We start from the raw sequence: 57,671 nt of genomic DNA on the forward strand, positions 1-57,671 counted from the left end.
ATTCAGCAAATTGACGGATGAGAGCGTAGTTGAAACCGGCAGCGGCCTGCTGCCGGTGACTCGTGAGGGTGGCGCGCGCCGCGGAACTACCTGAGACCAACCTTTCGCCAGCGACCGTGCGTGAGAACGTCGAGCGCCACTTGCGGAGTGGCAAACGCTGGGCGCATCAGGCGATAGTCGGCCACTTTCAGCCGTTCGCCTTCATGTTCCAACGGTCATTCAAGCGTCGGCTACGCTCAGTAGAACGGTCATTGATCGGCCATAGCCGAACGATGTCGAAGTTCCGGAGGGATATCGCTTCAGCCTTCAACGCCGAAGCAGGTCGAGAGTCGAACGAAGAAGTCAGGCACTGCGGCGCGCACTCAAAATCTGGTGTCCAAGTCGAACGATTTCTTTGACCAGCAGATCCAGGTCATCGCGACGGGTTTAGTCGTGGCGTATGGCGACCCGCAGACAATGCGCTCCGTGCACCGTTGTGTCGGACAAGGCCGCGATGCCAGCTTCCTGAAATCGCAGCATGATCTCGGCGTTGAGCGCCTTCAATGCTTCCTCTTTGCTCAGCGGATCAGGCAACAAGTTTTCGGCAAGCCGCCGGCGCGCTGCAGATCCGGCGCGCGCGCCGGTCAAGATGATCGGCATTGGGACGTGCCCGTCATGCCAGCGGCCGGATGTTCTGGTTCATGCGGAAGAAGTTCGTCGGATCGTACTGGGCCTTGATCTGCTGAAGCCGTCGGTAATTGGGACCGTATGCAGCCGCAATGGGTTCGCCCGTCTCATCGTCGTCCAAGTAGTTGACATAGCGACCGGCGGCAAAGAAAGGTCGCATTGCTTCGTAGGTTTCGCGAGCCCAGGCGACGCAGGCGCCGGTTTCCGCCGGCTGCATCCATTGAGCGAGCACGAGGAAGTTGTAGCCTTCACGCCGGTGCGGGAAGGCCGTGTCGGTCGCATTGACCCGGGTGACCGCGCCGTGGAAATGTTCGAGGAGCAGTTGGCCCATTGTCGTCGGGCACCGCGCGAAGCTGCTAATCATGGTGTCGATCGCAGCGTCGCTCAGCTCTGTGAGGAAGTTGGACTTCCAGTAGTTAAGAGCGCCTTTCGGGTAGTTGGCATCGAGCATGCTGTTGAGCTGGGAGTAGGGCATCGGCCCAACGGCATCCAAAATGGGAAGCGCGAACTGTTTCAGCGGCCGCATGGCCCTTTCGGCGTCTTCCAACGGCCCGCAGTGGCAGGTGACCAGGGCGGCCACCTTCGTGCCGGACCCGTCCGGCGCATGCGTCAGCGTTGCGAACAGTGTGTGCTCATCAGGCAGCGATCGTGTGCTGTTGCGGAAGAATTCGAGCAAGGCCCGGGAGCGTTCGATCGGGTGGACGATCGGGCCGCCCATAATGGTCGGCCCGACCGGGTGGAGTTCATACTCGAAGCTCGTGGCGACCCCGAAGTTTCCGCCGCCGCCGCGAAGCGCCCAGAAAAGCTCGGGCTCCCGGTGCTTGCTCGCCCGCAAGAGCTTGCCGCCAACCGTGACGAGCTCCACCGCCCGCAGATTATCGAGCGCCAGGCCGTATTTGCCCATCAGCCAGCCCACCCCGCCCCCGAGGGTAAGCCCGGCAATGCCCGTGCTGGAGACCACGCCCCCGGTGACGGCCAGGCCGTGCAACTGCGTCTCGCGATTGAGCTCGCCCCAGGTGACGCCGCCCTGCGCCCAGACTGTTCTACCCTCCGGATCGACATGGATGCCCTTCATCGGCGAAAGATCGACCATCACCCCACCATCAATCGTCGCCCGTCCCGCCACGTTGTGGCCGCCACCGCGAATTGCACCCTCGAGGCCGAGCCTGCGGGTGAGATCGAGGGCTCCGACAACGTCGGCTACGCCTTGGCACCTGGCGATCAAGGCGGGCCGCTTATCGATCAGGCCGTTGTGGATCTTCCTCGCGTCCTCATAGCCGGTGTCCATGGGTTGCAGGAGTTGCCCGCGGAAGGTGGCGGCAAGCTCGGCCGCAGCGTCGGCCAAAGATCCAATCGGCAGCATGGTGTCGTCTCCTCGAATTCGGCCCCAAGTCTCCACTGAAATCGGCCCAGGAGCAAACTCGAAGAATTCAGCTAAGGGTGAACTGACTTCATCTACACTGCTACATGCATAAGCTGCCGCCCCTCGTAGAGCTCCGCGCGTTTGACGCAGTCGCTCGCCATATGAGCTTCAAGAAGGCCGCGCTGGAGCTATGTGTGACGCCTACCGCGATCAGTCATCAGATCCGATTGCTCGAGCGCTATTGTGGTTGCGCCCTGTTCCGTCGCAGGCCGCGGCCCTTGACGCTGACCGAAGCCGGAGCGCGGCTGTTCCCCGCCATTCGTGGCGGGCTCGAGGTGTTTGCCACCGCAATCGCGGCCGTCAAGCGGGATAGCGACCAACAGCCCCTTCGCGTAACGACAACGAACGCTTTTGCCAGCCGTTGGCTCGTGCCCCGCCTGTCCGCATGGCGGAAATTGCATCCCGACCTGCCGCTGGAGGTGATCGGCACGGATACCGTGCTCGATCTGCAGGCCGGCGAGGGCGACGTCGCGATTCGTTACGCGACCAGCCGAGCAGTGCCGACGGGCGGGATCGTCGATGATCTCTTGAGAGATACATTCTGGCCCGTCTACAATCCGCGCTTGCTTTCAACGGGACAACTGAAGAGACCCGTCGATCTCGCAGAGCATGTTCTGATCCACTCCTATTGGTCGCCAGTCGACCATGAGCCGCCCACATGGCAAAGATGGCTTGCCGCGGCTCAGCGCAGGTGGCGCGAAGTGCCCGAATTGAAGGACATGCAGCACCTGAGCTTCCGGGAGGAGCTGCATGCCATCGAGGCGGTGATCGCCGGCCAGGGAATCGGGATTTTTAGTGACGCGCTCGTGGCACCCGAACTCGCCGCCGGTACGCTCGTAAAAGCATTCAAGCTAAGCTTGCCCGGGTATGGCTTCTATGTGATTCGCAGGCCAGGCCATCCGCGCGAAAGGACCATCCGAGCCTTCTCGGAGTGGTTGCGGTCAGCTACTTAATCCGCTCCTCTTGTTCGTTCAAAATCGCCTTATCAAACCCCCCTTCTAATGGCGGAACCATTCCACCAGAATGTGGTGAAGTCCAGGACGACCGTTCAACCCGCAAAAGCTGCCGTTTGCACGTGTGGCCCCCAACGGCAGAAGCGGGTCGCGTGCCGCCGATCGCGTCAGGCAGAGGTCGGCCATGAGCCGTCATTCGCACCCGCCGCGGTTCGGACATTCAGACGTCTGTTCCGGCGAGCAACCAGCCACTCGCCCAGCAACGCACGTGGAGATTGGGCATGGGCGGTTCATCGAAGCGGTACCGCAACAACCAGTTCGCGCGCGCGTGTGGCCTTGTCTGCGTGCGTCAGCGGCCGGGCACGGTCAACGGCGTGATGTTCATGACGCTGCGGTTGCGGCTGAAGCGGAGCTGCGCTGGGACGTGACGCCCAGATGGTCGCTGCTCGGCTTTACTGGCGTGGGTAAAACCTACGGACGGTTGCAGAGCTTTTCTCAGGCGCAGAACGTCCAAAGTGTCGGGGCGGGTTTCCGTTACCTGATCGCACGCAAGCTGGGCGTCTCGATCGGGATCGACGTCGCCCACAGCAAGGACCAGAACGCGTTCTATATCCAGGTTGGTAGCGCGTGGCGTTGACATGCATGACACTCACGTTCGAAAGGAGCGCGAGTCTGCGCCTGCACACACGCCGCAAGCGGACCTGCAGGGGCTCGGCTCGCCGCCGCGGGCCGGTGGCGCGGTGAGACCTTCGCTGCGTACGCGCTGCGTCCTTCGTGTGAGAGGGCCAAAGGGGCATGGAAGGGGCGGGGGGTTCGTGGTGATGTAAGCTTTACCCGTAATCCGCACAAAGTACAGTTCGGGCGCCGCAGGGCTTTTCGCAAAAGCGTTGGCGGGACGACCCAGCTCTCACGGGAGTGAGCTTTCGGAAGGGGTTTCCATGCACGCATTCATGCGGGGAGAATTCAGCCGTGCCATGGTCTTCGCGAGACGGCGGGCTCGCCCCGGCGTGTGGGGCGCCATAGAGTGTGCCTGCTTTCGCCTGGCCGCGACCGGCCTCCTCGTTCTGTCGACGGCGGCCTTCAATCTGGCGACCGCCGCCTTGCCCGCCGGGCTGCAAAACCTCATCAACAGTGCGACGGAAGGGCCCGCGCCGCCAGCTTCGGCGGCGCAGGCTGCCTCAGCATCAACGCCCGCAAGTCAGGCCGAACTTGCGCGCTCGCTGGACAGCCTGATCGGCACGCTCGAGAGCGATCCAAAACGCAAAGAGTTGGTCGCCCAATTGAAGGGGCTGCGTGCAGGTACCCAAAGTGCACCACCCGCTGTACCCACGGCGCCGGTGTCGCCCGGACAGGGCAACAGCGACCTGCTCGGCACGATTGCGTCAAGTATTGCGTCCGTCGAGACGGATCTGAGCGAGGGCCGCACCCCCTTGCACTACTGGGCGGCCCGTTCGAGCGCGGCGGCTAGCGAGTTGTGGACCATTCTTATTGGTGGAAGCGGGGAGCCGTTCGGCCATGTCCTGTTTGGCCTGATCGCGACGCTTGCGGGCTGGGGCGCGTGTGCTGGCGTGTTGGTCTATCTGCGCCGACGCCTCAGTGCACGATATGGCTGGAATGCCGCGCTCGAGCCGAATCCAACGTCGTTCGAACTGTTGAGTTTCGCATTTTGGCGTACGGCGCCATGGATCATTGCATTCGTGGCGGTGGCGCTGTTCATGCGGGGAATGCCCGACGCGCTCGGCAGCACGCTGGGGCTTGTGATCATCTATGCCATAGTCGCGGGCTCGCTTTTCTCGGCGATCTGCCTGATCATCTTCTCGGCGTTTAGCACGGCACACCGGCGTGTCGCCGTTCACCAACTGCTCGCGCAAAGTCGTTGGCCGCTTTTCGCGATCGGTGCATGTGGTGCGCTCGGCGACGCGACGGCCAATCCTGACGTCACAGTCCTGCTCGGCGTGAATCTCGCCGGGCTCGTGTCAGCATCCGCAAACGTGGCGGCGGCCGTCCTGATCGGTTATTTCGCACTCGCTTACCGGCGGCCCGTCACGCATCTGATACGCAATCGCCCGTATGCACGAAGGCGTGATCACAAACTCGCAACGGAAGCGCTCGATATCCTCGCATCGCTATGGCACATCCCGATCCTTTTAATTGCGATCGCCTCGGTCGTGGCGATCATCGATGCGCGCGGTTCGGAAGAGAACGTATTACAGCCGTCGCTTCTCAGTGCGCTGTCACTCGTGCTCACGCTGTTCGTGTCAGCGCTGCTCATGCACGTGACGCGTAGAAGGGACACGCGCGCACACCGCCGCGCGCCGCACCTGATGCGACTGTTGCGCTTCGCGAGCACGCTGCTCACCCTCCTGATTTGGCTCGCGTTCATTCAATTCGAACTGGACCTGTGGAGCGGTCCGATCGCGCGAATGATCAAGCACAGTGCGATGACACCCAGTGTCAAGCATGCGCTGGTTACAGTCATCGCGACGGTCTTCGGCGCCTGGTTCATCTGGATACTGTGCGATACCGCGATTCTCAACGCGCTGCGCCCGAGCAGTTCGCGTAGCAAGGCACTCGATCCCGGCGTGCGCGCACGCACGATGTTGCCGCTCGTGCGCAACGCGGTTTTCACGACGGTGGCGACCCTCGCCGCGATCGTCGCGGCCGCCACGCTAGGCGTCAATCTGACGCCTCTGCTGGCCGGTGCGGGCGTAATCGGTCTTGCGGTCGGCTTCGGTGCGAAGGCGCTTGTCACCGACCTGATCACGGGGCTCTTCATCATTGTCGAGGAGACGATCTCGGCCGGCGACTGGGTTGAGATTGACGGCAGCCATGCCGGCATCGTCATGGACCTGACGATCCGCACGGTTCGCTTACGTGACGGACAAGGCGCGGTTCACACCATCCCCTTCTCGCAGATCAAGATCGTGAAGAACCTGTCGCGCGATTTCGCCAATGCGGTATTCGAGGTGCGGGTGCCGTTTACCGTTGATCTCGACGAAGTGTCGCGCATGATTGTGCAAGTGGGCGCCGATCTGCAGGAAGATTATCGTCTGCGCAACGAAATACTCGCGCCTGTTGAAGTGTGGGGACTCGACCGCTTTGAATCGAACTGGATGGTGGTGAAAGGGCAGATCAAGACGCGGCCGCTGCAACAGTGGAGCGTGGCGCGGGCGTTTAACGCGCGGCTCAAGCGCAAGATGGACGAGGCGGGCATTGAGATCCCGGTACCGCACATGCGGCTTCACACCCCGCCGAGCGGACCCAACGCACGGTCGCAGCCTGACGATGGTGGCGAGGACGAGCGCGAACAGGCGATCGATCCGAACAGTGAGCCCCGACGCAGGCCGGCTACCACCACGCCATTGGAACTGCGCGTGCTCAAAGAGCCGCCCGCGAGGCCGCCAACTGAGGACCAGAAAGGCCCAAAATCCTCGCCCAACTCCCCCGGAACCGATACTGACCGTCTCTGATGGCTTCAGTCGTCAGGACTTCTTTTTTGCGAATTTCCGCAAGCCTGAGCGAACGGCAGGCGGCTGGGTCGCTACCGCTTTTATCGGTGCCCGGCCGGACAAGCTGGGCCGCATCGAGCGGCAATTGCGCGATCTGCGGCGCCGGGAGCCGGGGCCTGGGCATACGGCAATCCGGATTAGGCGAGCACGACCGTATTTCTGCCCGCTTGCTTTGCGTCGTCGATCGCCGCGTCGGCGCGCTCGATGACCGATGCCAGCGGCTCTGCCTTGGTATTGGTGGCCACGCCCGTTGACAGCGTGACTCCGTGCCGTTCCATCGTCTCCGCGGCGGTGCGTATGCGCTCCGCAAACGCGCATTCCGTCCTCCGGTTTCGTATGGGGGAGAAGCACAACGAATTCGTCACCGCCCCACCGGCACGCAAGATCCCATCCACGGACGCTGCCTCTGATCGCGGCGGCAACCCGTTGAAGGACAAGCTCCGCGGTGCAGTGCCCGAGCGTGTCGTTCACGCTTTTGAACCTGTCGCAATCGATGACCAGCAGTCTGTTGAGCCACCCATCCTGGAAGCGGCCGTACTCGGATTCAAAGGCGGCGCGGCGCATGAGTTCGGTGAGCTCGTCATTGCGGGCGTCTTCATACAGGACGCCAACCATGCTGTTAAGTGCATTCAGCGAGAAAGCGTTGGACGCATCGGTCGCGTGCTGCCGGTCGTAGTCGTGCAAGACCAAAGCAATTCTGCCAATCGATGAGGCGGGACCCGGCCACAACCGTTCGCTCGGCAAAGCGGCGAGAATTGGCGACAATTTTCGTTCGACGTATCCTTGAGGATCGATGTTCTGACACTCTTGGCCAACGACCCGATAACAAAGCCCGATGCAATCACATCTCAGAATCGCCAGGCCTGTCAGTGACCTTTCGCGGGCAGAAAGCATGTATTGCCCCGCGCTCAGCCTGGTTGTGCTGGCAAAATTTCAAGACCATCAGGGGTTCGATGGGGTGATGCTCGGACGTTCCGGCATGGACTATCACTTCGAGTTCACACAGTGCCGCGAACATCCGGTAGCGCCAACACCGACACGTGAGGATTTGCTGGTGTTTTACGCCCCGGATCGAGTTGAGTGGCGGTCGACTTGCGATCGCCTCACCGAGAGCGGATTTGTTTGCGTGACGTCGCTCAACCTTTATTGGGATGTGTCAGGTAGAACATTTGAGGATCATGACGGCTATCGAATCGTTTTGCACAACTCGGCATGGTTCTCATGATGCATGCGTAATGCAATTGGACGCCACCTCGATAGCTTTGCAGCAAGTCGCCCGGTCGCGTAAAAGGCAAACTCCGGCCAAGAGTTGCCGTTCGCGCAACACACAAAGTCGTCATTCCAACGGCCAGTTCACCTGATAGCTGCCCTTGCAACCCTGACGTCCCGACTGGCAGCAATGGGTGATGCCGGCCTCTCGTTGCCACGCACGCCGCTCGCTCAACATACGCAATCACCGATCCAGGCACGACGCCGACAGCCACGTCGGTCCCGCCGATGCCCCACCTTTCTGGCCTAAAATATCTCAAAAGAGCATCCGCCCGGGGGCATCATGAAAGCACTTATCGTTGCTGCGACATTGACGGCTGGCTGTTCCCTCGCCTACGCGCAGACTTACCCGCAGGGAGCGCTGGCTGACCAAAGCATGGGGGCCTATAGAGCGCAATTGGAAGCGCAGAAGCAACAGATCGAACTCCAGAACGAACAACTCCAATTACTGAAACAACAGCGCGACCTGGATTTGCTGAGGCAGCAGCGCGAACTGAATTCGCTGAGACAACAGCGCCAATTCGACTTGCTGAGACAGCGGCGCTAGATCGCTGTGAGGCGCGGCACCCGCCTCAAGATCCGGCTTGGCAACGGCCATTGCAGCGCCGAACGCTCAGTCTGTGTGGCGCCACTGGAGGGCATCAGGCGTTGAAGTCCTATACGCAAGTAAAGCATTCCTGCTCGCACCAGCCGAACGTCGCGACCGACATCGTGTTCGAAGCGGGGAAGAACTGCTTGTCATATCGATCGAGGGCGGCGGGGCGGATCAGCGCAAATGTCCCCGCCGAAGGTCGCTCTCGCGCGCGGCGACCGCTCACATGACGTGGACGAGATTAATGTAACTGCTTCTTCAGATCGCGCAGTTCGGCGGGGACGGGCAAAAAACGCCTTCCACCTCGCCCCGACGGCCATAGCCATAAGTAAAGCGGACCCATCATCGGCTTTTTTATTGCTTTACCCGCTCCTCGTTCTACCCGACAGTAACTTCAGCGCGCCGCCACGGCAGCTTGCAGCCGAAACGCGATTGATCAGTGCTGACGGCTACCTACGACAATGATGACCTGCATTGCAGAAAATCTGCGGTCCGGGAGACGAGACGATGAGTCATGTGGAAGCTCCCAATAGCAAAGATATCGATGTCTGGTTATCTAAATTATCAGAAAGACAAGGCATCGAGATGAAGACTTCAATTAATGATTAGATCCCGGATTGCTTCTTATATTTAACCGACATTAATACTGGATTCGATATGTCTAACCATGTGATTTTGCCGCGCATCCTCCAGGTCGGCGCCAACGCCAGCGAGACAGTTCCCACGGTTCTGGCGACTCTCGGCTGCAGTCGACCTCTGATCATCACCGACAAGATGATGGTGCAGCTGGGCTATGCCGGGCGCATTCAGGAAAATCTCGCCGCCAATGGCATGACAGCCGAAATTTTCGCTGATACGGTCCCCGAGCCTACGGTTGACTCGATTCGAGCTGGCGTGGAGAAGGCTCGCGCAGGAGACTACGACAGTATCATTGCACTGGGCGGCGGCAGTCCGATCGACAGCGCCAAGGCGATTGGCATTCTTGCCAAGCATGGTGGCGAAATGCGCGACTATAAGTTTCCGCGCGTTGTTACCGAGGTTGGGTTGCCCATTATCGCGGTGCCCACCACTGCGGGAACCGGCTCGGAAGTGACCCGTTTCACGATCATCACTGACGAGCAGAACGACGAAAAAATGCTCTGTGTGGGCATCGGCTTCATGCCCGTGGCAGCCTTGGTCGACTATAACCTGACCCTCAGCCTGCCGCCGCGCGTCACCGCCGATACGGGTATTGATGCGCTGACCCACGCGATCGAGGCCTACGTCAGCCAGAAAGCCAACCTGTACAGCGACAGTCAGGCCCTGGCGGCCATGCGCTTGATTGTCCCCAATCTGCGTAAAGCCTATCGATCCGGCCAGGATACAGCCGCCCGCGAAGCCCTGATGCTCGGTTCGACGCTCGCCGGTGTGGCGTTTTCCGCTGCGTCCGTGGCGCTGGTACACGGCATGAGTCGACCGATTGGTGCCTTTTTCCACGTTCCCCATGGCCTGTCCAACGCCATGCTGCTGCCCAGTGTGACCGCGTTCTCGATCCCGACGGCGGAAGAACGCTACGCTGATTGCGCTCGTGCCATGGGTGTGGCCGACAGGCAGGACAGTACGCAGACCGCCAATGCCAGGTTGCTCGCTGAATTGCGGTCGATCAACGCTGACCTTCAGGTGCCGATGCCCGAACAATTTGGTATCGACCGCGAGCGCTTCTTCAGCTTAATGCCGACCATGGCACAGCAGGCTCTGGCCTCCGGCTCGCCTGGCAATAACCCACGCGTGCCCTCGGTCGAGGAAATGGTCGAGCTCTACCGCGGTCTCTGGTAAGCAAATTCCCCCCTCAAAAAAATCGCATCTGAGCTATCGAAGTGAAGGTCATTCAGATGCGACAACAACTCTTGGCATCGGGAAGCAGAACCCTATTCCCATCGCCCATTTTTGTGGCCCTTAGAGCCTGTTCCGATCCCAGCAAGGAGTATGAAATGCAGCCCTTCAACGACGACGCAGACGTGGTTCACTTCATCAACGGTCGCCGCGTGCTAGGCACCGGCACTCGAAAGCAGCCGATATTCAACCCCGCGACCGGTTCTCCGGCACGCATGCTGCACCTCGGCGACGCGTCCGACGTAAGTGCCGCCGTAGCGTCGGGGAAACAGGCGTTCCAGGGATGGAGTAATACGCCACCCATCCGTCGCGCGCGCGTCATGCGCCGCTTTCTCGAACTGATGAACCAGCACAAGGACGAGCTGGCAGCGATCATGACGGCCGAGCACGGAAAAGTGTTCAGCGATGCGCAAGGCGAAGTGGCACGGGGCATTGATGTGATCGAGTTTGCCTGCGGCATTCCGCAATTGCTGAAGGGTGACCATACGGAACAGGTGTCGACCGACATCGACAACTGGACGACCCGGCAACCACTCGGCGTTGTCGCGGGAATCACGCCTTTCAACTTTCCGTGCATGGTTCCTTGCTGGATGTTTCCGATCGCGATTGCCGCAGGCAATGCGTTCATTCTGAAGCCCAGCGAGCGTGATCCGTCAGCGTCGCTCTACATGGCCCGCCTGCTGCAGGAAGCCGGGTTGCCTGACGGAGTGTTCAACGTCGTGCAAGGGGACAAGATAGTCGTGGATGCTCTGCTCGAACATCCTGACGTAAAAGCGATCAGTTTCGTCGGTTCGACGCCGATTGCCAACTACATCTACGAGACGGGGGCAAAGCACGGAAAACGGATCCAGGCGCTTGGCGGAGCGAAGAATCACATGGTTGTGATGCCCGACGCTGACATTGATCAAGCCGTCGACGCTTTGGTCGGCGCAGGCTACGGCTCCGCGGGTGAACGGTGCATGGCGATCTCGGTCGCAGTCCTCGTAGGCGACGTTGCCGACAAGCTGATTCCGCGGCTCGCTGATCGAGCACGCTCCGTAATAGTAAAGAACGGCACGGAGCCCGACGCCGAGATGGGGCCGATCGTCACACGTCAGGCGCTGGAACGCATTGAAAACTACATCGCGATTGGCGTCGAAGAAGGCGCGTCGCTGGTTGTCGATGGACGTGGCATCAAAGTTCCGGGGCACGAGGAAGGCTTTTTTACCGGTGCCACGTTGTTCGACCACGTCACACCCGAGATGCGCATCTATCAAGAGGAAATCTTCGGACCGGTGCTGTCCTGCGTCCGTGCGAAGGACTTTACAGAGGCCGTCGACCTGGTCAACGCGCACGAATTCGGCAATGGCGTCGCCTGTTACACTCGCGACGGACACATCGCGCGCGAGTTCGGCCGGAGAATTGAGGTTGGAATGGTTGGCATCAACGTACCGATTCCGGTACCGATGGCGTGGCACGGATTTGGCGGCTGGAAGCGTAGCTTGTTCGGGGACACGCACGCGTATGGCGAAGAAGGCGTCCGGTTCTATACGCGTCAGAAGTCAATCATGCAACGCTGGCCGGAGAGTATCGAGCAAGGTGCCGAATTCGCGATGCCGACGGCGAGGTAGTCTTTCCACTGCAAAACCCGCTACAGCTCCCGTGCTGCCACATCCCGGCACGGGAGAGCACACCACCGGTCCTGAAGTCGCAGACCTTCAAATCCGAACGGAAGCGCCCGACATCATGCGCTGCGGCAAATGTCGACAACCGTGCGACCGCTCAGCTTTCCATCCATCATTTGCACGGCTGCCTCCGGCACGTCGTGCAACGCTATTCGGTGCGTGAGTTCGGCGAGCTTTGCTCGATCCAGATCCGCAGCGAGCCGATTCCACGCTATCTGACGATGAGCGATCGGACACATAACCGAGTCAATGCCCAGCAGTTTTATACCGCGCAGAATGAAAGGCGCAACGTTCGCCGGGAACTCCATGCCTTGCGCGAGACCACATGCCGTTACGGCGCCGCCATATTTCGTCTGTGCGCATGCGTTGGCAAGCGTATGCGAGCCGACAGAATCCACAACCGCCGCCCAGCGCTCTTTCTGCAACGGCTTGCCGGCTGTCGACAGCGAGTCCCGATCGACCACATCGGCGGCGCCGATACGCTTCAGAAAATGCGCCTGCTCCGGCTTGCCCGTCGATGCCACGACCGTAAATCCCCAACTGCTCAATAGCGAGATTGCCACGCTGCCCACCCCGCCGCTCGCGCCGGTCACGAGGACTTCACCGTCGGCCGGCTTGACACCGGCCTGTTCCAGCGCAAGGCAGGATAGCATCGCCGTGTAACCGGCCGTCCCGATTGCCATGCTTTCGGCCGTTGATAGTCCCTGCGGTACCGCAATCAGCCAGTCGGCCTTCAGGCGGGCTTTCTCTGCGAGGCACCCCCAGTGGGTTTCGCCGAGGCCCCATCCGTTGACGAGGACAATATCTCCCGCTTTCCAGCGAGAATCTGTCGATGTCACCACCTCGCCGGCGCCATCGATACCCGCGACCATCGGCCAGGCGCGCACGACCGGACCGCGGTTCGTGACCGCTAGCGCGTCCTTGTAGTTAAGCGTCGAGTGCGCGATACGAATGAGCACTTCGCCGGCTGCGAGGGGATGCTCGTCGAGGGTTCGGTCATCGAGGCTGGTAACCCCGGCCGAAAAACCGCTGTCATTCTGCTGCAGATAAAGGGCTGAAAAAGCCATGCTTGTCCTCTCTGACGGTGAACGCAGGCGGGCAGGCAAGGCGAAATGGTACATCCGGACAACATAAACCATTCAAGGATGTACCACTACGCCCGATGCCTGACGGCTTGCACAGGAACAGGGCGACAGGTGCCGCGGCAAGCGATGTCACGTCGCTATCTGTCGCGCCGCGCTTCTGGACCTCAGCCACTCCATCGTCACCAGAAGCAGGCTCGAAAATACAATCAGAATTGTCGCAAGGGCAGCAATTGTCGGAGTAATGTTTTCCCGGAGGCCGATGAACATCTGCAACGGCAATGTACCTTGTGTCGGACCCGCGATGAACATCGTGATGACGACATCATCGAGCGACGTGGCGAATGCAAACAGGGCTCCAGAAATAACGCCCGGTGCAATGATGGGCAGGGTGACGGAGAAGAACGTCTTGACGGGCGACGCACCGAGGCTCAGGCTCGCGCGCACGTAATTCTGGTTGAACCCGGCAAGGGTGGCGTTGACAGTGACCACCACGAATGGAGCAGCGATAGCGGTATGACCCAGAATCAGACCAAGGTACGACCCGGCTAACCCCCACTTCGCAAAGAACAGATACATCCCGACGGCAGTGACGATCACCGGCACGATCATCGGCGAGATCAAAATGCCGATCAGCGCGCCCTTGCCTTTGAATGTCGCCTTGTTGAGGCCCAACGCGGCCAATGTCCCGAGGACAGTGGCCAGGATCGTGGCAAGCGGGGTTACGATGAAGCTGTTTTTTCCGGCACGAAGCCAGTCAATCGACGTAAACAGATTGTGGTACCACTTGAACGAGAACTTGTGTATCGGATAGACCAGGAATGTATTGTCCGTGAAAGAAAGCGGGATGATCACCAGTATCGGCAAGACCAGAAAAAGCAGGATCATGACATTGGTCGATCGCAAAAAGTAGTGCCACGCGATCTCGGGGGCCGATGTATAAGGTGCAAAACGCGATACGGTCGTTTTCATGGTCCTAACCTACCTTCAGTTCGTTGCCGACGATCTTTCGATAAACACCGAAGAGTATCAACGTCACGAGAAGCAGAACCGCTCCTAGTGCGCACGCCATCCCCCAGTTCAAGGCCACATTCGTGAAATAGGCGATGTAGTAGCTCACCATCTGGTCGCCGGCTCCGCCCAGCAATGCCGGAGTAATGTAGTAGCCCAAAGCCGTGATGAATACCAGCAGTCCGCCGGCGCCGACTCCTGGCAGCGTTTGCGGAAAGTAGACCTTCCAGAACGCGCCGAACGGGTGACTACCCAGCGAGATCGCTGCCTTCGTATAGCTGGCTGGCACCGATTTCATGACGCTGTACAGCGGCAGAATCATGAACGGCAGGAGGATATGCGTCATCGAGATCAGCACCCCCGTCCGGTTGAACAGCAGTGTCAATGGAGACGATATCAGGTCCAGCGACAGCAACGCCTTGTTGACGAGGCCGGATCCTTGAAGGATGACGATCCAGGCGGAGATCCGCACGAGGATCGAAGTCCAGAAGGGAAGGAGCACCAGGATCATCAGCAGATTTGCCTTACCCGCCGGCAGACTGGAGATCCAGTATGCCAGGGGGTAGCCGAGGAGCAGCGCGGCGAGCGTTACCAGGCCGCTAATCACGAACGTTCGCTTGAATACCTCCCGATATGCCGAGGCGCCTGGATCAACCGGAACGATGTCACCGGCAGAATTGCGACGGAAGTCCATCGTCGCGAGGAGATACTGGCTTGTGTATCGGGATGAATCTTTAGCGATTACCTGCCAGTAACCCGGATCTTCCCAACGCCTGTCGATTTCGATCAGCTTTTGTCGCACCTCGTGCGCAGGCAGCGCTGAATCATCGTCGCCGAACGGAAGTGCGCTCGAAGTCTTGTAGAACAACGAACGGAAACCCGGCATCTGCCCGTTCAGTCGACCGGCAGCGGTACCCGAACTGTTGTTCCCGCCGTTGCGCTCGATATCCAGCATCAGCCCGCGAAAAGCCTCATCCGGAACTGCCGATTTCCGATCCCAGTTTCGCAGCGCCGCCGTCGTGTCTGGCAACGCGTCAACGACTTCCGGACTCTGAATCGACCGTGAAATCATGGATGCAACGGGCATCACGAATACCAGAAAAATGAAAATAGCAAGGGGAGCGACCAGCGCCAGCGCCGCCATTTGCTTACGTAAATTCACGTTCCTAAGCGATCGCTTGAGCTCACGCAAATGCCAATCCTGCTGCTGAGTAGTTACCGCGCTCATGTCTCTCTCCTTCGCGTACGCATGCGTTCGAGCGATGGCTACGCGATTCACGTTATTTCGCTGCCCACGCGGTGAAACGCTGTTCCAGCCCGTCGCCGTGGTCGGTCCAGAACTCTACGTCGTTGGGGATAGCGGTTTTGCCGTTCTTCGGCGAGTTAGGCAGGTTTTCAAGAGTGGCCGCATCGAGCAACTTTAAAGCGTTCTTGTTGGTTGGCCCGTACGGAATGTGCCGCGCGAACGCAGCTTGAGCCTGAGGTTCGAGCACGTAGGCAATGTACTTCTCGGCTGCATCCTTATTTTTCGAGCCCTTCGGAATCACGAAAAAGTCCAGCTCATAGATGCTTTGGTCCCACGAGATACCCAGGTTCTTGTTCCCCGCCCGCATTGCGGCATCGATGCGGCCGTTATACGCGGTGGACATCGAAACGTCACCGGCGACCAGGAACTGCGGCGGCTGTGCGCCAGCCTCCCACCACTGAATGTGTGGCTTGAGCTCGTCCATCTTCTTGAACGCCCGATTGACGCCAGCCTCCGTGCCCAGCACGGTGTACACGTCTTTCGCCGGAACGCCGTCTGCCATCAGTGCGAACTCGAGGTTATAACGCGCCTCCTTCTTCATGCCACGCTTGCCAGGAAATTTCTTGACGTCCCAAAAATCCTTCCAGCCCTGTGGCGTGCCCTTCGTCAGGGTCGGGTTGTATGCCAGCACGGTCGACCACACGAATGTGCCGGCAGCGCAGGGAGTCACCGATCCAGGCACCAGATCACCCTTTTTCGCGATTTTCGACCAGTCGAGCTTCTCGAAGAGTCCGTCCTGACAGCCGCGTCCGATGTCTGCCGACTCGACTTCAACGACATCCCACGTGACATCTTTGGCGTCGACCATCGCTTTGACTTTGGCCATTTCGCCCGTGTACTCAATCGCAATCGTCGGAATACCGCTCGCTTTCGAGAACGGTTCAACCCAGGCAGCCTTCTCGGCATTCCCCACGGCGCCACCGTAATTGACCGTCGTAAGGCTGTCGGCCAATGCGAAAGCGGAACAACACATCATGGCAGCCACGCCGACCGTATTTCTAAAGAACCTCATTTCGTTCTCCTTGGCACAAGGTGATTTCGCTACGCGTGGTCAATTGAAAACTCTCAGATGATCTTCATGAAACGACAACGCGATTCGATTTCCCGGTTGGACATGGGCCGCCCCGTCCTGCCCGAGCGGAACCTTCACGAAACACTCTGTTTCTCCGGGGCAGCGGCAGCGTAGCCGGACGTGATCGCCGAAGTAGATCATCCCAAGCGTTTCGCTGTTGATGACATTGCGCTGCTGTTCGGATTGCCGTCCGATCGAGAGCCGCTCGGGACGGATCACCCCTGTGGCGTGGCTACCGACATTGAGCCCGGCAACATTCAGCGCACGTACGGTCGTACCGTCTGCAATGCGCAACTCGCAATAATTACCATCCCGGCTTACGACGGTGCCTTCCACCCGGTTACTGTCACCAATGAAGTTGGCTACAAACAGATTCCTCGGCGATTCGTAGAGCGAGTCGACCTGGTCGAGCTGTTGGATCACCCCCTGATCAAAGACCGCTACTCGATCAGACATCGTGAGCGCCTCACCTTGATCGTGTGTGACGTACACAAAGGTCAGGCCAAGAGATTCGTGCAATGCCTTGAGCTCTATCTGCATGTGCTCGCGCAGCTGTTTGTCCAGCGCGCCAAGCGGTTCGTCCATCAGCACAAGCTTGGGGTTGAACACCAACGCACGCGCAAGCGCCACTCGCTGTTGCTGACCGCCTGAGAGCTGACCTGGCATTCGCTTACCCAGCTTTTCCATGTGGACCATCTCGAGCGCCCGCTTGACGCGCGCGGCCCGCTCGTCTGGCGGCATCTTGCGAACCTTGAGGGGATACTCGAGGTTCTGTCCGACGGTCAGGTGTGGAAAGAGTGCATAGTTCTGAAATACCATTCCAATGTCGCGTTTATGCGGCGGAATACGATTAAGTAACTGACCATCCAGCCAGATTTCTCCATCGGTTGGGTATTCAAACCCGGCGAGCATCATGAGACAGGTCGTCTTTCCCGAGCCAGACGGACCAAGCAAAGTGAGAAACTCCCCCTTCTGGATGTCGAGATTCAGGTCTTTGACGACGAGTGTTTCTCCGTCGTATGTCTTCCGAACATTGCGGAAGCTCACAAATGTATTGCCCTGGTCTTGCATGATCGTTACCCTCAATGTCTTTCGGTGCGGAAGGCACCTGGCAGCGCAGGCGGTAGTGCTGTGTCTGCAGATCGGCTGCGGCGACAGGGAGGCGCACAGGGTACTTCCTTCCCCGTGCCTCGCCATGGGCGTTTTCGCGCCATGTGCTGCGTAGCTCGATTGAGGTTCTCGATAACGATTTCTGCGCCTCGCCGGGTGTTTTCGGTACCCGGGAGCTTGCGGTGTCGTACGTGCATCTTCGTCTCCAATCTTATAAATATTCGAACACCCCTTCGCTACAGCCTTTTTTCTTCTAAGGTGCTTGCTGCTATCGGCCGCGCCCACACATCAGCGGAGCGGTCGCGATTTGCTCCGGCTTGCCCGCAACGGTGACGTGTTCAGCTGGGCAAGTACTCCTCGCTCCAGCTTTCGCCGACCGCCCCTCGCGCAATCAACGTCGCAATCTGGGTATCGCTGTAGCCCATCTTGCGCAGAACCCCTCGGGTCGAGGCACCAAACTTTTCTGCTGGCGCCAGTGCGCGGATCGGAGCAACGTGAGGGCGAATCGCAAAAGGATCGAGTTGGATGACGCGTCGTCCACTCGGATGCTCGGCATACACACTGAATGAATAGCTGGCGTTATCGATACCCGGACGATTGTCTGCAGGGCGGCTGTAGCGTTGGCGCAGGTTGTCGATATTGTCCGGAATGGCTGCCGCCACATTGGCCGCTTGCAACCGCGTCTGCCAGGTTTCGGCGGAGGCCGTGGCGAACGCGGAGCTGAGAAACGCTGCGGGATCTGCCGCGTCACGGATGCCCGTCAGCCCGTCTACGGCGTTTAGCTTGTCCAGTTCCTTTTCGCTGGCGTCCACATACAACCAGTCATCCGCGGCCCGAAAGAAGCGTGACAGATTGCCAAAGCCCTGGGCGCTACGGCCGGAAGGCTCATCGAACGGAGCCCGCCGTGGGTAGTCGTAGCAGAAGGGAATCTGCACCAGGTTGCCGAGCGATGCCAGGGAGGTGCGGGCACGGCTGATCTCGCCGGTTCTGGCTTTGCGATATAACGCCGCGGCAACGCCGAGCGCTGCAGCGAACCCGCAATTCACGTCAATGGTTCCGACGTGAGCGTGTTCCTCTGGCGTTGCCATGCCGCCGCCGAAGCGCAGCATGATGCCGGTGCTGGCCTGGATCAAGTCGTCGTAGCCGAGATAATCGGTCCGCGGGCCGCGACGCGGTCCCCCAAAGCAATCCAGTTGACAGAAGATCACGCCAGGGTTGACGGCCTGGAGACTGACTTCGTCAAGACCCAAAGGTGCCAGTTGACGATCCGGTGCATTCATCACGATCACATCAACCGAACGAACCAATTGGTTAAACACCTCGCGTCCGTCAGGGTGGTTCAGGTCGACCAGGACGCTTTGCTTGCCGCGGCCCGAAGACATGCCAAAGACCACTGTGTTCCAGGGATCATAGTTGGGCGTTACGGGGTCGAGCTTGATAACCTCGGCGCCGAACCGGCCGAGGTAGGAGGTCGAATGCGGACCCGCGATGACATTGGTCAGATCGAGGACACGCACACCGTCAAGCCAGCCGCCAACATGCTGTTCAGATGGGGGCGGCAGTGCCGTGGGCGCGCACTTATCCAGGATGGCCAGGGCTTCTTTGAGACTCACCGTGCGGCGCGAGTCGGGCGAGAGCATCAAGTCGGCACTGTCTTCCAGCCAGGCGATCGCGCCGGGCTGTTTCATGTTGCCGTACTGGTGGTCGTCGACATCGACCACCAGACCCGCGGCGTTGGCGTGCTCGTCATGCAACCACTCTTGAGTCGATCGGTGGGGCGCACCGGGAAACCGGCCTTCGCCGAAAATTTTTTCCCACTCGGTCGCTGTCTTGGTCAGGAACACCTCCTTCATGCGTGCCGAAATGCGCCGGGCCCAATGGTCAGGCAACGGGTAGACACCGAGTGAGGCGTCCCCCTCCCACTGAGAGATAGGAAGGTATGGGTCGCTCACTGTCGGCAGCCCGGCAGATAGCATTTCCTCGTACAAGCCCATCGCCTGAAGGCAACGCCTGGCGTGCGAGCGGTGTGACGGGCATACCGCATAGAACTTGCGACCGTCCGCGCACTCGTATGTGCGGTAAAAGGGATCGAGATATTCTTGCAGTTCTTCGTAGCTGAGATTCATCGGAAGATTTTCCGACCGCCGCCGCTCAATTTCCTTTTCGCGCAAGGTCTTGTAGCGTTCGGGATAACCGTCGATCTTGATCGAGTTGTAAGACAGCCCCTCCATCACCGCCGCGGCCAGAGGCACCTCGATCCGATCACCCACTCCCGTGCGCTCCCGCGCTTGCAGAGCGAGTGCCACCGCGGAGACCGCCAGCATGGTGCCGTAGGACGAGGCTAGCGGCAGCGGCGAAAAGCTCGGGTTTATCCCCATCAGTACGCGGTTCTGACCCATATCGGTGAATACCCCGGAGGCCGACGCAATAATCGGCTCGAGGGCGCGCCAGTGACGACGCAACTGGTCGTTGCTGGCGAAGCCAGGGATGGACAGCGTAATGAGCTCGGGCCTTTGACGACGCAGCTCGGCGAAGTCCAGGCCCAACCGGGTCATGACGCCCGGCCGGAAGTTCTCGATCACGATATCGGCACGCGCGATGAATGCCATGGCCGCCTCGAGCCCCTGCGCGGACTTCAGGTCAAGCTGCAAGCAATACTTGTTGCGGTTCAGTACGGCATTGGCCGGGCTGTCCCAAAGCGGCCCAGCAGGGGGATCGATGTGAATGACGGTGGCGCCGAGATCCGCCAGGATCATCGCCACGGCCGGGCCGGCGATGTACTGGCCAAAGTCGATGACTTTCACGCCGCTAAAAGGCAATTGTTTATGCTTTCCCATGGCTCGCCGACTCATCTCCAGGACCTGCGGATCGTCCGAAACGCAGGTCATCATTGGGGTGGGTCGCCGCCAGCACCAATCAACCGCATTTCGAATGCGAGGCGAGGGGCCTTGGCGACGAACTGGGGATCACTGTCGGATACAACGGGGAGCCGGTAAAGCAATAAAAAAAACGAGGATGGGGCTATTTTATTTATGGCTGAGGCCGGCGGCGTGAACGCGCAGGAAAATGACCCGTCGATCACTGGCAGCCCGGCGAAATGGACGTGCGATGTCAACCTGCCTGATCAGTTTCGCGCACGCCCCTCCTGAGCCTTCGCACTCAACCAGGCCACGAACGCCGCGGCATCAGGGTTGACGATGCTGTGAGGAGAATAGACCAGGAAGAAAGCTTCACTGGTCGTAAGCCGGGATTTGAAAGGCGCTATCAGTTGCCCGGTGTCCAGCATCGACTGGACCAGCGACGAGCGCGCCAAGGCCACCCCTTGACCAAGCTCGGCCATTCTCAAAGCAGAGATCAAGGTATCGAACTGCATTCCCTTCGAAGAGTCGACCTGTCCCGCGCCTGCTTTCTTCAACCAGTATCCCCAGCCCTCCTCGTAGCCCAGGACGTGGAGTAGTTCGTGGTAACGGAGATCCTTCGGCGTAGCCAGTGGCGCCTGTTCGGAGGGCAAGAATGGGGCGCAGACCGGCAGCAACGTATCCCAGGTCAGCCGCTCGGACTTGAGTCCCGTCCATTCTCCATGTCCATAGCGGATTTCCATATCGGCTTCGACGTCGGTCACGCTCGAATCGCCCCCCCATATGTTGCTGGTGATACGCAGATTGACCTCGGGGTGGCGTTCACGAAAGTCGGGTAAGCGCATTGCCAGCCAATGGGTAAAAAACACCAGGCTGACCCGAACGGTAAGGACTCTGCCGTGACCTTGCCCGAAGATCTCTTCAGTTGCGGCCGCCAGTCGCTCTACGGCCTCGTGGACAACCGGCAAATAGGCTAGCCCGGCCTCAGTGAGCTCGAGTCCTCTTGGCAAGCGCTTAAAGAGGACTGCCCCCAACTGCGACTCGAGTCCCTTCACCTGTTGGCTTACCGCCGCCTGGGTCAGGCTCAACTCTGTCGCCGCATGGGTGAAACTGAGATGCCGGGCAGAGGATTCAAATGCGCGCAACCAGTTAAGCGGAGGTAATCGTTTTCTCATTCTGCAGACCGTTTGACTAAAGCTGTCCGACTTCGTGGATTAGTTGCGTGTTGCGGCAACTCAGGATCCACTAGACCCGCGGACGCGGCGGCATTCCCTGGCGTCGACGAGTGCCTGCTCACTCCATCCAATTGGGCAATCGAACATATGTTAGCGCGGAATTTCGAACGCTCTGACATGACAAGCCTGGTGGGGCGGTTTCAAGAGCGTTCTCACAGGCCCTCGCGCGCCCGCGAGCATAAAAAAACCTTGAGCTTGCAACAAGAATCTTTGGCTTTGACGGGCGGCGCGCGCCCCTTAGACTGGCTTCGCAATCATTCGAACCTCAACGGTCACGATGCGAACCACTCCCCCGCAACTCAAGGTCGACGTCTGGCGCGGTAACGACGAAGGCAGCTTTCAGCGCTTCGACGTGCCGAGCATGGAAAGTCAGACCGTGCTCGACGTGGTGATCCACATCCAGCGCCATCTGGATGCGACGCTGTCCTATCGCTTTGCGTGCCGGGTCGGCATGTGCGGTTCATGCGCAATGACCGTCAACGGCCGCGCGCGATGGACCTGCCGCACGCACGTCACCAAAGTCATGAAGCACGCCGGTGACGTGCTCGAAATCGCGCCTCTCAATCACCTGCCCGTCATCAAGGATCTGGCGACGGATATGACCGCCTTCTTCGACAAATGGCGCGACGCGAAGGGCTATTTCAAGGGCGAACACACGCGTCACGAACCTGCCGCTTGCGTCGATCCCGCCTCCGCCGAACGCAAGGCGGCCGACGCGGGGATTGAATGCATTGGCTGCGGTGTCTGTTATGCGAGCTGCGACGTCGTCGCATGGAACCCCGACTATCTTGGACCCGCCGCGCTCAATCGTGCGTGGACGCTCGTCAACGACGTACGCGACATCCAGCAGCAAACCCGCGTCGCAGCCGTCTCCAACGACGCAGGCTGTCATTCGTGCCATACGCTCGGCTCGTGTACCGAACGGTGTCCCAAGTCGCTGCAGCCGACGGCCAGCATTGCTGGCCTGAAGCGGCTTCGCGGCCATGCGCCGAAAGGAGAACCGCGATGATGAGCGGCTGGCGGTTGCAGCGCCTGTCGGCGATGGTGCTGACCTTATGCGTGGCCGTCCATCTTGTCACCATGATTATCGTCGTGCATGGCGGGCTGAGCGCGGCGAACGTGATCGCGCGTCTGCACGGCAATACGGCGTGGGCGGTGTTCTATTCAGTGTTCGTGCTTGCGTCGTCCGCGCATGTGCCTGTCGGGTTGAGAAGGATCGCCGAGGAGTGGCTCGGCTGGCGCGGGCGCAGCGTCGGGGTGGCGAGCGTGATCGTCGGCATTGCGTTGGCGATTGCCGGTCTGCGCGCGGTCTTCGCGCTGGTAGGAGGGCCGCAATGAGCGACATGGCACGCGCAGCGAAACCAGCAACAGACACGAACCACGCCCGACACCGCACCCCTGGCCGGCGCGCCGACTCGCGCGCGCGCAACCATCCCGCGTGGTGGGCCTTTCTTGTGCACCGTCTGTCCGGACTCGCGCTCGCCTTCTTTCTGCCGCTGCACTTCTGGGCGCTCGGCACCGCTTTGCACAGCGCAGCATCGTTCGAGTCGTTTCTCGCCGTGACGAGGCAACCCGCCTTCGTATTCGCCGAGTGGGGCCTCGTCACGTTGCTGGCCGCGCATCTGTTCGGCGGCGTGCGCATTCTGCTCATCGAATACCGGCCATGGAGCGGTTTGCGCAAGAACCTGATCGCGGCGACAGCGGGCGGCGCATTGGTCATCGGGCTGGCGTTTGCGCTGTCGCTCACGTCGTGAACGCACGGTCCCCCGACGGAGATTCATCAATGGACATGCAGCAGATCGAAGAGGTCGCGAAGCAGTTGTACATACGCGCGCTGAAACATTTGCCGCCCGACATCAAGGACGGTATCGCGCGCCTCGAACGCGCTGAAACCGACGACACCGCGCGCCGCGTGCTGGGCACAATGCGCACCAATATCGCGATTGCCGAAGATCGGGACAACCTGCTGTGCCAGGACACCGGGCTGCCGATCTACAACGTGACGATCGGCACGGGCCTCGCGCTCGACGGCGTCGCGTTGAAAGCAGCGATCCGGCGCGGCTGCGAACGGGCCACGCGCGAGCATCCATTGCGCTCGTCGGTCGTGCATCCGTTGACGCGGAACAACGAACATTCGTCTTGCGGCGTGCTGATGCCCGCGATCCATATCGACTTCGACTCGACAGCCGACACGCTCGTGATCGAAATGATTCCGAAGGGCAGCGGTTCGGAAAACAACTCGTTTCTGAAAATGGCGATTCCGGCGGAAGGTGTCGACGCGATCAAACGCTTCGTGATCGACTGCGTGGTCGATGCGGGCGGCAAGACGTGTCCGCCGACGATCGTAGGCGTGGGCATCGGCGGTACCTCGGATCTGTGCGTGTGGCTCGCCAAGCGTGCCGCGACGCGCGCGCTCGGTACGCATTGCGACGATCCGGCGGCGGCCGCGCTGGAGGAGGAACTGTCGGCCGCGGTGAACCGCCTGGGCGTCGGCCCGCAGGGGCTCGGCGGCGACGCGACATCGTTCGCGGTCCACCTCGAACTGGCGGCGACGCATATCACGATGAATCCGGTTGCCGTGAACATGCAGTGTCATTCGGCCCGCCGCGCGCGCGCCACGCTGACGCCGGCGGGCGTCGAGTATGGCTACTGACACGCGGGCTGTCCGCATCGGCACGCACACCGTCAAGGAACGATCGATGACTCATCACACCCTGTCCATGCCCGCTAGCGAAGCGCAGATTCGCGCGTTGCGCACGGGCGATACCGTTACGTTGACAGGCACGCTGTTCGGCATCCGCGACGCCACGCAGATCCACATGTTCGACCGTGGCCGCACGACTCGCTTCGATCTGCGCGGCCATGCGGTGATTCACACCGCGCCGAACGTGCGCAAGGTGCCACGCTCGGACGCACATCCGGCGGGCTACGAGCCCGTCTGCGTCGGCACGACGACGTCCGCACGCATGGAGCGCTTCACCGCGGCGCTGATGGCGCAGTACGGCGTGCGCATCGTGATCGGCAAGGGCGGGCTCGGGCAGGCGTCGAGCGATGCGTTCGCAAAATACGGCGGCGTGTATCTCGCGATCGTCGGCGGCACGGCGGCGCTGGAGACGACATGGATCGAACAGATCGAAGACGTCGATCTCGACGACCTGAACCCCGAATCGCTATGGCGCTTCAGGATCGGCGAATTCGGCCCGCTGCTCGTCGCGATGGATAGTCACGGCGGCAGCGTCTACACGAAGGTCCAGCAGAGCACGCGTGAGCGGCGCGAAGCGGTGCTCGCGTCGCTGGGCATCAGAAGCTGAACGAACGCAGCGTCGTTCATCACGGGAACCGACCATGAAGCACGTGGATACCGACATCCTGATTCTCGGCAGCGGCGGCGCGGGCCTGTTTGCCGCGCTGCATGCGCAGGCCGACGCGCCGCAGTTGCGCATCACGATCGCCGTGAAAGGATTGCTCGGCAAATGCGGCTGTACGCGCATGGTGCAGGGCGGCTATAACGTCGCGCTAGCACAGGGCGATTCGATCGAACGTCACTTCATGGATACGATCGAAGGCGGCAAATGGCTGTCGAACCAGGAACTCGCGTGGACGCTGGTGACACGCGCGGTCGAGCGGATCAACGAACTCGAAAACGAACTGGGCTGCTTCTTCGACCGCAACCCGGACGGCACGCTGAAGCAGAAGGCATTCGCCGGGCAAACCTTCGACCGCACGGTGCACAAGGGCGATCAGACTGGCATCGAGATCATCAACCGGCTTGCCGAACAGGTGTGGGCGCGCGGGATCGAGCGGCTCGAAGAACATCGCGCGGTGGAATTCATCGAGTCCGAAGACGGCAGCGCACTGGCCGGCGTGCTGATGATCGACATTCGCAGCGGCGAATTCGTCTTCGTGCGCGCGAAGGCCGTGCTGCTCGCGACGGGCGGCGGCCCCACGATGTACAAGTACCACACGCCGAGCGCAGACAAGAGTTGCGACGGCATGGCGATGGCGCTGCGTGCCGGCCTCACGTTGCGCGACATGGAGATGGTGCAGTTCCACCCGACGGGCTTGCTGGCGGGCACGCATACGCGCATGACGGGCACCGTGCTCGAAGAAGGGCTGCGCGGCGCGGGCGGCTATCTGCTGACGGGCGACGGCGAGCGCTTTATGCACCGCTACGATCCGCGCGGCGAGCGCGCGACGCGCGACATCGTCTCGCGCAGCATTTTCCGTGAACTGCGCGCGGGCAACACGACGCCGAACGGCGGCGTCTATCTGCGCATGGATCATCTCGGGCCCGACAGCGTGCGCCGGCGTTTCAAGGGCATGGTCGAACGCTGCGCGGATTGCGGCTTCGATCTGGCGGGCGGCCAGGTCGAAGTGGTGCCGACCGCGCACTACATGATGGGCGGCGTGATGTTCGAGACCGACTGTTCGACGACGCTGCCGGGCCTCTTCGTCGCGGGCGAGGATGCGGGCGGCGTGCACGGCGCGAACCGGCTGGGCGGCAACGGCGTCGCGAATTCGACGGTGTTCGGCGGCATTGCGGGTGAGACGCTCGCGCGCTGGGTGCCGCGCCATGGGCGCCTCGCCACCGCCGATGCCAGTCAGATCGAGCGCGCCATCGAACGTTGCACGCGGCCGCTCGGCCAGCCTGCGGGCGATCTCGAATCGATACGCGACGACCTGTACGAGTTGATGTGGCGCGACGTCGGCATCCTGCGCGACGAGCAGGGCTTGCTGCGCGCGAGAAGCGCATTGATCGACATCGGCGAACGGCTGGACCGCACGGGTGTCGATGGACGCGATCTGCGCTTCAACCTGTCGTGGCACGACTGGATGAACCTGCACAACCTGACGCTCGTGAGCCGCGCGATCGCCGAGTCGGCGTTGCTGCGCGAGAATTCGCGCGGCGCGCATTTCCGCGAAGACTTTCCCGACGCCGGAGATCTGGACACATCCGAGTATGTATGCCTGCGGCTTCAGCAGAACGCCTTCGAAACCAGCCGCCGGCGCGTGCAGTTCACGCGCGTGAAGCCTGGTCAGTCGCTGCTCGACGAATCATTGCCACTGGCGGAAACGTCGGCCGCCGTCGTGAAGTGACGCTTCACGGCGGCCGTGAACGCTTCGCGTCCGTGTTCGCGCCGTTCCAGCAGGCCGACGCGGCGCGGCGCGATCCGCTCGGGCAACTCGGTCACGCGCAGCCCTGATTCGTGATTCCAGTTCGCATTCGCGAGACGCGGCACTACCGAAACGCCGAAACCGCGCTTCACCATTTCGCAGATCGATTCGAGCGAGTTCAGCTCCATGATGTCGTGCACGGAAGCGTCGAGGCCGCGCAGCGCGTCGTCGATCAGCATGCCTGTCCACGTCTGCCGGTCGAAACGGATGAACGGCTCACGCAGCAGCGTGTCGACGTGCGCGCGCGGATTGTCAGCCGACGAGATCAGCACCATCGGCTCGTGATACAGCACCGTCCACTTCAACGCGGCGGGAAAGCCGGTGGGCGACTGCGTGACGATGGCGGCGTCGAGTTCTCCGTTCTCCACGCGTAGCGTGAAGTCACTCGACAGGCCCGTGAAAAGCTTCAGTTCGAGGCGCGGGTAGCGGCGTTTCAGATTCAGCATCGCATCGGCGAACGCGCCCATCAGCGACGACACCAGCGCGCCGACCCGCACGACGCCCGCCAGTTCGTCGCGGCCCGCCGAGGCCAGAATCCGCCGATAGTTGGCAACCAGCGTTTCGGCGAGCGGCACGATCGTGCGTCCCTGTTCGCTCAATGCGACCGAGCGCGCGCTCCGTTCGAACAGCACCATGTCGAGATCGCGTTCCAGTGAACGCATCTGCAGGCTCACGGCAGCCTGCGTGAGACACACTTCGTCGGCGGCTGCGGCGAACGAGCCGTGGCGCGCGACGGACAGAAACGTGACGAAATAGCGAATCGCACTCATGACGCTCACTCCGCTTGACGTTGCCGTATCGGCATTACTTTATCGCGTGAACAAGCGATGAGCCCAGCAGCGCCACGCCCGAAGCGAACAGCAGCGCAAGCAGCACCCGCCGAAACGCGGTGTCCGACAGACGCCGATAAAGCCGTGAGCCGAGCCACGCAAACAGCAGCGACGACGGCAGCATCCAGGCGAAGAGTACTAACGTCTGCTTGCCGATCAGGCCCGTCAGTGCATACGTGACGAGCGTCAGCGATTGCATCGCGATAAAAAAGCTTTGGCAGATCGCGCGCTGCGTATCTTTGTTGTGACCGCGCAGCATGCACCATATGGTCGGTGCCGGACCGACGAGCCCCGCAATGCCGCCCAGAATGCCGCCGACCACACCGACGCCGCCGTCCGCCCAGGCACCGCCTGCCGTCACCGTCGGCAGATCTTTCGCGGCGAGCATCACGCCGCAATAGACGATCATCAGCAGACCGGCGCCGATCCGAAAGCCGACGGGATCGATGAACGGCAGCAGCGTCGCGCCGATCGGCACGCCGACAATGCCTCCTGCGATGAACGGACCGATGATCTTCGGCCGTATCTGCGAGCGCACCGTATGCACGGTTAGCATCTGTCCGACCAGCGAGCCGACCACGAGCATCGGCCCGATCGCTTGGGGCGGCAGCGCCCATGCCCAGAACACCATCGCGACGAGACCGAACGCAAATCCCGCCAGCCCCGACACGAAGCCGGCGACCGCGCTGCCTCCAATCACCAGCAGCGCGATGTCGGCGCTTAGCAACGAGCCTCCCGTGCGTGCACGCCATGCTTCACGACTGCATGCCCCAGCGTTGCACGGTATGGCGTTCGAGTACGCGGAAGATCAGGTTTTCGACGGCGAGGCCAATCAGAATCACCGTGAACAGACCCGCGAACACGTTCGCGATGTCGAGCAGGTTCTTGTTTTCGTAGATGAACCAGCCGAGGCCGCCGGAACCCGAACTCACGCCGAACACGAGTTCCGCCGCGATCAGCGTGCGCCACGCGAAGGCCCAGCCGATCTTCAGGCCGGTCAGAATGCTCGGGAACGCAGCGGGCACCAGAATCGCGGCGACGTAGCGCCCGCCGCGCAACCCATAGTTGCGCCCGACCATTTTCAGCGTGTTGCTCACCGACAGAAAGCCCGAGTGCGTATTCAACGCGACCGACCATGTCACCGAATGCACGAGCACGAAGATCAGGCTGCCGTTGCCGAGCCCGAACCAGATCAGCGCGAGCGGCAGCAGCGCGATGGCGGGCAGCGGGTTGAGCATCGACGTCATCGTTTCGAGAAAGTCCGTGCCGATGCGCGACGTGATCGCGGCGGCCGTCAGCAACGCGGCCAGCAGCAGACCGCAGCCGTAGCCGAGCAGCAATACGTGGATCGACGCCCATGCCTTGCCGGGCAGTTCGCCGTTTGCGATGCTCGTGCAGAACGCGTCGACGGTCGCGCTGAAAGTGGGAAACAGCAACGGATTGTTGAGCCAGCGTCCGTAGCCTTCCCAGACCAGCGCGAGCAGCGCGAGGATCAGGAACTTGCGCAGCCAGCTCCGGTTGTACAGGCGCTCGAACGGTGACAGCGGCTTTTCGACGACGCTGAAATGCTGTGCATCGCTGGGTTCGCGAATGATCTCGCCGCGCGGCGCGCGCGTGATCATGTCGTCACGGGGCGGATGGACGGATGCGGAACCGTGTGCGGTAGCGTCAGACATTCTCTGCCTCGTGGATTTCGTCTTCGAACAGCATGTGCTGGATGCGTTTTTCGAGCGTGGCAGCGGATTCTCCTGCCGCCGCCGTATCGAGTTCTGCCTTGACCTGTCCCGGGTGCGGCGACAGCAACAGAATCCGGCTGCCGACCTTGATCGCTTCAGGAATCGAATGCGTGACGAATAGCACGGTGAAGCGCGTTTCCTGCCATAGCGTCAGCAGTTCGTCCTGCATCTTGCGGCGCGTGAGCGCATCGAGTGCGGCGAACGGCTCGTCCATCAGCAGGATGTCCGGTTCCATCGCCATGCCGCGCGCAATCGCCACGCGCTGCTTCATGCCGCCCGATAACGTATGCGGATGGCTGTCCGAGAATTTCGTGAGGTTGACCTTGTCGATGTAATGCATCGCGCGCTGTTGCGCTTCGCGCGCCGACAGCCGGTGCGAAGCGAGCAGCGGAAACATCACGTTCTGCCTGACCGTCTTCCACGGCAGCAACTGGTCGAATTCCTGAAAGACCATCATCCGGTCGGGGCCCGGCTTCGTCACCGTCTTGCCCTTCAGCGTGATCGAGCCTTCCGTCGGCAGCAGATAACCGCCGACGCTCTTGAGCAACGTCGACTTCCCGCAACCCGATGGCCCAAGCAAAACGAAACGGTCGCCTTCGAATACCTGAAAGTCGACGCGATACGTTGCCATCACGAGATGCCGCGGCGTCTTGTATTGCAGCGTTACGCCGGCGACATCCAGTAACGGCATGCCGCTCGGCGAGGATGTGGCGCGGGTTGCTCCAGCACGCGTGCGATGCATGATCAACTCCCTTGAAGCGATTGGGCGGTCGGAAAGAACATGTCCTTCCACGAGGCGGGTTTGGTCTTGATCAGGCCCGTGCGTGCCATGAAATCCGCGTATTTGACCGTGTTTTCGGGCGTGGTCGTGAAGGCGACATCGGGTGACGAAATCATCTTTTCGATGTCGGCGACATTGCTCTTGTCCTTGCTGATGCGCAGGTAGGCGAGTGCGGCCGCGTGCTTGTCCCTCGTGATCTGCGCTTCGGCATCGTCGAGCGCGGCCATGAAGGCTTGCACGAGTTTCGGATTCTGTTGATAGAACTTCGTCATGCACCAGACCAGATTGAAGGTCGACTTGCCGCCCAGAACGTCATACGAATTCACAACGGTGCGCACGCCAGGGTGGGCCAATTCCTGTTCCTGAAACGGCGGCGAGCCGAAATGCGCGGTCACTTCGCTATTGCCCGACAGCAGCGCCTGCTGCGCATCGGGATGAGCCAGCGAGACAGTGTATTTATCGAGCTGCCCCTGGTTGCCGGCGCCGAAGGCCTTTTCCGCGGCCATTTGCAACGTGATTGCCTGGATCGACACCTTCGCTGCGGGCAGCGCGATCTTGTCCTTGCCGGTGAAGTCTTTCAACGTTTTCACCGTCGGATTGTTGGTGTTCAACAGCAGCGGCATCGAATTGATCGCCGACAGCGCCTTGACCTCGACGGGCGTGCCGCGCGTACGCGCCCACAGCAGCACGAGCGGCGCGACGCCGCCTGACGCGATCTGCAACGAATCGGACAGCAGCGCGTCGTTCATCACGTTGCCGCCCGCGAATTCGACCCATGACACTTTCAGATTCGGCACGCCCAGTTGCGCGGCGTGCTTTTCGAGCAGCTTCTGATCCTGCATCAGCATCAGCGGCAAATAGCTGACGCCGTATTGGCGCGCGATCCGGATCTCCGACAGTTCAGCGCGGGCGGGCGCACTGGTGAGAGCTGCGCCGAGAGCGAGCAGCGTTGAGAGAAATACGGCAACTTTACGAAGGCTCATTGCTGGACACTCCTTGCGACAGGAACGGCACGGCCAATCTGTTGAAATGCGACACCGGATAAACCGGATGGGTGGGGGCTGCGTGTGCTTATTCGGTCTCGCGTGGCTGCGGCCGGCGCAACGCATGCGTCACGCGGCAAGGCGCGACATGAAGGACATGAGCGGGATGACGATGAGGCGGGGTACGCATCGTGAGTGTCTCCTTGTTGCCGGCCTGCTCGCGACAAAACGGTTTGCGCGACGCGGCCGGAATCAGGTTCACAGATGGTGTGTTGTGGGCAACCGGATTGCGCGTGAAACGCCTTGCTTCGGTGACTGCGGCATTCAGCGAATTCAGCGCCGTATGATTTAACTCATCTGTATGAGTAGCGAGTGTAGGTGATCGTGCTGTTGATTGCAAATGCGGGAAAACGTGACATGTGCGGCGCGCGGCCGGCGGCTTTTGGCGCTGCGCACCGCGCTTGGCTTCCGGCCTTGTCAGAGCGGCTCTTCGTGCGATGCCGAAGCACCGACGTATTCGTAGCGTGCGGTGTTCGCATGCGAGATCCGCACTTCGACGGGCGCCTGATGATACGAATACGCGACGCGCCGCACTTCAAGAAGCGGCGTGCCGTGCGGCACTTCCAGCAGTTTGCTTTCGAGTTCATTGGCTACCGCGACGCGCACGCGTTCCTCGGTGCCGAGCACGTTGATGTTGAACGCATCCTGATAGAAGTTGTACAGCGTGCTCGGCCGGCCGCGCAGCGCGGCTTCCGTCAGGCCCGGAAAACGCGCCTCGGGTACGGTGATGTTGTCGATCATCACCGTTTCGCCATGCAGCGCCAGACGGTTGATGAACGTGAACACGCGCGCGCCCGTTTCGACTTTCAGCAGCGTCGCGATATCGCGCGTAGCCTTGGCCTTCCTGAACTGCACGAGCGTTACGGTCGGGTAGGTCTTGTCGCCGTCCTGGCGCACGATGCGGAAGAAGCGGAAGAAATGACGATCACGCTGGTGTTGCGCGACGAAAGTACCGAGCCCCTGATGCCGCACCAGAATGTTGTCGGCCACCAGTTCGTCGATTGCCTTGCGCAGCGTGCCGATCGATACGCCGAAGCGTTCGGCCAGCCGCTTTTCCGAAGGAATCGTTTCGCCGCCCTTCCATTCGTGCGCGGCCAGCGCGGCCAGCATCGCATTCTTCACTTCCTTGTAGCGCGTGCCGCCGATTGCCGGCGTGGTGGCCGCACCGTTCGGTAGATTGATACCCGTCGTCAACGTATTCATCGATCTCATCCTGTCGTTGCATCTTCATTGCTGCTGTCTTTCAATTGATTCTACTTCATACGGTTCATCAAACACATATAGATGATATGGTTGACATATGCAAATGTGCCGCCTAAGATGGGTTCACGCAGGCGAACCAAACCGTACCAACAGACTGGAGACAACTGATGAGCCACACCGCAGCAGGTGCACCGCAACAATCCGGTGAAGGATCTTCCGCCAGCCCTTCGTCAGACCGCAAAACGATTCATATCGTGCTGCACGAAGCGAAAGACACCGTCGGTGTGGCGGTTGTCGAAGGCATCAAGGCGGGGACCCAGTTGAACGCGTGGATCATGGACGACGACGAGCTCGTGACGATCTCGGCGAAACAGAACATTCCGATCGGTCACAAGGTGGCGCTGAAAGACATGGCGGTCGGCGACACGGTGTTCAAGTACGGCGTGGACATCGGCAAGGTCGTTGCGCCGATCCGCGCGGGCGAACATGCGCATGTTCACAACATCAAGACGAAGCGCTGGTAGCCGGCGCGAGGATCGACCAGCTCGCGCATCGACATTGCGAGCGAGCTTCCCCACTCAACAGAGCCAGATCGAAGAGAGCCACCATGAGCGTGATTGACCAGAACACCACTTTCCGCGGGTTTCGCCGTTCCAATGGACGCGTCGGCGTGCGTAACCATGTGATCATCCTGCCCGTCGACGATTTGTCGAACGCCGCCGCGCTGGCCGTCGAAACGGCCATCAAAGGCACGATGGCGCTACCGCATCCATACGGCCGCCTGCAGTTCGGCGCCGACCTCGATCTGCATTTCCGCACGCTGATCGGCGCCGGCTGCAACCCGAATGTCGCGGCGGTCGTCGTGATCGGGATCGAGGAAGGCTGGACCAAACGCGTCGTAGACGGCATTGCGAAGTCAGGCAAGCCGGTGATGGGCTTCGGCATCGAACTGCATGGCGATCACGATACGATCATGCGTGCGTCGAAAACCGCGAAAGAGATGGTGCAGTACGCCACGTCTCTCGATCGCGAAGAATGCCCGATTTCGGACCTGTGGGTATCCACGAAGTGCGGCGAATCCGATACCACGTCCGGCTGCGGCGCGAACCCGACTGTCGGCAACGCGTTCGACAAGCTCTACGGGTTGGGCACGACGCTCGTCTTCGGCGAGACGTCCGAACTCACGGGCGGCGAGCAGATCGTTGCCGCGCGTTGCGCGAACGACCAGGTGCGCGAGCGCTTCCAGTTCATGTTCGACCGCTATCAGGACATGATCAACCGCTGGAAGACCGACGATCTGTCGGAGTCGCAGCCGACCAAAGGCAACATCGCGGGCGGCCTGACGACCATCGAAGAAAAAGCGCTGGGCAATATCCAGAAGATCGGCAAGAAGTGCAGAGTCGACGGCGTGCTCGACAAGGCCGAGGAACCGACGGGGCCGGGCTTGTGGTTCATGGATTCGTCGTCAGCCGCGGCCGAGATGGTGACGCTGTGCGCCGCGTCGGGCTTTGCCGTGCATTTCTTCCCGACCGGGCAGGGGAACGTGATCGGCAATCCGATCGTGCCTGTCATCAAGATTTGCGCGAACCCGCGTACGGTGCGCACGATGAGCGAGCATATCGACGTGGATGTGTCGGGACTGTTGCAGCGCGAACAGAATCTCGATCAGGCTGGCGACAAACTGCTGGAATCGATGCTGCGCACCGCGAACGGGCGCTTTACGTCGGCGGAAGCGCTGGGCCACCGCGAGTTCGTGTTGACGCGCCTGTTCGAAAGCGCGTAATTTCTCCGGGCCCGTCCTCGCGACGGGCCGCGCTGCATAGCGCATGAATCCTGATCGCGCAGGCGGCTGCGATGGCAGTTAGCTTCGCGTCAGCTTCGGATCCCCTGTATTCAATGGAGTTTTCGCAGCAGCGCGCGCACGCGTGACGTCTCGGGCCCGAGAAGCCCGGCACGCGCCGCACGGCGCTGTTCCATTTTCCAGCAGCAGCGAGTGGAGGAGACACCATCTTGCGCGTGCTAAAACATCTTTACGTGCAGGTTCTGATCGGACTTGCGGCAGGCATTCTCGTCGGTTATTTCTGGCCGGATCTCGGCGTCCAGATGAAGCCGTTCGGTGATACCTTTATCCGGCTCATCAAGATGCTGATCACGCTGGTGATCTTCTGTACCGTCTCCGTCGGCATCGCGCGGATGGAGAATCTCAAGCAGGTCGGGCGCGTCGGCCTCAAAACCATCGTGTACTTCGAAGCGGTGACGACGGTGGCGCTCGTCATCGGCCTTGTCGTCGCCAATCTGCTGCACCCCGGCTCCGGGCTGAACATCGATCCGAAGACGCTCGATACGCATGCAGTCAGCCATTACGTGACGGAAGTTCACGCGCAGTCGAACACCAGCTTCCTCGAAGAGATCGTGCCGAATTCGGTCGTGGGCGCGTTCGCGCGGGGCGATCTGTTGCAGGTGTTGCTGTTCTCGGTGTTGTTCGGCATCGCGCTATCGATCATGTCGCGGCGCAGCCGCTTCCTGTCGCGCGTGATCGAACAGAGCGGCGAAGCGCTGATGCGGATCGTCGAAATGATCATGCGCCTGGCTCCCCTTGGCGCGTTCGGCGCGATGGCGTTCACAGTCGGAAAATATGGCATTTCGACGTTGCAGCAACTCGGTCTGTTGATCGTGTGCTTCTATCTGACGAGCATTCTCTTCATCGCCCTGGTGCTGGGCACGATCTGCCGCTGGGCGGGCGTGGGGTTGTGGCCGCTGCTCAAGTATCTGCGTGAGGAGCTGCTGATCGTATTGGGCACGTCTACAACGGAATCGGTGTTGCCTCGTTTGATGGAAAAGCTCGAACGGCTTGGGTGTCCGAAGCCGGTAGTCGGGCTCGTGCTGCCGACGGGCTATTCGTTCAACCTCGACGGCGCCGCGATCTATCTGACCATGACCTCGCTCTTCATCGCGCAGGCCACCAATACCCATCTCACGCTACTGCAACAGATCGGGCTGCTGGCGATATTGATGGTGACTTCAAAGGGCGGCGCGGGCGTGGCGGGTGCGGCGCTGGTCGCACTGACGGCGACACTGTCGACGCACAACATCATTCCGGTTGCGGGCATTACGCTGATACTCGGTATCGATCGCGTGCTCAACGAGATTCGCGCGATCGTGAACATGATCGGCAATGCGGTGGCGACGATTGTCGTCGCCCGCTGGGAAGGCGCATTCGATGTGCAGGCCGCGCGCAAACTGCTGGCCGCGCCGCCGGAAGTTCAACGCGGCGAGCCGCAAGCGAACGCAAGCGATGTCAACGACATGGCGCCGCCCGCGTATGTACAGGAGCGCTCGAATTGAGCACGAACCTGAATACGAATCCGCGCGCGACGCGCAAGAAGATCGTCATCAGCGAATTCATCGACGCTTGCGCAGTCGCAGCGCTCAGCGAGCGCTTCGACGTGCATGCCGATGCGTCGCTTGTCGATCAACCCGTTGCGTTGAACGCGTTGCTGGCCGATGCCGACGCGCTGATCGTGCGCAATCGCACGCAGGTTAGGGCCGCGCTGCTCGATGCCGCGCCGCGTCTGAGCGTAGTCGGGCGTCTGGGCGTCGGGCTCGACAACATCGATCTGGACGCATGCGCGCAACGCAACGTATCGGTGTTCCCGGCGACGGGTGCGAATGCACGCGCGGTGGCCGAGTACGTGCTCGCCACGGCACTGATGCTGCTGCGCGGTGCATACCGTTCGAGCATGGAGGTCGCGGCGGGCAAATGGCCGCGCGCGGCGCTTTCGAATGGCCGCGAAGCGGCGGGTAGCACGCTTGCCGTAATCGGCTTCGGCGGCATCGGGCAACTCGTTGCCCAGCTCGCGCGCGCGCTGGGCATGCAGGTGCTCGCCTACGATCCGCTGCAGCCGGCCGACGCGGCGTGCTGGGCCGCGACCGGCGCGCGCCGCGTGAGCATCGACGAAACGTTGCGTGCCGCCGATGTGATCACGCTGCATGTGCCGCTCGTCGACAGCACGCGCAATCTGCTCGGCGCATCGCAACTCGCGGCGCTGAAGCGCCACGCGATTATCGTCAACACGTCGCGCGGCGGGATCGTCGATGAAGCGGCGCTTGCCTTGGCGTTGCGCGAAGGCCGCATCGGCGGCGCGGCGCTCGACGTTTTCAACGATGAGCCGCTCGCCGCCCGTTCCCCGCTGGCCGACGCACCAAACCTCATTCTCACGCCGCACATTGCGGGGCTGACCATGCAGTCGAACGAACGTGTCAGCACGCTCGTTGCGGCGCGCGTGACGGAGGCCCTGCTTGCGCAGCGTGATTCACACGTGACCGAAGGAATTTCACGATGACGCGAGTCTCAGCCGACGAACTGCTCGAACTCGCGACGCGCGCCGTCCGCAACGCGGGCGCAACGCCGGAGACCGCGACGGCCACGGCCCGCGCGTTGGTGTATGCGGACTCGTGCGGGTTGTCGTCGCACGGTGTTTCGCGTTTGCCGATGTACGTCGCGCAGTTGCGCAACGGGCGCGTCGATCCGCAGGCGAAGCCCTCCATTGTTGCGACGCGCAACGCCGCCGTGCTCGTCGATGCCGCCGATGGCATGGCGTTTCCCGCCTGCGCGCTTGCTGTCGAGACCTTGATCGGCCGTGCGCGCGAACACGGCAGCGCAGTGGCGAGCGTGACCCGCAGCCATCATTTCGGCGTCGGCGCATATCACCTGGAGGCGATCGGCGCGGCGGGCATGGTGGGCCTTGCGTTCAGCAATTCCCCGGCGGCGATGCCCGCGTGGGGCGGGCGTCATGCGCTATTCGGCACCAATCCCATTGCCGCCGTGTTTCCGCGCCGCAATGGCGACGCATTGATAGTCGACCTGTCGCTGTCGCAAGTGGCGCGCGGCAAGATCATGGTTGCGGCGCGCGATGGCAAGCCCATACCGTCCGGCTGGGCGACAGCCCGCGACGGTACGCCGACCACCGACGCCAAGGCGGCGCTCGACGGCATGATGCTGCCGTTCGGCGGCGCGAAAGGCGCGATGCTCGCGCTGATGGTCGAACTGCTGGCGGCGGCGCTGGCGGGCGCGAACTTCGGCTATGAAGCGGGATCGTTCCTGACCGAGGAGGGGGCACGCTCGCGGATCGGCCATCTGTTCTGGGCCATCGATCCGGGCGCGCTGGCGGGCAATGAGATGTACGTAGAACGGGTCGAGGCGCTTGTCGCGGCGATGTTGCAGGATGCGGATGTCCGTTTGCCAGGGCAACGGCGGCGTGCGTTGGCCGACGCGGCAAGCCGCGATGGAATCGAGATTCCCGATGCGTTGCTCACACAGTTGCAGACATTGGTCGCGTGATGCGCGAATGCGCCGAAAGGAACCAGGCGCACTTCACGCGGGCGCCGGGCCGCTCGTGCCACGCACGATCAGTTCGATCGGCAGACACTCGCGCTGCGGCGGCACGCCGTCCGAGAGCCAGCGCAGCAGTGCGCGCGCGACGCGTTCGCCGAGTTCGTAAGTGGGCAACAGCACGGTAGTGAGACCCGGTGTGATCTGCGAGACGATGGGCAGATTGTCGCAACCGACAATCGATAGCTGCTGCGGCACGGCGATACCGGTCGATTGCGCTTCGAACAGGCAACCCAGCGCGAGCACGTCATTGCCGCAGAAAATGGCGGTTGGAGCAGGGCGCAATTGCGTCAGTAGCTTGAGCCCGGCGCGACCGCCTTCGAAGCCGAATGGCTGTTCGATGATGTTCGCATCAGGCAGGCGGATATCGTGCTGTGCAAGGGTTCGCCGGAAGCCTTCGATCCGCTGACGCGCGCGGTCGTTATGGCGCGTGAAGCCCGAGATCACGCCGAAGCGGCGATGACCGAGTTCGAGCAGATGTTCTGCGGCCAGTTGCCCGATCAACTGGTTGTCGAAGCCAATCGACGGCGGTGTATCTGCGTCGCCGCTGCCCGCTGCGCCGGGCCGCTCGGCGTGCGACCAGGTCAGCAGCAGCGCGACGTGGCTCGCGCGAATCAGTTCATAGGTTTGCGGCGCATGGTCGGTGCCGACCAGAACGATTGCGTCGACAGCACGTTCCAGCAGCGCGCGCACGACTTCGATTTCCGCGGACAGGTTGTACTCGTGCGCGGAGATCAGCAACTGATAGCCGGAATTCGACAGTGTGGTTTGCAAGCCTTGCACCGCACGCGCGAAGATCGCGTTGTCGAGCGTCGGCACGATTGCGCCGACCATTCGCGCACGGCCCAGCGCAAGCGCGCGCGCCGCGCCGTCGGGCACATATCCCAGCGTGGCGATCGCATCACGGATGCGCGCGCGCGTGTCCGCTTTCACCATGTCGGGGTTGGAGAGAGCGCGCGACACAGTTGCCGTCGAGACGCCGGCGAGTGTGGCGACATCGCTGATACGGGCGCGTGGCAAGGTATTCATTGCGGCAGATCAGACAGGTTTGGAGAGGCTCAATTGATTGTAGTGCCCGATTGCAAGCGAACGACAGTACAACATCATTCGAATTGGTATAAATCCCGATGTGACCCGTGATCATAGCGTCTATATTCAAATGCAAGCGGTTACATTTCATTGCGCGGCGCGTTGCATTTCACGCCGCTGAACAGGCAGGAGACAATGTGTTCCCCGCATTCCGTTCACCGCGCTTCCTGTGCAGCATCGGCACGCTCGCAGCAACGCTCGCCGCGTGGTACGTGCTGACGGCTCTCACAGGCATCGTCGCAGCGTCGAGATTCCCCACTCCGTTCGATACCTGGCAGGCGCTTGCCCAGGTGGTGACGGACGGTTATGCCGACGGCCGTCTCGACCAGCACATCGTGCAGAGCGTGAAGCTCGTTCTATACGGCTTCGCGACGGCGGCGGTGACGGGCGTGCCGCTCGGCCTATGGATGGGCTACTCGGCGCGTGCGCAAGCGTTCTTCAACCCGATCTTTCTGCTGTTGCGACCCATTCCGCCGCTCGCGTGGATTCCGCTCGCGATCGTCTGGCTTGGACTCGGCGACTCCGCGAAGGTGATGGTGATCTGGTTCGCGGCGTTCGTGCCATGCGTGATCAACAGTTTCGCGGGCGTGCGCAATCTCGACGTGCCGATGCTCGAAGCCGCCGAGATGCTGGGTTTGCGGCGTTCGCGCTTCGTGCTGGAAGTGATGATTCCCGGCGCGCTGCCGATGATTTTCACAGGCTTGCGCCTCTCATTGCAAGCCTCATGGACGACGCTCGTGGCGGGCGAACTGATCGGTGCGGTCAAAGGTCTCGGGCATCTGCTGACGCAAGGCTCGCTCGACATCTATCCGGCGATGATCGTCGTTGCGATGCTGACGGTCGCGCTGTGTGGATGGTTGATGACGGTCGCGCTTGGGCAAATCGAACGGCAACTCATGCCTTGGAGAGCGAACAGATGAAACCGGGTCATCTGCGCGGTGTCGCGCATCCTGACATCGAGCCCGTCGGCGTCAATCGCGAGTCCGGCAGTGCGGCACGCACGTTGCGCCAGCGCAAGATGGTCAGCGAGCCTGGGCGTGCCGTGGCTCGACGCAACGTGCCGCTCTGGACGCTGAATGCCGCGGGGCTGATCGCATTCTTCGGCATCTGGTGGCTGGCATCGGCAGCAGAACTCGTCCCCGCGATCTTTCTACCGACGCCGCTTGCAGTCGTTCACAAGTTTGCCGATCTGCTCACGCATCCGTTTGTCGGTTACACGCTGGAAGTGCATCTGTGGTCGAGCTTGCAGCGCTATCTGATGGGCTTTTTGCTGGCCGTCGCGCTGGGTGTGCCGCTCGGTCTGACGATGGGCTGGTTCCGCTGGCTCGACTACTGCGTGACGCCGCTCTTCGAAACCGTGCGTTTCATCGCGCCGATTGCATGGGTGCCGTTTGCCGCGTTGTGGTTCGGCACGGGCATCGGTGGCCCGGTGCTGATCATTTTTGCGGGTGCGTTTCCGCCGTGCGTCGTCAATGCTTATCGCGGTGCGCAGCAGGTCGACGGCAGGCTGCTCGAAGCGGCGCGCATGCTCGGCGCGTCGAACCGGATGATCGTCTGCGAAGTGCTGCTGCCAGGCGCGTTGCCGTCGGTGATCGCAGGTGTGCGCGTCGCGGCGGGACTGGGCTGGATGTCGCTGGTCGGCGCCGAACTGATCGTCGCGTCGAGCGGCATTGGCTACATGATGGTCAAGGGACAAGCGGCAATCGACACTGCGACGGTGATGAGCGCGATGATCGCAATCGGTATGGTGGGCGCGGCAATCGACCTGCTGCTTGGACGCATCGAAGCGTACGCGATGCGCAACCGGCGCGTGGCCCGGCACTAGCACCGTGGCTTCACTCTCTCAACCGTGACGGAGCGCACGATGAGCATGATTCGTTTCAATGATGTGTCCCGCATGTTCAGGCGCGAGAAGGCGAGCGTCGTCGCGCTGGAACACGTCGAACTGGAAATCGCCGACAAGGAATTCGTTGCGATCGTCGGGCCGTCGGGCTGTGGCAAGACGACGTGTCTGCGGATGGTCGCGGGTCTCGAGTTTCCGACTTCGGGCAGCGTGACGGTGGCGGGCCGCAAGGTGACACGGCCAGGACCCGATCGCGCGGTCGTCTTTCAGCAGTTCGCGCTGTTCCCGTGGAAGACAGTGTGGGACAACATCGATCTCGGCTTGCGCGCGAAGGGCATGGCCGCCGACGCAAGACGCGAAACGATCGAACGCTATCTGTCGCTGATGAATCTGCGCGGCTACGAGCAGGCGTATCCGCATCAACTATCGGGCGGCATGCAGCAGCGCGTCGCGATCGCGCGCGCGTATGCGCTCGACCCCGGCGTGCTGCTGATGGACGAGCCGTTCGGCGCGCTCGATGCCCAAACCCGGGTCGTCATGCAGGAAGAACTGGTGCGGCTCACGCGCGTGAATCCGCGCACGGTGCTGTTCATCACGCACGCGGTCGAAGAGTCGGTGTATCTCGCGGATCGCGTCGTCGTGATGACGGGCCGGCCGGGGCGCGTGAAAGAAGTGATCGATGTGAAGTCCGTGCGCGAGCAGCATGGCTGGGACGCGTGCAAGCGGATCGAAGACGTGATGGATCTCGAATCGTTCGTCCGGTTGCGCACGCATATCTGGAAGTCGTTGCGCGACGAACACGGCGCTGTCGAACGTGCCGCTGCATGAAGCTGCATAAAACTGCCACCGGTTCCAACGGCGGAGCGCAATACCCCATAAAACAGGAGACCAACATGAAACGTCTGCGTGCGATTCCTTTCATTGCGTTGCTCTGCGCGGGCAGTGCGGCGTTGCCGGGCACGGCGTGGTGCGCCGATCTCACTCTGATCAAGGTCAGCTATCAGCCCGCGCTGTATTGGGCGTTGCCGTTTTATGTCGCAACCGAAAAAGGGTGGTGGGCAGAGGTCGGATTGAAGCCCGAGTTTTCGGTGTTTCCCGCAGGCGTGCCGCAGATGGCGGCGGCGGCGTCGAAATCCTGGGACGTGGGCGGCACGGGTTCCGTGCCGGCGGTGCTCGGCTACAAGCGCTTCGGCATTCAGGTGATCGGCCTGACAAACGACGAATCGCAGGGCAACGTTCTGATGGCGAGCAAGGCGCGTTATGACGCGGTGCGCCGCAATCCGGCGTCGCTGAAAGGCCAAACCATCGTGTTGACGTCCAACTCGACGGGTGATTACGCGGTACAGGCATGCCTGAAAAAGTATGGGCTGACGAAGGCTGATGTGACGCTCAAGAACATGGGCCAGGCCGAGATCATTTCCGCTGTGTCGTCGGGCAATGCTGATTACGCGGGCGTGTGGGCGCCGTATGACTATACGCTCGAAGAGAAGGCGGGCGCGCGCGTGTTGTGCTCCGGTAAGGACGGCGGCGCATCGGTGCCCGGCGCGCTCGTCACGCGTGGCGAATTCGAGAAGCAGCATCCCGATCAGGTGGCAAAATTTCTCGCCGTCTATCTGCATGCATGGGCGTGGATGAAGGCGCACCCTGACCAGGCCGTCGCGATGATGAAGAAGTTTTACCAGGAGGGCGGCGTCAACATCAGCGACGATTCGATGCGCAAGGAATTCGCTACGCGCCCGACCTTCGACCTGAAGCAGCAACTCGCCGCGATGGACCGCACGAAAGGCGTATCGCAGGCCGACGATTCGTTCACGAAGATCGCGCAGTTCATGCATGCATCGGGCGCGCTCGCGTCCGTCCCCGAAGCAAAAGACTATATCGACGACAGCGCGATGAAGCGTGTGTTGGACGACCCTAAACTCGCGGCGTTCGCAACGGACGGCAGCAAATAACGCGCGGTCGCGATCGCGCAAAAAGGCCACGGCGTGGCCTTTTAAAAGCCCCTCGCTGCAAGCGCTTGCATTATTTTTAACATCGATGAAGGAGAAGGCGATGAGCGTGACTTACCTGAAGAAAGCAGCCAAGACGCCGGAAACCGAGACCGCGACGGCGCAACAGGTCGTCGGTGAAATGCTTGCGCAGATTCAGGCGCATGGCGAAGACGCCGCGCGTGCGTATGCGAAGAAACTCGATAACTGGGACGGTCCGATCATCGTCTGCGCCGACGAGATCGAACGGCGTGCGCTCGAAGTGCCCGCGCACGTGAAGGCCGATATCGATTTCGCCGCGCAACAGGTATTCGACTTCGCGCTCGCCCAGCGGCGCTCGATTGGGGACTTCTCGGTCGAACTGTATCCAGGCGTGACGGCAGGGCAAAAAGTGGTGCCCGTCAACGTGGTCGGCTGTTATGCGCCTGCTGGCAGGTACGCGCATATCGCGTCGGCATACATGGGCGTTGCGACTGCCAAGGCAGCGGGCGTGAAAACGGTGATTGCCTGTTCGAGCCCGTTTCGCGGAGGCGGCATCCATCCGTATGTGCTGTATGCGTTCAAGGCGGCAGGCGCCGATGTCGTGATGACGCTGGGAGGCGTGCAGGCGATCGCGTCGATGGCGTATGGGCTTTTTACCGGCAAGCAGGCGGACGTTGTGGTGGGGCCGGGCAACAAGTTCGTCGCGGAGGCGAAGCGCGCGCTCTTTGGCAAGGTTGGGATCGACGTCTTCGCGGGGCCGTCGGAAGTTGCGGTGATCGCCGACGCCAGTGCCGACCCGGCGATGGTCGCGAGCGATCTGGTCGGCCAGGCCGAGCATGGCCACGAGTCGCCGGCATGGTTGTTCACGACGTCGAAGGCGCTCGCCGACGAGGTCATTGAGCGGGTTCCGCAACTCATCGATGCGTTGCCGCCGACCGCACACGATGCCGCAGGCGCCGCGTGGCGCGATTACGGCGAAGTGATCCTGTGCGACACGCGAGAGGAAGTGGTGGACGTGTCTGACCGCTATGCATCGGAACACCTCGAAGTGCAGGCTGCCGATCTGGACTGGTGGCTCGAACATCTGACGTGCTACGGCTCGCTCTTTCTCGGCGAAGAAACGACGGTCGCATTCGGCGACAAGGCGAGCGGTCCGAATCACGTTCTGCCCACCAAGGGCGCAGCGCGCTATTCAGGGGGGCTCTCGGTGCACAAGTTCGTGAAGACGCTGACGTGGCAGCGCATGACGCGCGATGCGGCGAAGCGCATTGGCGAAGTGACGGCGCGTATCTCGCGGCTCGAAGGCATGGAAGCCCACGCCCGTACCGCTGACGACCGCTTGCAGAAGTACTTTCCCGACGAAGCATTCGTGCGTGGCGAACCGGTACAGGTATGAACGCCATCGGCATGTGCAATCGGTACGACGAAGGAGGGCACCGTTGAATATCGCTCGACTATTCGACCTGAATGGCAGAACCGCGCTCGTGACCGGCGGCAACTCGGGCGTCGGCGAAGCGATGGCGCGCGCGTTGGGCGGGGCGGGTGCGCGCGTCGTGCTGGTGGCGCGGCGAAGGGATGCGCTCGACGAAGCGGCAATGCGGCTGCGGGATGACGGTATTGATGCGCACATGCACGCGTGCGATCTGAGCGACGCGCATGCGGCGCGCGCCTGCGCGCTCGATGCAGCGGCACAGCACGGCCAGATTGACATTCTCGTCAACGCTGCGGGCGTCAATCTGCGTCAACCATTCGATGAAGTGACGCCGCAAGCGTGGCAACAGCAGCTCGCACTGCATCTTGGCGCGCCGTTCTTCATGACGCAGGCGCTCGCACCCTCGATGAAGGCGCGCGGACATGGTCGCATCATCAACATCGCGTCGCTGCAGTCATACCGTGCATTCAACGATAGCGCGCCATACGGCGCGGCGAAGGGCGGTGTCGTGCAATTGACGCGTGCTATCGCGCAGGCGTGGTCACGCTACGGCATCACGTGCAACGCGATTGGGCCGGGCTTTTTCCCCACTGCGCTGACGGCTCCCGTTTTCAACGACGCGCGCGTCGCGGACACGCACGCGCAGAACACGTGCATCGGACGCAATGGACAACTCGACGATCTGTATGGCGTCACGGTGTTTCTTGCGAGTGACGCGTCCGCGTACGTCACGGGCCAGACCATCATGGTCGACGGCGGGTACACCGCGCGGTAGGCGGTAACGCAATTGCACGACGGAGAACGCTTGTGAAAGCACTTGTCTACACGCAGCCCAATGAGGTCCAGTTGCTGGATCGGCCCGAACCGCTGGCAGCCGACGGCGAGGTGATACTCAGGATCGATGCGGTCGGTATTTGCGGCTCCGATATGCATGCATTCCACGGCCACGATCCGCGACGCAAACCCGGCCTCATTCTCGGTCATGAGTTCGCCGGCACGATCGTGGAGACGCGCGCACCGCATCTGACGAAAGGCTTGCGCGTCACGGGCAATCCGTTGATCACCTGCGGGCACTGTGAATATTGTGTGCAGGGGCGCGACAATCTGTGCGCGAACCGGACGATGGTCGGCATGACGCGTCCGGGTGCATTCGCACAATATATGTCGTTGCCTGCGGCATGCGTTGTCGAAATTCCGCAGGAGATGCCCGCAACGCACGCCGCGGTGACCGAGCCGGCTGCTACGGCGCTGCATGCGCTGAATCTGTCGATGCGCGCGCTGCAAAGACCGTTGCCGGAAACCCGCGCGCTGGTCATTGGCGGCGGGGCGATTGGATTGCTGTCGGCGTTGTTACTGAAATCGTATGGCTGCCGGTCGGTTGAAATGGCGGAGGTCAATCCGCTGCGTCGACGATCGGCGGAGCAGCATGCGCAGTGCGAGACATGGGATCCGTTGGACGCGCCGGCGCCTGAAAGCCGGTTTGAGTTCGTGATCGATGCCGTGGGCGCAAAGCCGACACGCGCGCTCGCGTTATCGTCGGTGAAGCCCGGCGGCGTCGTGATGCACATCGGCCTCCAGGACTGGGCAAGCGAAATCGATATGCGCAAGCTGACGCTCGCTGAAATCACGCTGCTGGGTACGTACACCTATACGATGGCGGATCTTCGCGCGACGGTTTCGGCGTTGCACGAAGGCGCGTTCGGTTCGCTGGATTGGCTCGACGTGCGGCCGCTCGATGCCGGAAGCCAGGCGTTCGACGATTTGCAGAACGGCAGGACGGCGTCAGGGAAAGTCGTCCTGATGCCGGGCTTCTAAACAGACTCATTGTCGTCAGGCTTCGATCGGATGCTAAGCCTCGAGGACATCGACACTAACGATTGAACAATCCGCACGCCAATCATTAACACGACATTATAGTACTAATGTCGTGTTTAGTATTGAATTATGTAGTATATGGTGCGTTTTACGTTGTATTATCAACATATCCATATTCCTCCAAAGCCGCTTCCACCATGACCCTCGAAGCCGACATCGAAGTCGTCCGTCAAAACGCGTCCGACACGCAGACGCTTTATCGCGAGGTCTGCGCGTTGCTGTTTTTCCGTTACGGCGAAACACCGACCGCGAACCGCCTGTACCAGCTGGTGCGCAAAGGCAGCATGAGCGCGCCGGCCAAGGCGTTGCGCGATTTCTGGACCGACGTGCGCGACAAGACGCGTGTGGACGTCGGCCGTCCGGACTTGCCGCCCGAGGTCGCAGCGGCTGCCGGCGAATTCGCGGCCCAGCTGTGGCGTCTGTCGAGCGACGCCGCGAACGCCGCGCTCGACGTGTTCAGGCAGGACGCGGATGCGCAAATCGCCGCCGCGCAAGAACAGGCCAAGCAACAGGACAAGCAGCGTCAGGACGCCGTCGACAAAGCCGAACAGGCGGCCAACGATGTCGCGTCCCTGCGCGCGCGGATTGCCGGACTCGACGCGCGCATCGTCGAGCTGCAGACCGCCAACGACATGCTGACGGCGCAACTGGCGACCTCGAAGGAAGAAATCGCGGCAGGAGCCGCCGCGCTCGCCGATGCCCGCCGCGATTTCGCCGACGAACTCGCGAAGCTGCGCCGCTCGCACGAGCAGAACGAGCAGCGGCTCGCCGCGGCGGAAAAGCGCGCCTTGCTCGAAATCGACGGTGAACGAGCGGCGGCGCAACGTCTGCGCAAGGAGCTCCAGGCGAGTCACGAGCGGGCGGCGACGCTCGAAGCCGAATCGCGGGCCGAGCGGGACGCGATTCGGGACGAGTTGGCCGCATCGAAGGCAGAACTGGCTGCCTCCGCTGCGCGGCATGCCGCGACCCGCGGGCAGCTTGCGGAAAAGGATGCGTTGCTGGCCGAACGCGTGGCGGCGACCGACCTGTTGCGCGAGCGTATCGAGACGCTCTCGCGGCAGATCGAGACGACGCGAACAGAAAAAACGTCCGCGCGCCCTGCCCGCCGCGCCCGCGAAACATCACCCGTGCAGGGCCGCGCGACGGCGGGCTTCTCGGGCGCACCGTTCGTCAAACGTTCGACCAACGCCAAACCACGCGAAGACTGAGGACTGCCGGCGTCCCGGCGGCACGTCACCACGCGAGTCGCGATAAGTGGCTACACCTGGTGACGTTCGATAAAAAGTGATCGTCATGGGGCGGCGGCACCCGCCGCCCGCGCGCAACGCTGCGTCAGAAGCGCGGATGACACTCGAAACTGACCGACGACCCGTGCTCGGTCATCGCGCTGACGCCGCTGACCGTCTCCGTATTCACGCTGCTTTGCATACCGCGACGATCGCAGTAGTCGCGCGCCTCGTTCATCGCGAGTTCGTGCGCGCGCGCCCAGGCCATGCGTCCTCCGGTCGCGCTGGCGGCGACCGTGTAGCTGCCGGGCTTGCCGCTCGCGACCACATCCGTGCTCGACGCGCACCCGACGAGACTCGCGCACGCGAGCGCCACCGCCGCCACCCCGCGCATGCGCGTGTGCAGCGGCGCCCTTTTCCTTTCCGTGCTTTCCGCTCGCGCGACGGACGCGACTTCGCGTACCCGCACCGTTTTGCGCGCCTCAGCAAGCATGTCCGAACCCTGATTCGACATCGTGGATCACCTGCATTTTTAACTGATTAGTCAGGCAGCAATTATCCGGAATCGTTCGCCCAAGATCAGCCGATACAACCGAAAACACTGTTGCGCGAGTCCTAACAATGGACGCGAGCGCCACGCCGCGACGGCGTCGGCAATGAGCGGACCACATGGTTCACAAAAGACCTTCCGGAATCCCTTTTGAGCGTCTAGTCTGTAACGATGCCTGTTCGACGGACGGCATTTCGAACCGCAGACGGACCCCACCACATAGCGGCATACACCGGTCGCCGAACCGGAGGAGACATATATGGATCTCGAGGCACGTACCCTTCAGCGCGTCACGGTTCGGCTCGTGCCGTTCCTGATACTGTGCTATTTCATCGCCTATCTCGATCGCGTCAACGTCGGCTTCGCGGCCTTGCAGATGAACAAGGCGCTCGATCTGTCCGCGAGCGCGTTCGGCTTCGGCGCGGGCGTGTTCTTTATCGCGTACTTCTTTTTCGAAGTGCCGTCGAACCTGCTGCTCGAACGATTCGGCGCGCGCCGCTGGATCGCGCGGATCATGTTTACGTGGGGTATTCTCGCGGGCGCGATGGCGTTCATCCCGGACATCGCGCGCTTCACCGGGCTCTCGCCCGCGCACGTGTTTTACGGCCTGCGCATTCTGCTAGGCGTCGCCGAGGCCGGCTTTTTCCCGGGCATCATTTTTCTGCTGACCTTGTGGTTTCCGGCCGCGTATCGCGGGCGCGTGGTCGGCTATTTCATGGCGGCGATTCCGCTGTCGACGGTGATCGGCGGCCCGATCTCCGGCGCGCTGCTGTCGCTCGACGGCCGCGGCGGACTCGGCGGCTGGCAGTGGCTGTATCTGATCGAGGCGGTGCCGGCGTTATTGCTGTCGGTCGCGGTGCTGTTGTATCTGACCGACAAGCCCGCCGACGCCACCTGGCTCAGCACCGAGGAGCGCGACTGGCTGATCGCGCGGCAGAAGCAGGAGCGCGAGCATCGCGAGGCGGTGCGCCACTTCAGCGTGAAGGAGGCGCTGATCAATCCGCGCGTGCTCGCCATCGCGCTGATCTATTTCGGGGCGAACGCGACCAACTACGGCCTGAGCTTCTTCCTGCCGCAGATCGTGAAGTCGTTCGGCCTCACTAATCTGCAGACGGGTTTCGTGACGTCGCTGCCGTACGTGGTCGGCCTCGTCAGCATGATTTTGTGGGGACGGCATTCGGATCGCCACCTCGAACGCCGCTGGCACGTCGCGATTGCGCTGTTCGTCGCGGCGGCCGGCATCGCGGCCGCGGCCGGCCTCGACGATCCGGTGCAGAAGATGATCGCGCTATCGATTGCCGGCTTCGGCATCTTCGGTTGCCTGCCGGTAATCTGGACCTTGCCGGCCGCGTTCCTGTCGGGCGCGGCGGCCGCGGGCGGCATCGCCGCGATCAACTCACTGGGCAATCTGGCGGGTTTCTTCGGCCCGTTCGCGATGGGCTGGATCAAGGACAGCACCGGCGGCTTCGGCGCCGGGCTGCTATGCCTGTCGGGCGCGGGACTCATCGGCATGGCGGCGGTGTTGCTGCTGCATCACGACACGTCGCTCGAGACGACGCATGGCAATCCGCATGCGCGACCGCCGGGTGATGCGGGCGTCGCGAGGTCTTAGCGCTAGTCCCACGCGCCGTTCAATACGCACCCGGGCAGCCTGCCCGGGTCGCCTTCAATTCGCCCCGCTGCCGTTATTCGACCCTTCTGTGCCCTGACCGCTCGCATCGGGCGGCACGATGTCGTCCGGCGTCGGGGTTGGCGCGAGCGCTGCCGCACCGCCGCCATGCGTTTCGCCATCGACGGTAATGGCGGGCGCCGGCGTGGGAACCGCTTCCGACCCCGACCCCGGCGCCGGCAGCAACGGCGGCAACGCGCGCGCTTCGCCCTGCACCGCGGACGCGCCCGCTGCCTCTGACGCCGCCGCCGGTGCCGCCACGGCAGACGTCGGCGGCTGCACCGGCGCCACCGGCGCGCGCCGCGCCGGAGCACGCGCCACGACCTGCTTGTCCGGCTGCGCCGGCGTGCGCGTGAACAGGTGCCCGATCCAGTCGCGCAAGCGTTCGGCGCGCTCGGCGAACCAGCCCGGCTGCTGCGCGGTATCGAACTTCATGTGGCTGTCGACGAGCCGCGAGCGCTGCGCGCGCTGGAAGAAATCGCCGACGATCGGCAGCGCGCTATGCGCACCCTGCCCCCAGTAATCGCTGCGCAGCGTCACGCGGCTGTCGTTGAAGCCGACCCATGCCCCCGCCACCAGTTGCGGCTGCATCAGGATGAACCAGCCATCCGCGTTGCCCTGGGTCGTGCCGGTCTTGCCCGCGACATCGCCGCGCACGCCGAAGCGCGTGCGGATGCTCGCGCCGGTGCCGCGGCTGATCACGTCGCGCATCACGTCGACGAGCGTGCGCGCCGTGTCGGCGGGCAGCTCGCGACTCGGCGTGGCCGGCTTGAATTCGGCGAGCAGGTTGCCGTTGCGGTCCTCGATGCGCGTGACCATCAGCGGCTCGACGTAGCCGCCGAGGTTCGCGATCGTGCCGTACGCCGACACCATTTCCTTAAGCGTGACCGGGCTCGTGCCGAGCGCGAGGGACGGCACCGGGTCGAGCTGGCTGTCGCGCACACCCATCGCGCGCGCGAGCTTGGCGACCCTGTTCGGACCCACCGACTCCATCACCTGCGCGGTGATGCGGTTGCGCGAATAGGCGAGCGCGTCGCGCAGGCTGATCATGCGGCCGCTCGGCTCGTCCTCGTCGTTCGGCTTCCAGATTTCGCCGCCGGCGAGTTCGATCTGAACCGGATTGTCCGGCAGTTTGTCGTCCGGCTTCGCGCCGGCCTCGAAGGCCGCCGCGTAGACGAACGGCTTGAAGGTCGAGCCCGGCTGACGGCGCGCCTGCTGCACGTGATCGAACGGATCAACGCCAAAGTCGCGGCTGCCGACCCACGCCTTGATCTCGCCGGTACGTGGGTCCATTGCGAGGAAGTCGGCCTGCACGCGCGTCTTCGTGTCGCACACGCTCTGCACGAGCTTGCGATCGGCGAGCAGGCGTTTCAGCGCGTCGTCGTCGGCGAGGCCCGTGTCTCTGGCCGCGCGGAAGTCAGGCGTTTCGCGCAGGAACGTGCGCAGCAGGTCCTTGTCCGCCGAGCAGCCCGCGCGCGTGCCCCACGCGGAGTTCGCGATGTTCTGCAACTGGTTGCCCTGCAGCGTGACCGCCTGGGTCGCCATCGTCTGCAGACGCGAGTCGATCGTCGTGCGCACGACGAGTCCATCGGAATAGATGTTGTAGTCGTTGCGATCGGCCCACGCGACGAGCCATTTGCGCAGTTGCTGCGTGAAGTGCGGCGCGGGTCCGGGCGGCTCGATCTGGCGCTCGAAGTCGAGACGCAGCGGCTTGCGGGCGAGCGTGTCGTACTGGGCGGGTGTCAGCTTGCCGTACTTGACCAGCTGCGCGAGCACCGTATTGCGCCGCTGCAAGGCGCGCTCGGGGTTCAGCACCGGGTTGTAGTACGCGTTGCCCTTCAGCATGCCGGTCAGCGTCGCCGCTTCGAGCACGTTCAGGTCGGATGCGGACTTGTCGAAATAGGTGCGCGCAGCCATCTCGATGCCGTACGCGTTGTACAGGAACGGGACCGTATTCAGGTAGGTTTCGAGGATCTCGTCCTTCGTGTAGAACGCCTCGATCTTCAGTGCGGTGATCGCTTCCTTCAGCTTGCGCGTCAACGTCGGCGCGCGGCCGATTTCGTCGGGATACAGATTGCGCGCGAGCTGCTGCGTGATCGTCGAGCCGCCCTGGCGCTCGCCGGACAACGTGTGCAGCGCGGCCGAAGCGGTGCGCCGCCAGTCGAGCCCGAAATGCTGATAGAAGCGGTGATCCTCGGTGGCGATCAGCGCGTTGACGACGTTCGGCGAGATGTCCTTCAGCTTGACCCACTCGCGGTTCGACGGCTTGAACTCGGCGAGCAGCTTGCCGTCCGCCGACAGGATCTGCGCGGGCTGCTCGATCTTGGCCTTGCGGATGTCGCCGATGCTCGGCGTGAACGGAATCAGCAGCAGCACGTACAGTACGAATAGCACCGGCAGCGCGGCGAGCCCCCACGCGAACGTGCGGCGGGTCGGATGGCGCAGATGCCATGCGGCCTTCGCGAACAGCGGGTTCGCGAGCGTCAGCCCTTTGTCGAGGGCCGCCAGAAAGGAGGAAAAGAGGCGCTTCACTTGCTGTCGTCGGCTGGGAAAGGCGCAATCGTACCAAGATGTGGGGGGTGCGCCGGTTTTTGCCTCGTTCGCGGCATGGAGTGCGGCTCCGGCGGGGCCACTATAATGTCGCCAATTCCGACAAGAGGTGCTTCATGATCATCAAACCGCGTGTGCGTGGCTTCATCTGTGTATCGACCCATCCGACCGGCTGCGAAGCCAACGTCAAGGAACAGATCGAGTATGTGAAGGCACGCGGCCCCATCGCCAACGGCCCGAAGAAGGTGCTCGTGATCGGCGCGTCGACCGGCTATGGCCTCGCCGCCCGCATTAGCGCTGCGTTCGGCTCGGGCGCGTCGACCCTCGGCGTGTTCTTCGAGCGCGCCGGCAGCGAAACCAAGGCTGGCACGGCCGGCTGGTACAACACCGCGGCGTTCGAGAAGTTCGCCACCGCCGAAGGCCTGTACGCGACCAGCATCAACGGCGACGCGTTTTCCGACGAAGTGAAGGCGCGCACGATCGAAGTGATCAAGCGCGATCTCGGCCAGGTCGATCTGGTCGTCTATAGCCTCGCGGCGCCGAAGCGCCAGCACCCGAAGACCGGTGAAGTGTTCAGCTCGGTGCTCAAGCCGATCGGCAAGGCTGTCAATCTGCGCGGCATCGACACCGACAAGGAAGTGATCAAGGAAACCGTGCTCGAACCGGCGACGCCGGAAGAAATCGCGCACACGATCGCGGTGATGGGCGGCGAGGACTGGCAGATGTGGATGGACGCGTTGGGCGAAGCCGGCGTGCTCGCCGACGGCGCCAGGACCACCGCGTTCACCTACCTCGGCGAGAAGATCACCCACGACATCTACTGGAACGGCTCGATCGGCGCGGCCAAGAAAGATCTCGACCAGAAAGTGCTCGGCATCCGCTCAAAGCTCGCGGCCAAGGGCGGCGATGCGCGCGTCGCGGTGCTGAAGGCAGTCGTCACGCAGGCAAGCTCGGCAATTCCGATGATGCCGCTCTATCTGTCGCTGCTCTTCAAGGTGATGAAGGAAAAAGGCACGCACGAAGGCTGTATCGAGCAGGTCTACGGCCTGTACAAGGACAGCCTCTATGGCAGCCAGCCGCATCTGGACGACGAAGGCCGTCTGCGCGCCGACTGCAAGGAACTCGATCCGCAGGTGCAAGGCCGCGTCCAGGAGCTGTGGAACCAGGTGAGCAACGACAACATCTACGAACTCACCGATTTCGCGGGCTACAAGACCGATTTCCTGCGCCTGTTCGGCTTTGAAATGAAGGGCGTCGATTACGACGCGGACGTCAATCCGGACGTGCAGATTGCGAATCTCGTGCAGGTTTGATCTACCGGGGGGCGAGCCCGCTTCGCGAGTTCGCCCCTGATGTTGCCCCTCCTCGCCTCCCTCCCCTCACTCCTTCAACACGTCAGCACGTCAGCACGGATATGCGCCCTGCAACGCGCGCAGAATCGCGAGCCCGATTGGAAAATCCTCGGAAATGCCCGGATGGTTCGCGAAGAACGCGTCGAGCAACGGATAGACCGTCTGGTTGCCGATCGCGAGCGTTGGTGGCGGACAGAACAGCTGCGGCTGTTTCCTCGCGACCAGATCGCCGTTCGCCCAGCCGAATGCGTTGATCGTGCCGGTGATGTACGCCGCATAGATCGAGTTGTTGTCGGCGTGTGCCCAGCGCTTGTATTGCGCGGCCGTCATTTCGGCGCTCGCGTTCAGAGTGAAGCACGCCGCCAGCAAAGCCAGCGCGAATTTCGTTAACCGCATCGTTGAACCTTCAATGTCGCTAAATGGCCGCCATTGTAGGCGACGCGGGGTGCGCCGCGCAGCAGCCGTCGAGCGCGGGAATCCGCAAGCAGAGCGTAAGCATTGAAGGCCGATTCTGTAAGCGCCGACAGATTGCAGAAGCGCGCGAATCAACGCTTACGGCGTGCCGTTTCGGCAATGCTTGCGATACCCGTCGCGCCCGGCCAGGCGCGCCATATAAGCGGCCAGCGCCGGCAAATCGTCGTGCTGCTGCGGCGTTTCGAGCCAGCGGTTCGCGGACAGCGCGATCGGAATATCGGCGAGCGAAAACGCGTCGCCCGCGATATACGCACCGGTGCGCGCGAGTTGCTGCTCGACGATCGCCATATGCTTCGACCAGTTCGCGCACGACGCGGCGATCTGGCGCGGGTCCTGATGCTCGGGCGAGTGCCGCACGAGCGCGAGAAACGCGTAGCTCCACGAGCGGTTCAATTCGCTCGCCTGCCAGTCGATCCATTGATCACAGCGCGCGCGCTCGACCGGATCGGCCGGATACAGCCCGTCACCCCGATAACGGTTCGCGAGATAACGGATGATCGAGTTCGATTCCCACAACACGAAGTCGCCGTCGCGAATCACGGGGACCATCGCGTTCGGGTTCAGCGCGCGGAATTCGGCGACCTCGGTCGAGCGAAAGCCCGAGCCCCAGTCTTCCTGTTCGAACGCAAGCCCAAGTTCCGCGCAGGTCCACAACACCTTGCGCACGTTGATCGAGGTGGTCTTGCCGAGTATCTGCAGCATGAGTCGTTGGGTGCCGCGTGGATTGAACGGGTTGAAGGAATGAAACTCGGAAGCCAGCCAGTTTGCCTTGCGCGCGGCGCGCCGTCATCCGGTTTTCAGCGTCGCCTGTTCGCGGATCATGTCGTACAGCGCCTGCGCGGCCGGTGACAACTGCGCGGTCTTGCGCGCGACGAGCACCAGCGTGCGCGACACGGTGGGCTGCGTGAGCTCGACGGTGCGCACGCTCGGATACGCGCCCTTCTGCAGCGCGAGCGCGGGCACCACGGCCGCGCCGACGCGTTGCGCGACGAGTCCGACGGCGGTCGAACTGCGCTGCACCTCGTAGAACGAACGCAGCGCGAGCTCGCTCGATTCCAGCGCGACGTCGAGCAGCGCGCGATTGCCGCTGACCTCGCCGGCGAAAATCAGCGGGAACGGCTGCAACTGTCGCCATGCGATGCGCCGCCGCTTCGCGAGCGGATGGTCCTCGTGGCAGATCAGCACGTAGCGGTCTTCGGTGAGCGGCACGGTGGCGAGATCGGGATGATGCTCGCGCGCGATATTGATGCCGAACTCGACCTCTCTGCGCAACACGGCCTCCTCCACCGCCGACGACGCGTGATCGAGAATCTTGATGCGATTGTGCGGATAGCGCGCCGAATACGCCTGCAGGATGCGCGGCAGATACTGCACGCCGACGGTCGGCACGCACGCGATCGACACGTCGCCGCGTCGCGCGATGCCCGTTTCGCGGATCTCGACGAGCGCGTCCGCCAGCTCGCCGAGCAGCCGACGCGCCTGCGGCAGAAAATTGCGACCGATTTCGGTGAGCGCCATCGAACGCGTGGTGCGCTCGATCAGCGTGACGCCGAGATAGCTTTCGAGCTTGCGCAGCCGCTGCGTGATCGCGGTTTGCGTCACGTGCAGCGAATCCGCCGCGCTCTGGAAGCTGCCGCGATCGGCAATCGCGACGAAAGCCTGCACGCCGAGCGTGTCGATTTTCATTAGAAAAATGCAGTAATTTGGATCATAAATTCATTTTACTCCGGGCTGTCAGCGGCCGAGAATGGCCGCAACGAACCCCGCGAAGGAGCAAAAGATGACCGACAAAACCACGAACGAGCACAGCGATTGGCACGCGAAGCAGTACATGCTGTTCGAGAACGAGCGCACGCGGCCGGTCCGCGATCTGCTCGCGGCGGTGCCCTTGAACGGCGCGCGGCTCGCGGTCGACATCGGCTGCGGCCCGGGCAACTCGACCGAGGTGCTGGCCGAGCGGGTGCCGGGCGCGTCGGTCAGCGGCATCGACAACTCCGCCGAGATGATCGCAGCGGCCCGTCGGCGGCTGCCGCAATTGCGCTTCGACATCAGCGACGTTTCGACGTGGGACGCGCACGGCCCCTTCGATGTGATCCTCGCGAACGCGGTGCTGCAATGGGTGCCGGACCACGAGCGGCTGTTCCCCGCGCTGGTGGCCAAACTTGCCAGGGGCGGCAGCCTCGCCGTGCAGATGCCCGACAATCTCGACGAACCGGCGCACCGGCTGCTGCGCGAAATCGCCATCGATGGGCCGTGGGCGACGAAGCTGAAGGGTATCGAGCGCACCATGCGCTACGACGCAAACTGGTACTTCGCGCTGCTCAAGCCGCTGTGCGCGCGCGTCGACGTGTGGCGCACGGTCTATCACCACCCGCTCGCGGGCGCCGACGCGGTGGTCGAATGGTTCAAGGGCAGCGCGCTGCGGCCGTTTCTCGCCGCGCTCGACGACGCCGAACGCGGCGCGTTTGTGCAACGCTATCGCGACGAAATCGTCAGAGCCTACCCGGCGCTTGCCGATGGCACGGTGCTGCTGCCGTTTCCGCGGTTTTTCATCGTCGCGACGCGCGGCGAACGTTGAAGCCGCGCCGGGAACCGCCGCGAGCCGGTAAATGCCGGCGCTTCGGCTGCGACGGGTCGTCCCGGGCGATCAGATCGCCAGCGCACCACGCTCACGCACCGCCCGAAAACCCCACCTGTGGCGGCACCGCACGCTAAGGGTGGTCAGGAATTGCCGCCCGGGAATTCCGCATGCTAATGTTTGTAAAAAGCGTGTGTAAAAAGCGGAGGACGGCGCCCGCCGGCCTCACCGGGAAGCCATTTACTGCAGCGAGCGTCGCCATGAGTGATGTACGCCAACATCTGAGTCCCCGTGACCGCCTGGAGCTGTTGTGCTGGCTCACATGCGGAAGCCTCGGCGCTTATTATCTGAACGAAGACTGGCCCGACGCGGCGTTTCACGTGCAGTCCGCGCACAAGTGGCTCGACCGCCGCGCGCGCGAAGCCGACTGGCTGTGCGTCGCGAAGCTGTCGGCCACTGCGGTCGAAATCGCGCGGCGCCACGCGCGCTTCGTCGATGCCGACTGGGCGCGCGACGCGGTTGAAGAAATTCTCGATACCGACGAACTCGACCCGCAAGCCCGGCTCGTCCGGCAGGTTCTGGCCGACTGCCAGAGCGCGCTGGCCGACAAGCGGATCGCCGATTAGTCGCGGGCTCGTTTTTCTTCCTTTTTTACAGCGGATTGGGGGCCAATTTTTTGGCCCCTTTTTGCGTTGTTCCGCGCTTCCGTGCACGATGTGCCGCTCGCAGTCGGTAAAAAATGCGGCACCCGCCGTCGCGTACAGCCTACCGGCAGGCGGCCAATCCGCGTGCCGGCTCGTTTCGTGCAATCACCACGACGCCCGCCGTTCATTCTTCGACCATCGTCTTCAGCTTCAGCAGCGCCTGATCCCACTGCCGCGAAATCGCGTCGAGCGCGCGGCGTGCCGCGTCGAGATGCGCGGGCTCGAACGCCCACAGGCGCTCGCGTCCGACCTTCACGTCGTGCACGAGGCCCGCGTCGGCCAGCACCTGCAGATGCTGCGTGACCGACTGCCGCGTGATGTCGGTGCCGGCCGTCAGTTGCGCGATCGACATCGCACTGCCCGCGCACAACGCCGCGACCAGACGCAGACGCGTCTCGTCACCGAGCGCCGCGAACACCGCCGCCGAACTGCGCAGTGTCGCCGCCTTGAGGCCCGCCCTCGCGGGGGCCGCCCTAGCTCGCGCCGACATATCGCTCGATGTTGACCATCTGCTGCTCCCAGCCGCCGTCGTTCAGCCGGAACGCTTGCGCGCGGCGCCCGACCGGCAACTGGTCGA

The 57,671-nt window shown here is 62.3% G+C and carries 53 protein-coding genes and 1 pseudogene (1 of these 54 running past the window's edge); 30 read left to right on the forward strand and 24 right to left on the reverse strand.

Annotation, left to right across the window (positions count from 1 at the left end; genetic code table 11):
• Positions 1-426: 426 nt before the first annotated feature.
• On the reverse strand, positions 427-639 hold the full coding sequence (locus tag F6X39_RS36895) for a hypothetical protein (protein WP_262414753.1): 213 nt from the start codon (positions 637-639) through the stop codon (positions 427-429).
• Between the two features lie 13 nt (positions 640-652).
• A complete protein-coding gene (locus tag F6X39_RS20345) occupies positions 653-2,029 on the reverse strand; it encodes an FAD-binding oxidoreductase (protein ID WP_187617878.1) in 1,377 nt (458 codons plus the stop codon).
• Between the two features lie 104 nt (positions 2,030-2,133).
• Between F6X39_RS20345 and F6X39_RS20350 the strand changes: the two genes are divergently transcribed.
• The 3 genes and pseudogenes from F6X39_RS20350 (at position 2,134) to F6X39_RS20365 (ending at position 6,512) form a co-directional block, all read left to right on the forward strand.
• Positions 2,134-3,042, forward strand: coding sequence for a LysR substrate-binding domain-containing protein (locus F6X39_RS20350; RefSeq protein WP_187617879.1), 909 nt, complete (start codon positions 2,134-2,136; stop codon positions 3,040-3,042).
• Positions 3,043-3,355: 313 nt separating this feature from the next.
• Positions 3,356-3,679 (forward strand): annotated as a pseudogene (locus F6X39_RS20360) (glyceraldehyde-3-phosphate dehydrogenase); the annotation flags it as partial.
• 301 nt (positions 3,680-3,980) lie between these two features.
• Positions 3,981-6,512 (forward strand): mechanosensitive ion channel family protein, encoded by a 2,532-nt coding sequence (locus tag F6X39_RS20365; protein ID WP_187617880.1) that lies wholly within the window; start codon positions 3,981-3,983, stop codon positions 6,510-6,512.
• 12 nt (positions 6,513-6,524) lie between these two features.
• On the opposite strand, the gene F6X39_RS37390 is transcribed toward F6X39_RS20365, so the two are convergent.
• Positions 6,525-7,445: a GGDEF domain-containing protein gene (locus tag F6X39_RS37390; RefSeq protein WP_222945270.1), complete on the reverse strand. Its 921-nt coding sequence runs from the start codon at positions 7,443-7,445 to the stop codon at positions 6,525-6,527.
• Here F6X39_RS37390 and F6X39_RS20375 point away from each other — a divergent pair.
• The 4 genes from F6X39_RS20375 (at position 7,387) to F6X39_RS20390 (ending at position 11,894) form a co-directional block, all read left to right on the forward strand.
• A complete protein-coding gene (locus tag F6X39_RS20375; protein ID WP_187617882.1) occupies positions 7,387-7,776 on the forward strand; it encodes a VOC family protein in 390 nt (129 codons plus the stop codon). The genes F6X39_RS37390 and F6X39_RS20375 overlap by 59 nt on opposite strands.
• Positions 7,777-8,103: 327 nt before the next feature.
• Complete coding sequence (locus F6X39_RS20380) at positions 8,104-8,367, forward strand: hypothetical protein (RefSeq protein ID WP_184040153.1); 264 nt, start codon at positions 8,104-8,106, stop codon at positions 8,365-8,367.
• 702 nt (positions 8,368-9,069) lie between these two features.
• The gene (locus F6X39_RS20385) at positions 9,070-10,227 is read left to right on the forward strand and encodes an iron-containing alcohol dehydrogenase (RefSeq protein WP_187617883.1); all 1,158 of its coding nucleotides are present in this window, start codon (positions 9,070-9,072) and stop codon (positions 10,225-10,227) included.
• 155 nt (positions 10,228-10,382) lie between these two features.
• Positions 10,383-11,894 carry a CoA-acylating methylmalonate-semialdehyde dehydrogenase gene (locus tag F6X39_RS20390; RefSeq protein WP_187617884.1) on the forward strand — a complete coding sequence of 504 codons (1,512 nt, stop codon included), beginning with the start codon at positions 10,383-10,385 and terminating at the stop codon, positions 11,892-11,894.
• 113 nt (positions 11,895-12,007) lie between these two features.
• On the opposite strand, the gene F6X39_RS20395 is transcribed toward F6X39_RS20390, so the two are convergent.
• The 7 genes from F6X39_RS20395 to gcvA form a co-directional block, all read right to left on the reverse strand.
• Positions 12,008-13,015, reverse strand: coding sequence for an MDR family oxidoreductase (locus F6X39_RS20395; protein ID WP_187617885.1), 1,008 nt, complete (start codon positions 13,013-13,015; stop codon positions 12,008-12,010).
• 147 nt (positions 13,016-13,162) lie between these two features.
• On the reverse strand, positions 13,163-14,002 hold the full coding sequence (locus tag F6X39_RS20400; protein ID WP_018419953.1) for an ABC transporter permease: 840 nt from the start codon (positions 14,000-14,002) through the stop codon (positions 13,163-13,165).
• A gap of 4 nt (positions 14,003-14,006) precedes the next feature.
• Complete coding sequence (locus F6X39_RS20405) at positions 14,007-15,269, reverse strand: ABC transporter permease (protein ID WP_187617886.1); 1,263 nt, start codon at positions 15,267-15,269, stop codon at positions 14,007-14,009.
• Positions 15,270-15,321: 52 nt separating this feature from the next.
• The gene (locus F6X39_RS20410) at positions 15,322-16,359 is read right to left on the reverse strand and encodes an ABC transporter substrate-binding protein (RefSeq protein ID WP_187617887.1); all 1,038 of its coding nucleotides are present in this window, start codon (positions 16,357-16,359) and stop codon (positions 15,322-15,324) included.
• 39 nt (positions 16,360-16,398) lie between these two features.
• Positions 16,399-17,490 (reverse strand): ABC transporter ATP-binding protein, encoded by a 1,092-nt coding sequence (locus F6X39_RS20415; protein ID WP_018419956.1) that lies wholly within the window; start codon positions 17,488-17,490, stop codon positions 16,399-16,401.
• Between the two features lie 377 nt (positions 17,491-17,867).
• Complete coding sequence (locus tag F6X39_RS20420; protein ID WP_187617888.1) at positions 17,868-20,366, reverse strand: CoA transferase; 2,499 nt, start codon at positions 20,364-20,366, stop codon at positions 17,868-17,870.
• Between the two features lie 287 nt (positions 20,367-20,653).
• Positions 20,654-21,562 carry a transcriptional regulator GcvA gene (gcvA, locus tag F6X39_RS20425; protein ID WP_187617889.1) on the reverse strand — a complete coding sequence of 303 codons (909 nt, stop codon included), beginning with the start codon at positions 21,560-21,562 and terminating at the stop codon, positions 20,654-20,656.
• Positions 21,563-21,899: 337 nt separating this feature from the next.
• Between gcvA and F6X39_RS20430 the strand changes: the two genes are divergently transcribed.
• The 6 genes from F6X39_RS20430 to F6X39_RS20455 are packed head-to-tail and all read left to right on the forward strand — an operon-like array spanning position 21,900 to position 26,719.
• Positions 21,900-22,631 (forward strand): succinate dehydrogenase/fumarate reductase iron-sulfur subunit, encoded by a 732-nt coding sequence (locus tag F6X39_RS20430; protein WP_187617890.1) that lies wholly within the window; start codon positions 21,900-21,902, stop codon positions 22,629-22,631.
• Complete coding sequence (locus F6X39_RS20435) at positions 22,628-22,960, forward strand: succinate dehydrogenase (protein WP_184040186.1); 333 nt, start codon at positions 22,628-22,630, stop codon at positions 22,958-22,960. The genes F6X39_RS20430 and F6X39_RS20435 overlap by 4 nt, the downstream gene beginning before the upstream one ends.
• Positions 22,957-23,376 (forward strand): succinate dehydrogenase, cytochrome b556 subunit, encoded by a 420-nt coding sequence (gene sdhC, locus F6X39_RS20440; protein ID WP_187617891.1) that lies wholly within the window; start codon positions 22,957-22,959, stop codon positions 23,374-23,376. Before F6X39_RS20435 ends, sdhC begins: the two co-directional genes overlap by 4 nt.
• Before the next feature lie 29 nt (positions 23,377-23,405).
• Positions 23,406-24,275 carry a fumarate hydratase gene (locus F6X39_RS20445; protein WP_187617892.1) on the forward strand — a complete coding sequence of 290 codons (870 nt, stop codon included), beginning with the start codon at positions 23,406-23,408 and terminating at the stop codon, positions 24,273-24,275.
• 46 nt (positions 24,276-24,321) lie between these two features.
• Positions 24,322-24,933, forward strand: coding sequence for a FumA C-terminus/TtdB family hydratase beta subunit (locus F6X39_RS20450; RefSeq protein WP_184043520.1), 612 nt, complete (start codon positions 24,322-24,324; stop codon positions 24,931-24,933).
• 34 nt (positions 24,934-24,967) lie between these two features.
• A complete protein-coding gene (locus F6X39_RS20455) occupies positions 24,968-26,719 on the forward strand; it encodes an L-aspartate oxidase (RefSeq protein WP_187617893.1) in 1,752 nt (583 codons plus the stop codon).
• Here the strand turns inward: F6X39_RS20455 and F6X39_RS20460 are convergent.
• The 6 genes from F6X39_RS20460 to F6X39_RS20485 form a co-directional block, all read right to left on the reverse strand.
• Complete coding sequence (locus F6X39_RS20460) at positions 26,659-27,567, reverse strand: LysR substrate-binding domain-containing protein (RefSeq protein WP_187617894.1); 909 nt, start codon at positions 27,565-27,567, stop codon at positions 26,659-26,661. The genes F6X39_RS20455 and F6X39_RS20460 overlap by 61 nt on opposite strands.
• A gap of 34 nt (positions 27,568-27,601) precedes the next feature.
• Complete coding sequence (locus tag F6X39_RS20465) at positions 27,602-28,354, reverse strand: sulfite exporter TauE/SafE family protein (RefSeq protein ID WP_018422887.1); 753 nt, start codon at positions 28,352-28,354, stop codon at positions 27,602-27,604.
• Between the two features lie 28 nt (positions 28,355-28,382).
• A complete protein-coding gene (locus tag F6X39_RS20470) occupies positions 28,383-29,303 on the reverse strand; it encodes an ABC transporter permease (RefSeq protein ID WP_187617895.1) in 921 nt (306 codons plus the stop codon).
• Positions 29,296-30,105, reverse strand: a complete 810-nt coding sequence (locus F6X39_RS20475) for an ABC transporter ATP-binding protein (RefSeq protein WP_260330686.1) — start codon at positions 30,103-30,105, stop codon at positions 29,296-29,298. The genes F6X39_RS20470 and F6X39_RS20475 overlap by 8 nt, the downstream gene beginning before the upstream one ends.
• 2 nt (positions 30,106-30,107) lie before the next feature.
• On the reverse strand, positions 30,108-31,127 hold the full coding sequence (locus F6X39_RS20480; protein WP_184073945.1) for an ABC transporter substrate-binding protein: 1,020 nt from the start codon (positions 31,125-31,127) through the stop codon (positions 30,108-30,110).
• 477 nt (positions 31,128-31,604) lie between these two features.
• Positions 31,605-32,390, reverse strand: coding sequence for a GntR family transcriptional regulator (locus F6X39_RS20485; RefSeq protein ID WP_187617896.1), 786 nt, complete (start codon positions 32,388-32,390; stop codon positions 31,605-31,607).
• A gap of 254 nt (positions 32,391-32,644) precedes the next feature.
• Between F6X39_RS20485 and F6X39_RS20490 the strand changes: the two genes are divergently transcribed.
• From F6X39_RS20490 to F6X39_RS20510, 5 genes are all read left to right on the forward strand, one after another.
• Complete coding sequence (locus tag F6X39_RS20490) at positions 32,645-32,914, forward strand: UxaA family hydrolase (protein WP_018422892.1); 270 nt, start codon at positions 32,645-32,647, stop codon at positions 32,912-32,914.
• 83 nt (positions 32,915-32,997) lie between these two features.
• On the forward strand, positions 32,998-34,173 hold the full coding sequence (locus F6X39_RS20495) for a UxaA family hydrolase (protein ID WP_018422893.1): 1,176 nt from the start codon (positions 32,998-33,000) through the stop codon (positions 34,171-34,173).
• A gap of 227 nt (positions 34,174-34,400) precedes the next feature.
• Positions 34,401-35,735, forward strand: coding sequence for a C4-dicarboxylate transporter DctA (dctA, locus tag F6X39_RS20500; protein ID WP_184040210.1), 1,335 nt, complete (start codon positions 34,401-34,403; stop codon positions 35,733-35,735).
• Positions 35,732-36,733: a hydroxyacid dehydrogenase gene (locus F6X39_RS20505; protein ID WP_187617897.1), complete on the forward strand. Its 1,002-nt coding sequence runs from the start codon at positions 35,732-35,734 to the stop codon at positions 36,731-36,733. The genes dctA and F6X39_RS20505 overlap by 4 nt, the downstream gene beginning before the upstream one ends.
• Positions 36,730-37,731, forward strand: coding sequence for an Ldh family oxidoreductase (locus F6X39_RS20510; RefSeq protein ID WP_184040216.1), 1,002 nt, complete (start codon positions 36,730-36,732; stop codon positions 37,729-37,731). Before F6X39_RS20505 ends, F6X39_RS20510 begins: the two co-directional genes overlap by 4 nt.
• 33 nt (positions 37,732-37,764) lie before the next feature.
• Here F6X39_RS20510 and F6X39_RS20515 read toward each other — a convergent pair whose 3' ends face one another.
• On the reverse strand, positions 37,765-38,811 hold the full coding sequence (locus F6X39_RS20515; RefSeq protein WP_187617898.1) for a substrate-binding domain-containing protein: 1,047 nt from the start codon (positions 38,809-38,811) through the stop codon (positions 37,765-37,767).
• A 197-nt stretch (positions 38,812-39,008) separates the two neighbouring features.
• On the opposite strand from F6X39_RS20515, the gene F6X39_RS20520 reads away from it, so the two are divergent.
• From F6X39_RS20520 to F6X39_RS20555, 8 genes are all read left to right on the forward strand, one after another.
• Complete coding sequence (locus F6X39_RS20520; RefSeq protein ID WP_187617899.1) at positions 39,009-39,791, forward strand: ABC transporter permease; 783 nt, start codon at positions 39,009-39,011, stop codon at positions 39,789-39,791.
• A complete protein-coding gene (locus F6X39_RS20525; protein WP_187617900.1) occupies positions 39,788-40,696 on the forward strand; it encodes an ABC transporter permease in 909 nt (302 codons plus the stop codon). The genes F6X39_RS20520 and F6X39_RS20525 overlap by 4 nt, the downstream gene beginning before the upstream one ends.
• A 39-nt stretch (positions 40,697-40,735) precedes the next feature.
• Complete coding sequence (locus F6X39_RS20530; protein WP_187617901.1) at positions 40,736-41,542, forward strand: ABC transporter ATP-binding protein; 807 nt, start codon at positions 40,736-40,738, stop codon at positions 41,540-41,542.
• Between the two features lie 65 nt (positions 41,543-41,607).
• The gene (locus F6X39_RS20535; RefSeq protein ID WP_187617902.1) at positions 41,608-42,666 is read left to right on the forward strand and encodes an ABC transporter substrate-binding protein; all 1,059 of its coding nucleotides are present in this window, start codon (positions 41,608-41,610) and stop codon (positions 42,664-42,666) included.
• Positions 42,667-42,766: 100 nt separating this feature from the next.
• On the forward strand, positions 42,767-44,080 hold the full coding sequence (gene hisD, locus F6X39_RS20540) for a histidinol dehydrogenase (RefSeq protein ID WP_184043548.1): 1,314 nt from the start codon (positions 42,767-42,769) through the stop codon (positions 44,078-44,080).
• A gap of 43 nt (positions 44,081-44,123) precedes the next feature.
• The gene (locus tag F6X39_RS20545; RefSeq protein WP_187617903.1) at positions 44,124-44,891 is read left to right on the forward strand and encodes an SDR family NAD(P)-dependent oxidoreductase; all 768 of its coding nucleotides are present in this window, start codon (positions 44,124-44,126) and stop codon (positions 44,889-44,891) included.
• Positions 44,892-44,923: 32 nt separating this feature from the next.
• The gene (locus tag F6X39_RS20550) at positions 44,924-45,931 is read left to right on the forward strand and encodes a galactitol-1-phosphate 5-dehydrogenase (RefSeq protein WP_187617904.1); all 1,008 of its coding nucleotides are present in this window, start codon (positions 44,924-44,926) and stop codon (positions 45,929-45,931) included.
• A gap of 197 nt (positions 45,932-46,128) precedes the next feature.
• A complete protein-coding gene (locus F6X39_RS20555; RefSeq protein ID WP_187617905.1) occupies positions 46,129-47,199 on the forward strand; it encodes a DNA-binding protein in 1,071 nt (356 codons plus the stop codon).
• 124 nt (positions 47,200-47,323) lie between these two features.
• On the opposite strand, the gene F6X39_RS20560 is transcribed toward F6X39_RS20555, so the two are convergent.
• The gene (locus tag F6X39_RS20560; RefSeq protein ID WP_187617906.1) at positions 47,324-47,731 is read right to left on the reverse strand and encodes a hypothetical protein; all 408 of its coding nucleotides are present in this window, start codon (positions 47,729-47,731) and stop codon (positions 47,324-47,326) included.
• 295 nt (positions 47,732-48,026) lie between these two features.
• On the opposite strand from F6X39_RS20560, the gene F6X39_RS20565 reads away from it, so the two are divergent.
• The gene (locus F6X39_RS20565) at positions 48,027-49,379 is read left to right on the forward strand and encodes an MFS transporter (protein WP_187617907.1); all 1,353 of its coding nucleotides are present in this window, start codon (positions 48,027-48,029) and stop codon (positions 49,377-49,379) included.
• Positions 49,380-49,433: 54 nt separating this feature from the next.
• On the opposite strand, the gene F6X39_RS20570 is transcribed toward F6X39_RS20565, so the two are convergent.
• Positions 49,434-51,968 (reverse strand): penicillin-binding protein 1A, encoded by a 2,535-nt coding sequence (locus F6X39_RS20570; RefSeq protein WP_187617908.1) that lies wholly within the window; start codon positions 51,966-51,968, stop codon positions 49,434-49,436.
• Positions 51,969-52,102: 134 nt separating this feature from the next.
• Between F6X39_RS20570 and fabV the strand changes: the two genes are divergently transcribed.
• A complete protein-coding gene (gene fabV, locus F6X39_RS20575; protein ID WP_187617909.1) occupies positions 52,103-53,299 on the forward strand; it encodes an enoyl-ACP reductase FabV in 1,197 nt (398 codons plus the stop codon).
• A gap of 90 nt (positions 53,300-53,389) precedes the next feature.
• Here fabV and F6X39_RS20580 read toward each other — a convergent pair whose 3' ends face one another.
• The 3 genes from F6X39_RS20580 to F6X39_RS20590 all read right to left on the reverse strand — a co-directional run bounded on the left by F6X39_RS20580 (position 53,390) and on the right by F6X39_RS20590 (position 55,498).
• Positions 53,390-53,734: a hypothetical protein gene (locus F6X39_RS20580; RefSeq protein ID WP_090804882.1), complete on the reverse strand. Its 345-nt coding sequence runs from the start codon at positions 53,732-53,734 to the stop codon at positions 53,390-53,392.
• A gap of 156 nt (positions 53,735-53,890) precedes the next feature.
• Complete coding sequence (locus tag F6X39_RS20585; RefSeq protein ID WP_090804880.1) at positions 53,891-54,514, reverse strand: glutathione S-transferase family protein; 624 nt, start codon at positions 54,512-54,514, stop codon at positions 53,891-53,893.
• A gap of 84 nt (positions 54,515-54,598) precedes the next feature.
• Positions 54,599-55,498 carry a LysR family transcriptional regulator gene (locus tag F6X39_RS20590; RefSeq protein ID WP_187617910.1) on the reverse strand — a complete coding sequence of 300 codons (900 nt, stop codon included), beginning with the start codon at positions 55,496-55,498 and terminating at the stop codon, positions 54,599-54,601.
• A gap of 94 nt (positions 55,499-55,592) precedes the next feature.
• Between F6X39_RS20590 and tam the strand changes: the two genes are divergently transcribed.
• The gene (tam, locus tag F6X39_RS20595; RefSeq protein ID WP_187617911.1) at positions 55,593-56,390 is read left to right on the forward strand and encodes a trans-aconitate 2-methyltransferase; all 798 of its coding nucleotides are present in this window, start codon (positions 55,593-55,595) and stop codon (positions 56,388-56,390) included.
• Positions 56,391-56,650: 260 nt separating this feature from the next.
• Entirely contained in the window at positions 56,651-57,016 is a 366-nt protein-coding gene (locus F6X39_RS20600; RefSeq protein ID WP_184033689.1) for a hypothetical protein, read from the forward strand.
• A gap of 202 nt (positions 57,017-57,218) precedes the next feature.
• Here the strand turns inward: F6X39_RS20600 and F6X39_RS20605 are convergent, their stop codons facing one another.
• Positions 57,219-57,584, reverse strand: a complete 366-nt coding sequence (locus F6X39_RS20605) for an ArsR/SmtB family transcription factor (protein WP_184033686.1) — start codon at positions 57,582-57,584, stop codon at positions 57,219-57,221.
• A protein-coding gene (locus F6X39_RS20610; protein WP_187617912.1) for an SRPBCC family protein crosses the window boundary here: on the reverse strand, positions 57,568-57,671 show its final stretch. 358 nt of this gene lie beyond the right edge of the window; only the last 104 of its 462 coding nucleotides appear in the window; the start codon falls outside the window, past its right edge; its stop codon occupies positions 57,568-57,570. The genes F6X39_RS20605 and F6X39_RS20610 overlap by 17 nt, the downstream gene beginning before the upstream one ends.

This window comes from Paraburkholderia sp. UCT2, assembly GCF_014397665.1.
Taxonomy (GTDB): domain Bacteria; phylum Pseudomonadota; class Gammaproteobacteria; order Burkholderiales; family Burkholderiaceae; genus Paraburkholderia; species Paraburkholderia tuberum.

Coding starts and splice junctions, on each gene's coding strand:
- F6X39_RS20535 (WP_187617902.1), top strand. CDS start 41,608: ATGAAACGTCTGCGTGCGATTCCTTTCATTGCGTTGCTCTGCGCGGGC.
- F6X39_RS20480 (WP_184073945.1), bottom strand. CDS start 31,127: ATGAGCCTTCGTAAAGTTGCCGTATTTCTCTCAACGCTGCTCGCTCTC.
- F6X39_RS20530 (WP_187617901.1), top strand. CDS start 40,736: ATGAGCATGATTCGTTTCAATGATGTGTCCCGCATGTTCAGGCGCGAG.
- F6X39_RS20375 (WP_187617882.1), top strand. CDS start 7,387: ATGCAATCACATCTCAGAATCGCCAGGCCTGTCAGTGACCTTTCGCGG.
- F6X39_RS20450 (WP_184043520.1), top strand. CDS start 24,322: ATGACTCATCACACCCTGTCCATGCCCGCTAGCGAAGCGCAGATTCGC.
- F6X39_RS20350 (WP_187617879.1), top strand. CDS start 2,134: ATGCATAAGCTGCCGCCCCTCGTAGAGCTCCGCGCGTTTGACGCAGTC.
- F6X39_RS20390 (WP_187617884.1), top strand. CDS start 10,383: ATGCAGCCCTTCAACGACGACGCAGACGTGGTTCACTTCATCAACGGT.
- F6X39_RS36895 (WP_262414753.1), bottom strand. CDS start 639: ATGCCGATCATCTTGACCGGCGCGCGCGCCGGATCTGCAGCGCGCCGG.
- F6X39_RS20475 (WP_260330686.1), bottom strand. CDS start 30,105: ATGCATCGCACGCGTGCTGGAGCAACCCGCGCCACATCCTCGCCGAGC.
- F6X39_RS20460 (WP_187617894.1), bottom strand. CDS start 27,567: ATGAGTGCGATTCGCTATTTCGTCACGTTTCTGTCCGTCGCGCGCCAC.
- F6X39_RS20405 (WP_187617886.1), bottom strand. CDS start 15,269: ATGAGCGCGGTAACTACTCAGCAGCAGGATTGGCATTTGCGTGAGCTC.
- F6X39_RS20555 (WP_187617905.1), top strand. CDS start 46,129: ATGACCCTCGAAGCCGACATCGAAGTCGTCCGTCAAAACGCGTCCGAC.
- F6X39_RS20470 (WP_187617895.1), bottom strand. CDS start 29,303: ATGTCTGACGCTACCGCACACGGTTCCGCATCCGTCCATCCGCCCCGT.
- F6X39_RS20455 (WP_187617893.1), top strand. CDS start 24,968: ATGAAGCACGTGGATACCGACATCCTGATTCTCGGCAGCGGCGGCGCG.
- F6X39_RS20365 (WP_187617880.1), top strand. CDS start 3,981: ATGCACGCATTCATGCGGGGAGAATTCAGCCGTGCCATGGTCTTCGCG.
- F6X39_RS20435 (WP_184040186.1), top strand. CDS start 22,628: ATGATGAGCGGCTGGCGGTTGCAGCGCCTGTCGGCGATGGTGCTGACC.
- F6X39_RS20600 (WP_184033689.1), top strand. CDS start 56,651: ATGAGTGATGTACGCCAACATCTGAGTCCCCGTGACCGCCTGGAGCTG.
- tam (WP_187617911.1), top strand. CDS start 55,593: ATGACCGACAAAACCACGAACGAGCACAGCGATTGGCACGCGAAGCAG.
- F6X39_RS20485 (WP_187617896.1), bottom strand. CDS start 32,390: ATGAATACGTTGACGACGGGTATCAATCTACCGAACGGTGCGGCCACC.
- F6X39_RS20560 (WP_187617906.1), bottom strand. CDS start 47,731: ATGTCGAATCAGGGTTCGGACATGCTTGCTGAGGCGCGCAAAACGGTG.
- F6X39_RS20525 (WP_187617900.1), top strand. CDS start 39,788: ATGAAACCGGGTCATCTGCGCGGTGTCGCGCATCCTGACATCGAGCCC.
- F6X39_RS20565 (WP_187617907.1), top strand. CDS start 48,027: ATGGATCTCGAGGCACGTACCCTTCAGCGCGTCACGGTTCGGCTCGTG.
- gcvA (WP_187617889.1), bottom strand. CDS start 21,562: ATGAGAAAACGATTACCTCCGCTTAACTGGTTGCGCGCATTTGAATCC.
- F6X39_RS20430 (WP_187617890.1), top strand. CDS start 21,900: ATGCGAACCACTCCCCCGCAACTCAAGGTCGACGTCTGGCGCGGTAAC.
- fabV (WP_187617909.1), top strand. CDS start 52,103: ATGATCATCAAACCGCGTGTGCGTGGCTTCATCTGTGTATCGACCCAT.
- F6X39_RS20400 (WP_018419953.1), bottom strand. CDS start 14,002: ATGAAAACGACCGTATCGCGTTTTGCACCTTATACATCGGCCCCCGAG.
- F6X39_RS20510 (WP_184040216.1), top strand. CDS start 36,730: ATGACGCGAGTCTCAGCCGACGAACTGCTCGAACTCGCGACGCGCGCC.
- F6X39_RS20495 (WP_018422893.1), top strand. CDS start 32,998: ATGAGCGTGATTGACCAGAACACCACTTTCCGCGGGTTTCGCCGTTCC.
- hisD (WP_184043548.1), top strand. CDS start 42,767: ATGAGCGTGACTTACCTGAAGAAAGCAGCCAAGACGCCGGAAACCGAG.
- F6X39_RS20345 (WP_187617878.1), bottom strand. CDS start 2,029: ATGCTGCCGATTGGATCTTTGGCCGACGCTGCGGCCGAGCTTGCCGCC.
- F6X39_RS20380 (WP_184040153.1), top strand. CDS start 8,104: ATGAAAGCACTTATCGTTGCTGCGACATTGACGGCTGGCTGTTCCCTC.
- F6X39_RS20445 (WP_187617892.1), top strand. CDS start 23,406: ATGGACATGCAGCAGATCGAAGAGGTCGCGAAGCAGTTGTACATACGC.
- F6X39_RS20585 (WP_090804880.1), bottom strand. CDS start 54,514: ATGCTGCAGATACTCGGCAAGACCACCTCGATCAACGTGCGCAAGGTG.
- F6X39_RS20580 (WP_090804882.1), bottom strand. CDS start 53,734: ATGCGGTTAACGAAATTCGCGCTGGCTTTGCTGGCGGCGTGCTTCACT.
- F6X39_RS20590 (WP_187617910.1), bottom strand. CDS start 55,498: ATGAAAATCGACACGCTCGGCGTGCAGGCTTTCGTCGCGATTGCCGAT.
- F6X39_RS20415 (WP_018419956.1), bottom strand. CDS start 17,490: ATGCAAGACCAGGGCAATACATTTGTGAGCTTCCGCAATGTTCGGAAG.
- F6X39_RS20515 (WP_187617898.1), bottom strand. CDS start 38,811: ATGAATACCTTGCCACGCGCCCGTATCAGCGATGTCGCCACACTCGCC.
- F6X39_RS37390 (WP_222945270.1), bottom strand. CDS start 7,445: ATGCTTTCTGCCCGCGAAAGGTCACTGACAGGCCTGGCGATTCTGAGA.
- sdhC (WP_187617891.1), top strand. CDS start 22,957: ATGAGCGACATGGCACGCGCAGCGAAACCAGCAACAGACACGAACCAC.
- F6X39_RS20420 (WP_187617888.1), bottom strand. CDS start 20,366: ATGGGAAAGCATAAACAATTGCCTTTTAGCGGCGTGAAAGTCATCGAC.
- F6X39_RS20395 (WP_187617885.1), bottom strand. CDS start 13,015: ATGGCTTTTTCAGCCCTTTATCTGCAGCAGAATGACAGCGGTTTTTCG.
- F6X39_RS20605 (WP_184033686.1), bottom strand. CDS start 57,584: ATGTCGGCGCGAGCTAGGGCGGCCCCCGCGAGGGCGGGCCTCAAGGCG.
- F6X39_RS20410 (WP_187617887.1), bottom strand. CDS start 16,359: ATGAGGTTCTTTAGAAATACGGTCGGCGTGGCTGCCATGATGTGTTGT.
- F6X39_RS20385 (WP_187617883.1), top strand. CDS start 9,070: ATGTCTAACCATGTGATTTTGCCGCGCATCCTCCAGGTCGGCGCCAAC.